General features: G+C 33.0%; 53 protein-coding genes (2 of these 53 running past the window's edge). 28 read left to right on the top strand and 25 right to left on the bottom strand.

Going from position 1 to position 57,671, the window contains the following annotated elements; genetic code table 11:
* The 3 genes in view from QMG60_RS12095 to QMG60_RS12085 are tightly spaced (at most 39 nt apart) and all read left to right on the top strand, a layout consistent with a single transcriptional unit that may run on beyond the window.
* A protein-coding gene (locus tag QMG60_RS12095) for a hypothetical protein (RefSeq protein WP_281865046.1) crosses the window boundary here: on the top strand, positions 1–1,648 show its 3' portion. 800 nt of this gene lie to the left of the window's left edge; the window shows 1,648 of its 2,448 coding nt (coding positions 801–2,448); its start codon lies beyond the left edge, outside the window; it ends in the stop codon at positions 1,646–1,648.
* A 39-nt stretch (positions 1,649–1,687) separates the two neighbouring features.
* Positions 1,688–7,138: a DNA/RNA non-specific endonuclease gene (locus tag QMG60_RS12090; RefSeq protein ID WP_281865045.1), complete on the top strand. Its 5,451-nt coding sequence runs from the start codon at positions 1,688–1,690 to the stop codon at positions 7,136–7,138.
* A gap of 2 nt (positions 7,139–7,140) precedes the next feature.
* A complete protein-coding gene (locus tag QMG60_RS12085) occupies positions 7,141–7,860 on the top strand; it encodes a hypothetical protein (protein ID WP_281865044.1) in 720 nt (239 codons plus the stop codon).
* Positions 7,861–8,022: 162 nt separating this feature from the next.
* Here QMG60_RS12085 and QMG60_RS12080 read toward each other — a convergent pair whose 3' ends face one another.
* Positions 8,023–8,931 (bottom strand): LamG domain-containing protein, encoded by a 909-nt coding sequence (locus QMG60_RS12080; protein ID WP_281865043.1) that lies wholly within the window; start codon positions 8,929–8,931, stop codon positions 8,023–8,025.
* A 269-nt stretch (positions 8,932–9,200) separates the two neighbouring features.
* Here QMG60_RS12080 and QMG60_RS12075 point away from each other — a divergent pair, with 269 nt between their 5' ends.
* Positions 9,201–9,407, top strand: coding sequence for a hypothetical protein (locus QMG60_RS12075; protein WP_281865042.1), 207 nt, complete (start codon positions 9,201–9,203; stop codon positions 9,405–9,407).
* 107 nt (positions 9,408–9,514) lie between these two features.
* On the opposite strand, the gene QMG60_RS12070 is transcribed toward QMG60_RS12075, so the two are convergent.
* From QMG60_RS12070 to QMG60_RS12060, 3 genes are all read right to left on the bottom strand, one after another.
* A complete protein-coding gene (locus QMG60_RS12070; RefSeq protein ID WP_281865041.1) occupies positions 9,515–10,432 on the bottom strand; it encodes a LamG-like jellyroll fold domain-containing protein in 918 nt (305 codons plus the stop codon).
* Between the two features lie 322 nt (positions 10,433–10,754).
* Positions 10,755–11,795, bottom strand: a complete 1,041-nt coding sequence (locus QMG60_RS12065; RefSeq protein WP_057118614.1) for a cysteine synthase family protein — start codon at positions 11,793–11,795, stop codon at positions 10,755–10,757.
* 71 nt (positions 11,796–11,866) lie between these two features.
* Positions 11,867–13,927 (bottom strand): S9 family peptidase, encoded by a 2,061-nt coding sequence (locus QMG60_RS12060; RefSeq protein ID WP_281865040.1) that lies wholly within the window; start codon positions 13,925–13,927, stop codon positions 11,867–11,869.
* A 143-nt stretch (positions 13,928–14,070) separates the two neighbouring features.
* On the opposite strand from QMG60_RS12060, the gene QMG60_RS12055 reads away from it, so the two are divergent.
* Positions 14,071–14,391: a YbaB/EbfC family nucleoid-associated protein gene (locus QMG60_RS12055; protein WP_057118616.1), complete on the top strand. Its 321-nt coding sequence runs from the start codon at positions 14,071–14,073 to the stop codon at positions 14,389–14,391.
* Positions 14,392–14,478: 87 nt separating this feature from the next.
* Here the strand turns inward: QMG60_RS12055 and QMG60_RS12050 are convergent, their stop codons facing one another.
* Positions 14,479–15,498 carry a GntG family PLP-dependent aldolase gene (locus QMG60_RS12050; protein WP_057118618.1) on the bottom strand — a complete coding sequence of 340 codons (1,020 nt, stop codon included), beginning with the start codon at positions 15,496–15,498 and terminating at the stop codon, positions 14,479–14,481.
* Positions 15,499–15,649: 151 nt separating this feature from the next.
* Between QMG60_RS12050 and prfB the strand changes: the two genes are divergently transcribed.
* From prfB to hemN, 8 genes are all read left to right on the top strand, one after another.
* Positions 15,650–16,748, top strand: a protein-coding gene (gene prfB / locus QMG60_RS12045; protein WP_128414998.1) for a peptide chain release factor 2 whose coding sequence is annotated in 2 segments (ribosomal slippage) — positions 15,650–15,712 and positions 15,714–16,748 — 1,098 coding nt in all. Because the reading frame shifts where the segments join, the coding sequence is not laid out codon by codon here.
* A gap of 77 nt (positions 16,749–16,825) precedes the next feature.
* Entirely contained in the window at positions 16,826–17,272 is a 447-nt protein-coding gene (gene msrB / locus QMG60_RS12040) for a peptide-methionine (R)-S-oxide reductase MsrB (RefSeq protein ID WP_134140989.1), read from the top strand.
* Between the two features lie 330 nt (positions 17,273–17,602).
* Positions 17,603–18,601: a UDP-3-O-(3-hydroxymyristoyl)glucosamine N-acyltransferase gene (gene lpxD, locus QMG60_RS12035; RefSeq protein WP_281865039.1), complete on the top strand. Its 999-nt coding sequence runs from the start codon at positions 17,603–17,605 to the stop codon at positions 18,599–18,601.
* 419 nt (positions 18,602–19,020) lie between these two features.
* A complete protein-coding gene (locus QMG60_RS12030) occupies positions 19,021–20,649 on the top strand; it encodes a carboxyl transferase domain-containing protein (protein ID WP_057118622.1) in 1,629 nt (542 codons plus the stop codon).
* 121 nt (positions 20,650–20,770) lie between these two features.
* Positions 20,771–21,193, top strand: a complete 423-nt coding sequence (locus QMG60_RS12025; RefSeq protein ID WP_281865038.1) for a DoxX family protein — start codon at positions 20,771–20,773, stop codon at positions 21,191–21,193.
* 105 nt (positions 21,194–21,298) lie between these two features.
* The gene (locus tag QMG60_RS12020) at positions 21,299–21,646 is read left to right on the top strand and encodes a hypothetical protein (protein WP_281865037.1); all 348 of its coding nucleotides are present in this window, start codon (positions 21,299–21,301) and stop codon (positions 21,644–21,646) included.
* 104 nt (positions 21,647–21,750) lie between these two features.
* Positions 21,751–22,227 carry a hypothetical protein gene (locus tag QMG60_RS12015; RefSeq protein ID WP_281865036.1) on the top strand — a complete coding sequence of 159 codons (477 nt, stop codon included), beginning with the start codon at positions 21,751–21,753 and terminating at the stop codon, positions 22,225–22,227.
* Positions 22,228–22,346: 119 nt separating this feature from the next.
* Entirely contained in the window at positions 22,347–23,711 is a 1,365-nt protein-coding gene (hemN, locus tag QMG60_RS12010; RefSeq protein WP_281865035.1) for an oxygen-independent coproporphyrinogen III oxidase, read from the top strand.
* 135 nt (positions 23,712–23,846) lie between these two features.
* Here the strand turns inward: hemN and QMG60_RS12005 are convergent, their stop codons facing one another.
* The 8 genes from QMG60_RS12005 to QMG60_RS11970 all read right to left on the bottom strand — a co-directional run bounded on the left by QMG60_RS12005 (position 23,847) and on the right by QMG60_RS11970 (position 32,568).
* Positions 23,847–24,548 (bottom strand): sulfite exporter TauE/SafE family protein, encoded by a 702-nt coding sequence (locus QMG60_RS12005; protein WP_281865034.1) that lies wholly within the window; start codon positions 24,546–24,548, stop codon positions 23,847–23,849.
* 103 nt (positions 24,549–24,651) lie between these two features.
* Entirely contained in the window at positions 24,652–25,101 is a 450-nt protein-coding gene (locus QMG60_RS12000; RefSeq protein WP_113678209.1) for a FixH family protein, read from the bottom strand.
* A 13-nt stretch (positions 25,102–25,114) separates the two neighbouring features.
* Positions 25,115–26,533: a cytochrome c oxidase accessory protein CcoG gene (ccoG, locus tag QMG60_RS11995; protein WP_281865033.1), complete on the bottom strand. Its 1,419-nt coding sequence runs from the start codon at positions 26,531–26,533 to the stop codon at positions 25,115–25,117.
* Between the two features lie 11 nt (positions 26,534–26,544).
* Entirely contained in the window at positions 26,545–27,483 is a 939-nt protein-coding gene (locus QMG60_RS11990; RefSeq protein WP_281865032.1) for a cbb3-type cytochrome c oxidase N-terminal domain-containing protein, read from the bottom strand.
* Between the two features lie 2 nt (positions 27,484–27,485).
* Positions 27,486–27,680 carry a CcoQ/FixQ family Cbb3-type cytochrome c oxidase assembly chaperone gene (locus tag QMG60_RS11985; RefSeq protein WP_281865031.1) on the bottom strand — a complete coding sequence of 65 codons (195 nt, stop codon included), beginning with the start codon at positions 27,678–27,680 and terminating at the stop codon, positions 27,486–27,488.
* Positions 27,681–27,687: 7 nt separating this feature from the next.
* Positions 27,688–29,871 carry a cytochrome-c oxidase, cbb3-type subunit I gene (gene ccoN / locus QMG60_RS11980; RefSeq protein WP_057118632.1) on the bottom strand — a complete coding sequence of 728 codons (2,184 nt, stop codon included), beginning with the start codon at positions 29,869–29,871 and terminating at the stop codon, positions 27,688–27,690.
* Between the two features lie 2 nt (positions 29,872–29,873).
* Positions 29,874–30,065, bottom strand: coding sequence for a cbb3-type cytochrome oxidase assembly protein CcoS (gene ccoS / locus QMG60_RS11975; protein WP_057118633.1), 192 nt, complete (start codon positions 30,063–30,065; stop codon positions 29,874–29,876).
* A gap of 115 nt (positions 30,066–30,180) precedes the next feature.
* Positions 30,181–32,568: a heavy metal translocating P-type ATPase metal-binding domain-containing protein gene (locus QMG60_RS11970; protein ID WP_281865030.1), complete on the bottom strand. Its 2,388-nt coding sequence runs from the start codon at positions 32,566–32,568 to the stop codon at positions 30,181–30,183.
* Positions 32,569–32,770: 202 nt separating this feature from the next.
* Here QMG60_RS11970 and QMG60_RS11965 point away from each other — a divergent pair, with 202 nt between their 5' ends.
* Positions 32,771–33,454 (top strand): Crp/Fnr family transcriptional regulator, encoded by a 684-nt coding sequence (locus QMG60_RS11965; RefSeq protein WP_057118635.1) that lies wholly within the window; start codon positions 32,771–32,773, stop codon positions 33,452–33,454.
* Here the strand turns inward: QMG60_RS11965 and mazG are convergent.
* From mazG to def, 3 genes are all read right to left on the bottom strand, one after another.
* Entirely contained in the window at positions 33,451–34,221 is a 771-nt protein-coding gene (mazG, locus tag QMG60_RS11960; RefSeq protein WP_057118636.1) for a nucleoside triphosphate pyrophosphohydrolase, read from the bottom strand. The two genes, QMG60_RS11965 and mazG, sit on opposite strands and share 4 nt — an antisense overlap.
* 102 nt (positions 34,222–34,323) lie before the next feature.
* A complete protein-coding gene (locus tag QMG60_RS11955) occupies positions 34,324–34,809 on the bottom strand; it encodes a DUF5606 domain-containing protein (RefSeq protein ID WP_134140965.1) in 486 nt (161 codons plus the stop codon).
* A gap of 60 nt (positions 34,810–34,869) precedes the next feature.
* Positions 34,870–35,460, bottom strand: a complete 591-nt coding sequence (gene def, locus QMG60_RS11950; RefSeq protein WP_057118638.1) for a peptide deformylase — start codon at positions 35,458–35,460, stop codon at positions 34,870–34,872.
* 201 nt (positions 35,461–35,661) lie between these two features.
* On the opposite strand from def, the gene QMG60_RS11945 reads away from it, so the two are divergent.
* Positions 35,662–37,884 (top strand): FUSC family membrane protein, encoded by a 2,223-nt coding sequence (locus tag QMG60_RS11945; RefSeq protein ID WP_281865029.1) that lies wholly within the window; start codon positions 35,662–35,664, stop codon positions 37,882–37,884.
* 40 nt (positions 37,885–37,924) lie between these two features.
* On the opposite strand, the gene QMG60_RS11940 is transcribed toward QMG60_RS11945, so the two are convergent.
* The 3 genes from QMG60_RS11940 to QMG60_RS11930 all read right to left on the bottom strand — a co-directional run bounded on the left by QMG60_RS11940 (position 37,925) and on the right by QMG60_RS11930 (position 40,730).
* Positions 37,925–39,418: a malate:quinone oxidoreductase gene (locus tag QMG60_RS11940; RefSeq protein WP_057118640.1), complete on the bottom strand. Its 1,494-nt coding sequence runs from the start codon at positions 39,416–39,418 to the stop codon at positions 37,925–37,927.
* A 126-nt stretch (positions 39,419–39,544) separates the two neighbouring features.
* On the bottom strand, positions 39,545–39,958 hold the full coding sequence (ruvX, locus tag QMG60_RS11935) for a Holliday junction resolvase RuvX (protein ID WP_111286510.1): 414 nt from the start codon (positions 39,956–39,958) through the stop codon (positions 39,545–39,547).
* A 142-nt stretch (positions 39,959–40,100) separates the two neighbouring features.
* The gene (locus QMG60_RS11930; RefSeq protein WP_281865028.1) at positions 40,101–40,730 is read right to left on the bottom strand and encodes a PAS domain-containing protein; all 630 of its coding nucleotides are present in this window, start codon (positions 40,728–40,730) and stop codon (positions 40,101–40,103) included.
* Between the two features lie 264 nt (positions 40,731–40,994).
* Here QMG60_RS11930 and QMG60_RS11925 point away from each other — a divergent pair, with 264 nt between their 5' ends.
* From QMG60_RS11925 to QMG60_RS11915, 3 genes are all read left to right on the top strand, one after another.
* Entirely contained in the window at positions 40,995–41,810 is an 816-nt protein-coding gene (locus QMG60_RS11925) for a 2,3,4,5-tetrahydropyridine-2,6-dicarboxylate N-succinyltransferase (RefSeq protein WP_057118644.1), read from the top strand.
* Positions 41,811–41,916: 106 nt separating this feature from the next.
* On the top strand, positions 41,917–42,993 hold the full coding sequence (locus tag QMG60_RS11920; protein WP_281865027.1) for a glycosyltransferase family 9 protein: 1,077 nt from the start codon (positions 41,917–41,919) through the stop codon (positions 42,991–42,993).
* On the top strand, positions 42,990–43,763 hold the full coding sequence (locus tag QMG60_RS11915; protein ID WP_057118646.1) for a glycosyltransferase family 2 protein: 774 nt from the start codon (positions 42,990–42,992) through the stop codon (positions 43,761–43,763). Before QMG60_RS11920 ends, QMG60_RS11915 begins: the two co-directional genes overlap by 4 nt.
* On the opposite strand, the gene QMG60_RS11910 is transcribed toward QMG60_RS11915, so the two are convergent.
* A complete protein-coding gene (locus QMG60_RS11910) occupies positions 43,760–44,527 on the bottom strand; it encodes a hypothetical protein (RefSeq protein WP_057118647.1) in 768 nt (255 codons plus the stop codon). The genes QMG60_RS11915 and QMG60_RS11910 overlap by 4 nt on opposite strands.
* A gap of 83 nt (positions 44,528–44,610) precedes the next feature.
* Between QMG60_RS11910 and QMG60_RS11905 the strand changes: the two genes are divergently transcribed.
* From QMG60_RS11905 to QMG60_RS11890, 4 genes are all read left to right on the top strand, one after another.
* Positions 44,611–45,687 carry a glycosyltransferase family 1 protein gene (locus tag QMG60_RS11905; RefSeq protein ID WP_057118648.1) on the top strand — a complete coding sequence of 359 codons (1,077 nt, stop codon included), beginning with the start codon at positions 44,611–44,613 and terminating at the stop codon, positions 45,685–45,687.
* 68 nt (positions 45,688–45,755) lie between these two features.
* On the top strand, positions 45,756–46,727 hold the full coding sequence (locus QMG60_RS11900) for a hypothetical protein (RefSeq protein ID WP_281865026.1): 972 nt from the start codon (positions 45,756–45,758) through the stop codon (positions 46,725–46,727).
* Between the two features lie 370 nt (positions 46,728–47,097).
* Positions 47,098–47,580, top strand: coding sequence for a hypothetical protein (locus QMG60_RS11895; RefSeq protein WP_281865025.1), 483 nt, complete (start codon positions 47,098–47,100; stop codon positions 47,578–47,580).
* A 101-nt stretch (positions 47,581–47,681) separates the two neighbouring features.
* The gene (locus QMG60_RS11890) at positions 47,682–48,242 is read left to right on the top strand and encodes an L-threonylcarbamoyladenylate synthase (RefSeq protein ID WP_134140954.1); all 561 of its coding nucleotides are present in this window, start codon (positions 47,682–47,684) and stop codon (positions 48,240–48,242) included.
* 108 nt (positions 48,243–48,350) lie between these two features.
* On the opposite strand, the gene QMG60_RS11885 is transcribed toward QMG60_RS11890, so the two are convergent.
* Positions 48,351–49,475: a cysteine desulfurase family protein gene (locus tag QMG60_RS11885; protein WP_134140952.1), complete on the bottom strand. Its 1,125-nt coding sequence runs from the start codon at positions 49,473–49,475 to the stop codon at positions 48,351–48,353.
* A gap of 87 nt (positions 49,476–49,562) precedes the next feature.
* On the opposite strand from QMG60_RS11885, the gene QMG60_RS11880 reads away from it, so the two are divergent.
* Positions 49,563–50,552, top strand: coding sequence for a hypothetical protein (locus QMG60_RS11880; RefSeq protein WP_281865024.1), 990 nt, complete (start codon positions 49,563–49,565; stop codon positions 50,550–50,552).
* 146 nt (positions 50,553–50,698) lie between these two features.
* On the opposite strand, the gene QMG60_RS11875 is transcribed toward QMG60_RS11880, so the two are convergent.
* Both QMG60_RS11875 and QMG60_RS11870 read right to left on the bottom strand, forming a co-directional pair.
* Positions 50,699–51,250, bottom strand: a complete 552-nt coding sequence (locus QMG60_RS11875) for a Smr/MutS family protein (RefSeq protein WP_281865023.1) — start codon at positions 51,248–51,250, stop codon at positions 50,699–50,701.
* 1 nt (position 51,251) lies between these two features.
* A complete protein-coding gene (locus QMG60_RS11870) occupies positions 51,252–51,425 on the bottom strand; it encodes a hypothetical protein (RefSeq protein WP_172426676.1) in 174 nt (57 codons plus the stop codon).
* 106 nt (positions 51,426–51,531) lie between these two features.
* Here QMG60_RS11870 and QMG60_RS11865 point away from each other — a divergent pair, with 106 nt between their 5' ends.
* Positions 51,532–51,816: a DUF2752 domain-containing protein gene (locus tag QMG60_RS11865; protein ID WP_281865022.1), complete on the top strand. Its 285-nt coding sequence runs from the start codon at positions 51,532–51,534 to the stop codon at positions 51,814–51,816.
* Positions 51,817–51,918: 102 nt separating this feature from the next.
* Here the strand turns inward: QMG60_RS11865 and QMG60_RS11860 are convergent, their stop codons facing one another.
* Positions 51,919–52,620, bottom strand: a complete 702-nt coding sequence (locus tag QMG60_RS11860; RefSeq protein WP_281865021.1) for a DUF1003 domain-containing protein — start codon at positions 52,618–52,620, stop codon at positions 51,919–51,921.
* Positions 52,621–52,809: 189 nt separating this feature from the next.
* Here QMG60_RS11860 and epsC point away from each other — a divergent pair, with 189 nt between their 5' ends.
* The 4 genes from epsC to QMG60_RS11840 all read left to right on the top strand — a co-directional run bounded on the left by epsC (position 52,810) and on the right by QMG60_RS11840 (position 56,775).
* Entirely contained in the window at positions 52,810–53,601 is a 792-nt protein-coding gene (gene epsC, locus QMG60_RS11855) for a serine O-acetyltransferase EpsC (RefSeq protein ID WP_134140945.1), read from the top strand.
* Positions 53,601–54,488 (top strand): cysteine synthase CysM, encoded by an 888-nt coding sequence (gene cysM / locus QMG60_RS11850; RefSeq protein WP_057118659.1) that lies wholly within the window; start codon positions 53,601–53,603, stop codon positions 54,486–54,488. Before epsC ends, cysM begins: the two co-directional genes overlap by 1 nt.
* Before the next feature lie 114 nt (positions 54,489–54,602).
* The gene (locus QMG60_RS11845; protein WP_281865020.1) at positions 54,603–55,589 is read left to right on the top strand and encodes an aldo/keto reductase; all 987 of its coding nucleotides are present in this window, start codon (positions 54,603–54,605) and stop codon (positions 55,587–55,589) included.
* A gap of 142 nt (positions 55,590–55,731) precedes the next feature.
* The gene (locus tag QMG60_RS11840; protein ID WP_281865019.1) at positions 55,732–56,775 is read left to right on the top strand and encodes a hypothetical protein; all 1,044 of its coding nucleotides are present in this window, start codon (positions 55,732–55,734) and stop codon (positions 56,773–56,775) included.
* A 74-nt stretch (positions 56,776–56,849) separates the two neighbouring features.
* On the opposite strand, the gene QMG60_RS11835 is transcribed toward QMG60_RS11840, so the two are convergent.
* Positions 56,850–57,671, bottom strand: the 3' portion of a protein-coding gene (locus tag QMG60_RS11835; protein ID WP_281865018.1) for a HAMP domain-containing sensor histidine kinase. Its footprint extends 228 nt past the window's final position; 822 of the gene's 1,050 nt are visible here — the last part of the coding sequence; its start codon lies off the right edge, out of view; its stop codon occupies positions 56,850–56,852.

Genomic DNA, 57,671 nt, shown 5'->3' with positions numbered 1-57,671 from the left:
TAAAGCCTTAAAAGGACAGTTGGTTTATCCTGCCGGCAAAGGAACTTTAGGCTTAGGCTACGAACGCATTGATCCAAACTACAGAACATTAGGAGGTTATTATTTTAATAATGACTTAGAAAATGTTACCGTAAATGCTTCTCAGACTTTATACAAAGATAAATTGAGTTTAAACCTGAATTTAGGTTTACAGAAAGACAATTTAGACAAACAGAAACAAAGTCAGATGAAAAGACTAGTTTCTTCTATCAGCGCCGATTTCAGAGCCAACCAAAAATTAAATTTTAACCTTAATTACTCTAATTTTCAATCGTATACCAACAGCCGAAATCAATTTGATTACATCAATCAAACCTCAGAATATGAATTTTTAGATACCTTAAATTTCAGACAAGTCAATCAAAACGCAGCCATTACTATTAATTACCTTCTTAAAAATGATAAAAAGCAAAAACAAGCTTTCAATGCGACATTCAGCATGCAAGATGCAGTAAATCAGCAAGAAGGAAAAACAATTACAGGCGGTGCAAGTACTTATTACAATACAGGACTTTCCTATATTATTGGTTACCCGAAAAAAGACCTAAATCTAACCGCTTCTTTTAACAGTACTATTGGAAAACTAGATGCTGGTGATAATTTAATTTTAGGACCAACAATTGGAGCTACTAAATTATTTTATGACAAAAAACTAAATACCTCGTTTTCTACTAGTTACAATACCAGTTTTAATGATGGTGAAAAAGTAAATGACGTTTTTAATATCCGCTTAAACGGATCTTATATCTATCTGCAAAAGCATAATTTCGGATTGAACTGTATAACACTTTTTAGCAGCTCTCAAACTGTAAGAAATAATGATATAACAGCAACTTTATCATACACGTATTCTTTTGATAAAATAAAACTTCGTCCAAAAAGAGTAGAAGAAAAACCAGCAGTTACGGCAAATGAAACACCGGATAATATTCTCAAAATTTCATCCAAAGATGTTGTTTTGGAAGGAACAAAAAGTGAAATTATCACAAAACTGGAACAGCTTCAAAATGATTTGAAACCAGTTCCTGAATCAGAATCAGAAAAACTGAATCAGCTTCTTAATGTTGTTCGAATGACATTAGACGACAAAGAATTCAAAGAAAAAGTATTGGATTATCTAGATGCCTATAATTTAGATAAAGAAACAGTTGCTCAATACAACACTATACTTTTTGATATTGTGCAGCAATTAAATCGCGAAATAGCAGCAAAAGATCAAAATATCGAACAGGTTTATGTGGCCGCAATTGGCCGTGTCAATACAGATAAAATGCACGGAGTTAACAGCGAAGATGCAAAAGATAAAGCCGCTTACAACAGATATTTAAAATTAGTAGAAAGAAGTAAAAAAAGTGAAGAACAGCTAATCCATCACAGATGGATGATGAAAGAGTTTGCGCTTCTTGCAAAGTTACCACAGAGCGAACTGCAGAATAACGAATCATTCGCTGCTTTCAGTAAACAGGAAGTCAATACATTTTTTGATTTAAATAATGACAAAAAACCTGCTGCAGAAATCAGTAAACAATTAGAAGAAAAAATGATTCCATTCTACCATCAATTAGCGGTAGAAAAAGCAGTAAACGATTCAATCGAATTAAAACATTAAGAGAAGATTTTAAAGTATAATAGTTATAAAAACACCCAAATGCTAAAAAAACTACAATTTCAACTATTTCTAACCCTTGGGTTTTGGCTTTCGGCAATGGTTTCTGGTATAGCACAGACTTTTCCAGTTACTATAAGTACGCAGATTACACAGCCATCTCCAATCTACTTAAACAATTATGCCGATGCGACTACCATAAATAGTCCTATTAAAGTGCAGATTGCCTTAAATGATTTAACGATTTCTAATCGCCAGATTCGATTAAAATGTTATTTCCAAGGACAGTCGATTTCGCTGATGACAAACGATTTTGTAGTTGGAGCGAGAGATCTTTTTCTAGAAGGTGGAGTTCCGCTTCAGTTGACCAACGTAGATTTAGCACCATACTTTGAATATCAAAATCTTCTTGGAGTTAACCCAAATCAATATGCTCAGGCACTTCCAGAAGGCATTTATACTTTTTCTGTTGAGGTTTATGATTTTGCGACCAACAAAAAACTGTCTAAAAAAACCAGTGTAACGACGATCATTTTCCAAAATGATCCACCGTTCTTGAACCTGCCATTGAACAATGCTTCAATAATGCAGCAGAACATTCAAAACATTATTTTCAGCTGGACACCGCGACAAATCAATGTCAGCAATGTAGAATACGAATTTTCATTAGTTGAAATCTGGGATAAATATACTCCAGTTCAAAATGCATTTGCCTACTCACCTCCTCTTTATACAACCACAACACGTTCGACTACACTGCAATATGGCGTTTCAGAACCGCAATTACTTCCTGGCAAAAAATATGCTTGGAGAGTAAAAGCAAAAGCTCTCTTGGGAGCTGAAGAAGTTGGTGTTTTTAAAAATAACGGATACAGCGAAATTTTCTCTTTTACTTACGAAACCTATTGTACGGCACCGCTGGCAATCACTACCACAGATATCAGCCAAGATCAAGCCAAAATAACGTGGAGCGGTGACATTGATAACTTTGACTATCAGGTAAATTACCGCGAAAAAAATGCAGATTCAGATTGGTATAAAATAGTTACGCCAAGAGAATTTGCAACTATCAGCAATTTAAAACCAAATGCAACTTACGAATATACAGTTGGTGCATCTTGCGAAGTTGGTAAATATACCCACAGTACAATTCAGGAATTTACCACAATGGCAAAAGACGAAATTGCTTTTGTAGGCTGTGGTATTAAACCAGATCCAGCAGATTTAGCCAATAAAAATCCGCTTCCAGAATTATTTGCCAATGATGTGGTAAAAGCGGGAGATTTCCCAATTGTAGTATTGCATTCGAGCGGAAGCAACGGTAAATTTAGCGGAGACGGTTATGTTACTTTACCATTCTTAGAAAAATTCAGAACCCTTATAGATGCCGCAAATGCTGCAGGTGGCCCAGATATTGGAAAATATTCTCGTATCAGAATTACTTTTGATAACATTGGTGTCAATACCGATTTTAAACTGATCTCTGGAGAAATTATTGCAAGCTATGATCCTACATGGAGCAACATGGCTGATGGTGATAAAATCCTTACCGATATTTTAGGAAGTGACGGAAAACCAATTGAAGGAAAATTAGATTATGTTGTAAAATCGGCGACTTTAAATCCTGATGGAAGTACAACTATCATTGGAGAAAATGGAGCTAAAACAACGCTTCCGAAATCTCCATACGATCAGGTTTATACGGATAAAAACGGAACTACTGTTACAATTCCTGCTAACGGAAGTGCTGCGCCAACTATTGGTGCTCCTGCCCCTGGCGGAAAAGCAACAGCTTCTAATACAAATGGAATGTCATCTAGCGGAGAAGTTGCTCAAATTTCATCTCCAGATGTAAAAATTACTTTTGAAGATAGTAAAGAAGCCAAATATGCTTTTGACCCACAGCCTGAAAATGGATCTGCAAAACTTAAAAGCAGTTACGAACTTATTCCAACAGGTGACGGAAAAGTTTATAAAGTTAATTACAAAGCAGTATCAGACTTAAAAGGAGACGATTATGTTATAGCAAGAGCAGAATTCTCTAATGGTAAAAAAAGCTCTGATATTGTCTTTAAAACAAGCTCTGGAGGAAAAGTTGATGCTGAATGGAACACATCAGACAATACCGCAAAAATTTTACTGAAGAAAACGCTGAATTTTGGTAAAGATGCCATTATTGCAACAGTAAAAGGAGCACCAGTAAAATCGGCACAAGACACAACTAAAACTGTTGAAGGAAAATCTGATGTTGCAGGTAAATTAAATGTTTGGCATTTAACCAAGAAAACGCCAATTAGTGTAACCTTATTAGGAATAAATGGAGCGAAAACTCCAGATAATGCTGATGCAGCAAAATTCCTTAATGATGTTTATAACAAAGCTGGTATTGAGTTTACAGTAACATCTCAAAATGTAAAAATTAACGATCTGCCATCTGAAATAGAAAGTGGCAACAGTGATCTTTTAAATGTTTACACAGACGGCCAGATAGATATAATAAGTCAAATAGAAGCTAATGCCGATTTTAAATACAACGATAAAACGTACTATGTTCTATATACTGGAAAATCGGGCCAAAATGGTTATGACGGTTTTATGCCTTTAGGTGGCCAGTATGCCTTTGTATTTAACAGCGGAAATTTAAAAACTGCTGCACACGAATTAGGACACGGTATTTTTGGACTAAAACATCCATTTTCAACAGAAGCAGAATCAGGTAAAACTAATCTTTTAATGGATTATGGAAACGGTACTGTTTTATCTCACAACGACTGGGACATCATTCATAGCGGCGGATGGAAATTCTATGGTTTCCAGAAAAGTTCTTCTGGGGCTTTGGCTGGTGGATATGGACTAACCCCTAAGTGGGAATTTGTGACAACTAATACCCGAACTATTCTCTCTGGAAATAAAATTCCAAAACCAGATGAAGGAATGCTTATTGCTTTTCAATCTATAGTAGGTAAAGACACCTTAAATTACGTTTGGAATTTAGACTCAAAAACTTATAAACTGAATGGTAATGGTAAAGATTATGAAGCTGAAAATTATTTCAAAAAGCCAAGTGGCAGCGCTCCAATTTGGTTAATCTTTAATAATAAAGAAACTTGTGATAACAGAAAATATCTAAGAACCGATTATAACGAAAGATTAAGAAAAATTATAGAAGACAAAGATACAGCGGCATTAAACAAATATATCGCCGATTATAGCGCAGCTCAATATTTTGTTAAAACTAAAGAAACAAGAAGCATATACTGGGGCAATCTCGGATGTAATGCTCCTGATAGCATTGGTGGTGATGGAACCGATCCAAGTTATGAAAATTATGTAGTTAACTTAGGGAAAAATGCCAACAAAAATTACACAGAAGACAAAACTGATGTTAACACACAAACTACTCACGTTTTTGATTTAGCAACCGTAATTTCAGAAAAAGAGAAACAAAAAATATTAAATCAATTAGCAGGAATACAGAAAGATTCAGGAATTTTATGTAAAATATATTTTGTTGATTCCTTAACTCCAGAAGAAAAAAAGACCGAGATAAACAACTATTTAAATTCTATTAAAGGAAAAGAAATTGGTTTATTAATAGATTTTACAAATGCTGCTGATCCCTCAATTAAAACCTTTCTTGGTGATGGTATAGAAGGAAAAGGAACATCACAAATGAATAAATACCTTAAGGCTTTAATTGAGGTATTACCTAAATTTGAGGGAACTTATACTCCCTTTAATCCTTTAACAGCAATGTTAGATGGTTTAGCAGGTATTATAGGAAAAGCGAAAATTCCAATTCGTTTTTATAATCCGGATGATACAGATTATAATCCAATCCCTGGTCAGGTTTACTCATTACTAACATTTAGTATAGTTAAGGATAAACTGAACAATTTTATATCGAATAATAATGCCTATGTAGCAAAGTATTCCGAAAGCCGTTGTGGTTTTGCATTTACATGTGGTATTTGGAATGGTTTAGTTGGTGCTTTAGGAGGGGTTCCAGAAGGAGCCTCTATGGTAATTAAAATAATTACAAACGAAGATGATCAAGCTGTTAAATTATGGGATGGTTTAACAAAACTTAGCTGGTCAACAATTGGAGATCTTGCAGGAGAACAATGGGATAAATATTCTGCCAATCCTTGTATGGCTTCCTATGCCACGGGAGAAGTTGGATTTGTTGTAATATCTTGCTTTTATGGTGCGGGAGAAGCTGAGGGATTGGCAGCATTTTTCCAAACTTTAGACAAACTTGATGCTGTAGGAGCAGTAATGGGTAAATTTGCAAAAATTAGCAGTCCACTTATAAAAGCTGGAGTTGATAAATTTGGTAAATTTGTTATTACGCCTTTATCAAAACTAGAACCAGGTATTAGTAAAAAATTAAGAGAAACTATAGGGGATGCTTTAAAAAAGGCTATTAAAAGCTCTGACCAATTATCTTTAAGTTTACATGCAACAGATCAAGGTAAATTTCTTGTTGATGGAATAGAACATACCCCAGAAGAACTAGGTGAATTATTAAGTAAAAAATTAAAAAATAAGAAAGAAATAATATTACTTTCATGTAATGACTTAGATAGTGCTAGAGCTCTTTCAGAGGCAACAGGTAAGGCGGTTTATACAACAGATGGAGCAATTACCGTTTTTAAAGATGGAATAAAACGTGCCGAAGACACACATTGGTATAGAATTGAACCAAATGGTACAGCAACTAAAGTAGATACTCCACCAGTTAATGAATGTCCACAATGTGATGGTCCTGATGGTATTGAGATGGGGAAATCTTTCTCAGGTAATCTTGATAAAGAAGTATTAGAGGATCTTAACACAACATTAGGTTCTAAAAAATTGGCTGAGTTACTTGAAATTACTAAGCAATTACCAAGTACATGGTCTATTAAAAAACTTGATGGTAAACTAATTTTAGTAGATAATAAAGGGAAAAGATGGGCTGAAATTTTAGACAATGAAATTCATGCAGTATCTGGAGACAAAGGGCAAGGTTGGAATAAATTTCTAAATGTATCTCCACCTTTAATGAAGAAATTTAAATATGCTGTAGATAATGCAAAATATGTTTTTGAAACAGATGATTTAGGTAGGGTTAATAGGGCAGTTATGGATGATCTTGATTTTGCTACAAAAGCAAGAAATGAAGGTTTTCAGCAACAAACCAAACGTGTTAAAGATGGATTAGCTAATGATGATGGTGGCCACATATTTAGAAATGAATGGGGCGGACCGAGTGAACAAATAAATTATTTTTCACAAAATGCTGTACAAAATAGAGCTGGTGGAGAGTGGTATAATATGGAAAAAGCAGTATCTGATTTTAAAAAGGCTAATCCTAATGTAAAAATAAAAGCAGAAATAAATTTTAAATTTTCTGGAGATTCAAAGCGTCCTTATGAAGTAAGTGTTGATATCTTTACAGATGGAAATTATAATGAAATTCTAAGTGTACAAAAAATTAAAAACCCATAAAAATGGATATAAATTTAATTCCAATAGTTGAAGCTATATACAATTATTACAATGAACATATATATTTAAAATTGATTATCGAATTTGAATTTACCGAATCAGGAAGCTATAAACTTTTTGTAAAATATTTATTAGAATCCGAAAAAGTAATTTCTACAAATAAAAGTCCGAGACCTATTGATGATGAGATAGAAAAAGTTTCAGAACATTTTGAAACAACAATTAACACTGAAGAAAAATTTAATCGATTTATCATAGAAATAAATAATGACAAAACTTATTCTCAGAAACAATACTGGGATATCAAAAAAGAAAAGCAAGATTTATTAAATAGTGCAGAAGTTTTTTATCAGTGGGTAAATGAACGTATGATGTCAATGATATTTGAATATGAAAAAGATAATGATCTTGTCCCTACTGAATATGATTCAGATGGTGATCTAGAATATTTAAGTTCATGGGACAGCGGTGTATTTACCTTCCATATAAATGAAAAAAACAATTTAGAGTACAAGGTAGTTCTTACAAAAGATGGAAAAGAAAGAACTCTAGATCTTCCATTGAGAGATTATTTTGTAGAAGGAATATTAGACCATTATAAAGTAACTAATAATGAACTTTCTGATGAATGGAAACCTTGGAATACAATGATATTAAAATCTCTTCACTATGATATTCCTTATGATAAGAGAGATGAATTTGTGAGCTACATTCTAGAATAATTTTTTTTAAACTTTCAAAAAACAATAATCAAAATGCAAACCTCAAAAATCACAAGATACGCCATAATATTACTAGTAGTTTTATTCGTAGTAATTAGCGTATTAAGCTAAAAAGAAAGCCTTCTGAAATTCAGAAGGCTTTCTTTTTTATGAATATGTAACTTATTTTTTTGGAGAATCATTTGTAACCTTAATCAAATAAGTTCCTTCAGGTAGATCAGCAATATTAGATCCGTTGGAGTCCATTATTTTTTTGCCTTGTGAGAAAACCTCAATGTTTTTTCCACCTCTATTAGCTTCATTTGAAGAAGAAGCAACAACAATAGGAGCTGGTGACTTTACAGGTGTAGGTGTTGTTTTCTTTACTGTGTTAGCAACAGGCGTGGCTTGTGCTGGAGCAGCAATAGCAGCTGTTGCTTTAGAACTGTTGTAGGCTTCCTTAACCTGCTCATCTGTCATAGCAACAGTATATAAGCGAAGATCGTCAATATCTGCATTGATACTTGTTGCGGTATTTAATTTTCCTATATTTAAAATATAACCCTTTGCCGAACGCTGAATTCCTTCAACAGATTTTAATAATTCTCCATTACGGTAAATTTTAGAGACATTTCCATCATAGGTTATGCTATAGAAATACCAAGTTTCCTTTGCGAGCGGTACAGAAACTACAACATTATTGGCATCTCCCCAGCCAACTAAACTTAGATCCGAATTACCTGAAACTGCTGGCTGCTGTATTAATCCGAAATACTGTCCATTTGCTGCAGCCCCATATCCTAAAATATAATTGGCTGCAGTTACAGCATTAAATTTCACCCATACAGATATCGTCTTTGGCTTATTATCCTGCGGAAGATCGCCCACCACAGCCTGATACGCTTTATTCGTAAGACGTAAAGCACTTTTAGGACTACCCATTCTGTCATTTACAAAAACAGGGGCACCTAAAAACGAAACTGAATTATCTGCACTATTTAAATTTCCGTTGAAATTAAATTCCTGAACCGGGTTTTGCGCGTTGGTATTTAAAAAACTTACAAACATTAAAGTGAGTAATATTTTTTTCATATGTATATTTTTTTTCAGAATATTTAATTTGAGACAAAACTTGGATGACAGCTATCTAAATGACCAGATTGTGCAATTTCAAGTTTCATTTATTTTTTTTATAAATTTTGTTAAAACTATAAATTTAATTCAGCATCACCAAACAATTCCTACATACAAATAAAGAATTCTCACAAAATAAAAGAACAAACATTGATAAACATTATTCCTATATTCTATTTTAAAAAATTATATTTGCCGATAATAGAACTAATTATCAATAATTCATTATGCAGACATCAAAATACACTAAAATTGCAGTAATAGTTTTAGTACTTCTATTTTTAGCCTTAAGCGTTATCAGTTGTAGTACTCATGTCCACACTACTTCGCAAGCACCAACAAGTAAAAAAATACCTCCAGGACAAGCCAAAAAAGCTTCAGGAAGCAAAAGTGCAAAAGCGTATGCTCCAGGCCAGCAAAAAAGTATTAAATGATAAAAGCCTTTTGAGATACCTCAAAAGGCTTTTTCCGTACTATTTCAAAAAATTAATTGCTTGCGCAATGTAAAAAATAACTAATATTAAAAACTAAGTAAAGACTATTATTTTGAAGTGATTTTTTTGGATGGAGCATTTGTAATTTTTAATAAATAAGTTCCCTCAGGCAAATCATTAATATTCATTGCATTGCTTCCCACTATTTTTTGACCTTGCGAATAAACCTCAATATTTTTAGTTGTTCCATTAACATCACTCGATGTTATAATTGTTCCGCCTGCCAATTTACTTGACGTCTTCCCTTTTGTTGCAACAGTTTTTGAAGTTTTCATTTCCAATGCTGGTTCTGAAGCAATTACAACAACTGGTTTTTCTTTTTCATACAATTCGCTAACCTGTTCTGGCGTCAAAGCAACATCATAAATCTTTAAATCGTCTACATCTGCATTGATTCCGATAGTGGTATTAATTTCGCCCAATCTAAAAATATTTCCTTTTGTAGATCGTGTCATACCTTCTAAATATTTTAACAACTTTCCATCGCGGTATATTCTCGATGTTGCTCCTTCATACGTAATTGTATAATTGTACCAAACATATTTTTCTAGTGAAGTAGATACTATAACGTCATTAGAAGCTCCCCAAGCAGCTAAACTTAAGTCTGAGTTAGAAGAAGCAGTTCCTTGCTGTAATAAACCACAATATTGGGCGTTATAAGCATTACCATAGCCCCAAATATAATTAGCATTAGAAATATCGTTGAATTTAATCCAAATACTAATTGTTCTTCCACTCTTACCTTGAGGTAGATTATCGATTACAGCTTCTAAAGCTTTATTAGTTAATCTTTGGGCGCCTTTGACATCTCCTGTTCTATCGGCAACAAAATTATCAATTCCCATAAAAGAAGTTGTATTTGCCGTATTATTCAAAGTACCATTAAAATTAAATTCCTGAATCGGTGTTTGTGCATTTATATTTAAATAACTTACAAACAAGAATGTTAGTAGAAATTTTTTCATAATAATAGATTTTAGGGATTAAATAACTTATGTCATTTTAACACCACTAAACTAGATTATTAAAAATGTGAGCGAAAATTTTTCCGACAACTTACCTAAATACTCGTTAAAATAACCAAATCTGAACATTTTAACCGTCGAAACGCATTATTAAGTTTTCAATAAGATTATCAAAATAACACTCATTATTTAATCAACTTAATAATTTCTTACGTATAAATACGGTATTTTAACAAATAATCTTTTTTACTTCTTAATTAGAAACCACAAAAAAACTCCATTCGCAATACGAATGGAGTCTGATATTTAAAAAAGTAATTAATTACTTTACGAATTCAATTTTTTGAGCTTCTTCTTCGTTAACACTATCAAAGAAACCTTGTTCGTTCATCCAGTCATCACTAAATACTTTACTCATGTAACGTGAACCGTGATCTGGGAAAATTGCAATAATGTTGCTTTCTTTTGTAAACTCACCCTCTTCTGCATATTGCTTAATAGCCTGCATTACTGCTCCAGAAGTATATCCAACAAATAAACCTTCTTTTCTAGTGATCTCTCTTGCAGAGTGAGCACTTTCTTCGTCAGTTACTTTCATGAATTTATCAATAATATCAAAATCTGTTGCCGATGGAATTAAGTTTTTACCTAAACCTTCAATACGGTAAGGGTAAATCTCTTTGCTGTCAAATTCTCCTGTTTCATGGTATTTTTTTAATACTGAACCAAAAGCATCAACTCCTAGAATTCTAATATTTGGATTTTTTTCTTTTAAGAATTTAGCAGTTCCTGAGATAGTTCCTCCTGTTCCGCTGCAAGCAACTAAGTGCGTTATTTGTCCTTTTGTCTGTTCCCAGATTTCTGGACCTGTAGTGTTGTAGTGTGCATCAATATTCAATTGGTTAAAATATTGATTAATGTAGACTGATCCTTTTGTTTCTTCGTGTAAACGTTTTGCTACATTATAATATGATCTTTCATCATCTGCAGAAACGTGGGCCGGACAGACATACACTTTAGCTCCTAAACTTCGCAGCATGTCAATTTTATCTTTAGATGATTTTGAGCTTACTGCTAATATACAATTGTAACCTTTAATAATGCTTACCATCGCTAAACTAAATCCTGTATTACCAGATGTTGTCTCTATAATGGTATCTCCCGGAGAAAGAATTCCTTTTTTCTCGGCTTCTTCAATAATATATAATGCTATTCTATCTTTTGAGGAATGACCTGGGTTGAAAGCTTCTACCTTTGCGTAGAAATTTCCTTCTAACTCTTCGGTGATTTTATTTAGCTTAATAAGCGGGGTGTTACCTATTAACTCTAAAACATTATTATAAGCGGTTATTTCTTCTTTCATAAAAAAATAGTTAATCAAAGGCCTTTTTAAATTAACCTTGATAGGTTGCAAATTTAACAAAAAATTTCTAATTAGCTTTTAATTTTTTCTAAATCTAATAAAAAACTAAATTCTTTTGCTAAGTCTTTTAAAGCCTCAAAACGTCCCGAAGCCCCGCCATGACCTGCATCCATATTGGTATCTAAGAACAAAAGTTTATCATTTGTTTTTAAATCTCTCAATTTTGCAACCCATTTAGCTGGCTCCCAATATTGTACCTGCGAATCGTGTAAGCCGGTAGAAACATACATGTTAGGATATTCTTGCGCTTTTACATTATCGTATGGCGAATACGATAACATATAATCGTAATATTTTTTGTTGTTTGGGTTACCCCATTCATCATACTCTCCAGTTGTAAGCGGAATACTGTCGTCAAGCATCGTTGTAATTACATCTACAAAAGGCACCTGAGCTATTACTCCATTGTACAATTCAGGAGCTTCATTTACAATAACTCCCATTAATAATCCGCCGGCAGATCCTCCCTCCGCATATAAATGTTCAGGAGAAGTATACTTTTGGTCTATTACAAATTTAGAGCAATCGATGAAATCTGTAAAGGTATTTTTCTTTTTTAACAGTTTTCCGTCCTCATACCATTGCCTTCCCAAGTCCTCTCCTCCTCTAATGTGCGCAATAGCGTAAATAAATCCGCGGTCTAGAAGCGACAATCTTGTAGAAGAAAAATAAGTATCCATTGTAATTCCGTATGAACCATAAGCATACAGTAATAAAGGATTTTTACCATTTTTCTCCAGTCCTTTTCTGTAAACCATCGAAATTGGCACTTTTACACCATCTCTAGCCGTTGCCCAAACTCTTTCTTCTATGTAATTATTTTTATCAAATTTTCCTCCTAGAACCTCTTGTTCTTTTAAGACTTCCTTGGTTTTAGTCTTCATATTAAAATCAATTACAGAAGACGGCGTTGCCAATGACTGATAACTGTAACGTAAAATATCAGTATCAAAATCAACATTGGTTGTTGTATACGCATTGTATGTTTCGCTGCCAAAAGGAAGATAATAATCAGGCTCATCATTCCACGGCATAATTCGAATATGATTTAATCCATTCGAACGTTCTTCTACAACTAAATAGTTTTTAAAGATCTCGATATCTTCCAACAAAACATCTTCTCTATGCGGAATAAGATCTACCCAATTTTTCTTTCCTGTTTTACCTTCAGGCGTTTTCATCAATTTAAAATTGGTCGCTTTATCCTTGTTGGTCAAAATATAAAACGAATCCTCGTAATGAGAAATACTGTACTCTAATCCGCGAACGCGAGGTTGGAAAATAGTAAATTCTCCATCCGGATTATTAGAATTAAGGATTCTGTATTCTGTTGTCAAGGTACTCCCAGAACCAATAACAATGTATTTTCTTGATTTTTCTTTACTGATCGACACATTAAAAGTATCATCAACTTCATCAAAAACCAAAACATCATTTTCAGATTCTGTATTTAATTTATGTTTAAAAACTTTATCTGCCCTTAGCGTTACCTGATCTTGTCTTACGTAAAAAATGGTATTGTTGTCGTTTGCCCAAACAGAAGCCCCAGTAACATTTTCTATTTTATCTGCTAAAATTTCACCTGTTTCTAAGTTTTTAATTTGAATGGTATAAATTCTTCTTCCAACAATATCTACTCCAAAACTGGCAAATTTATTGTCGGGACTAATACTTAAACCTCCTAATTTGAAATACGCATGTCCTTTTGCCATTTCGTTGCAGTTGAACAGAATTTCTTCCTCTGCAGAAAGACTCCCTTTCTTTCTTGCAAAAATTGGATAATCCTGCCCTGTTTCAAAACGAGTAATGTAGAAGTATCCATTATAGAAATAAGGAACTGAAGAATCATCTTCTTTAATTCTTGCTTTCATTTCTTCAAATAGACTATCTCTTAAATTTTGAGTATGAGAAGTCATATTCTCGTAATAAGAATTCTCTTGATTTAAATAATCAATTACCTCTGGATTTTCTCTGTCGTTAAGCCAGAAATAGTTGTCAATTCTAGATTCTTTATGTTTTTTTAATGTTTTTGGAATTATTTTGGCCTTTGGAGCCGATATATCATTTTGCATTGAATTAGCATTAATTTTTAATATGAAGACGCAAAAATACTACAAACACAACAGAACAAAATTAATTTTTTCATAAAATATTCTATTGAATTAACACAGCAATATACTAATTTTGTCTGAAATAATTTAAAAAATCAACAAAAATGGATTTAATGGGAATGATGGGTAAACTTAAAGAAACCCAGCAAAAAATTGAAGATACAAAAAAGCGTTTAGATACTGTTTTGATTGATGAACAAAGCGCTGACGGATTATTGAAAATTACTATTACAGCTAGCAGAAAGATAAAATCGATCTCTATTGATGATTCTTTGTTTGAAGATAAAGAACAACTAGAAGATTATTTGATTGTTACACTAAACAAAGCAATCGAAAAAGCTACAAATGTTAACGAAAGAGAATTAGACGCAGTTGCCAGAATGGATATGCCTTCTATTCCTGGAATGGATAATCTTTTTAAATAAGGTGCTAAGATGCTAAGGTTCTAAGTTTCTAAGTTTTTCCTATTGGAGTCTTAGAAACTTAGAACCTTAGTTCCTCAGTAACTTCCTTTAAAACTTCGAAAGCGTTTCCAACACATAAGTATGCATTACTTCTTTGTAATCTAAATGCGTAACAATTCTAAGTTTATTATGTCCTAATGAACTTATTAGTATATTTTTTTGTTTTAGTTTTTCAATTAATAATTGATCGCTGTAACCTTCGGCTAACGAAAAAATTAAAATATTAGTTTCTACAGGTTCAATAGATGCAATCCAAGGTTTTGTGCTTAGGATTTTTGCAATTTCTTTAGCTCGGCGATGATCTTCTGCCAGTCTTTCGATATTATGAGCCAAAGCATATAATCCAGCTGCCGCTAAATATCCTACCTGACGCATTCCGCCTCCTAATATCTTTCTGATCCTCAACGCTCTATGAATATCAGCTTTACTACCCAATAAAACTGAACCTATCGGAGCACCTAAACCTTTAGATAAACAAACTGAAATAGTGTCGAAAATAGCTCCAAATTCCCTAGGATTTTGTCTTTTGGCAACCAATGCATTCCAGATTCTGGCGCCATCCATGTGAAATTTCAAGTTATTGGCATCACAAACTTTTTTTATCTCTCTTAAATCTTCTAATTCGTAGCAGGCTCCGCCTCCTTTGTTCGTAGTGTTTTCAACACAAACCAAACTTGTTAACGGACTATGATAAAACTCAGGATCGTTTATTGCTGCTTTTACTTGTGCCGCCGTAATCATACCGCGGTTTCCATCCAATAAGCAACAAGAAACACCACTATTAAAAGACACACCTCCACCTTCATAATGGTAAACGTGCGCATATTTATCAGCAATTAACTGCTCGCCCGGCTGTGTATGCAGTTTAATAGCAGTTTGATTTGCCATAGTTCCAGACGGAAAGAAAAGTCCAGCTTCCATACCAAAAAATTCTGCAGTTCTATTTTCCAATTCAATCACCGTAGGGTCCTGTTTGTATACATCATCGCCAACATGAGCGTTAAACATATACTGCAGCATTTCATAAGTAGGCTTTGTTATGGTATCGCTGATTAAATTTATTTCCATATTCTAAAAACTATATCTTATTTTTGTATGCAAAATTACGTATTACAAATAGTTATTCTGAGCAAGTTTCAGTAAAATTTAACTTGCTAGTTTCTATAGACCAAATTAACGTAATAATTCTAAAAAACATATAAAACCAATTAATTAATTTATGACAACAGCCGAACAAGTAAAAGGTATTGTGGAGCGCCTTGGTGCGTTGAGGAGGTATCTTTGACGTTGATGCCAAGCTAATCGAAATTGCAAACGAAGAAGAAAAAACTTTTGCACCAGATTTCTGGAACAACCCAAAGGAAGCCGAAAACATTGTAAAAAATCTTCGAAACAAGAAAAAATGGATTGAAGATTATGACAAAGCCGTATCGCTTACAGATGAATTACAGCTGGCTTATGACTTTTATAAAGAAGGCGAACTTTCTGTCGAAGAATTAGATGAACAATACAATACTGCGCAATCGCATATTGAAAACATCGAATTTAAAAACATGCTTTCTGATGAAGGTGACAGCCTAAGTGCTGTAGTACAAATTACTGCAGGAGCCGGCGGAACTGAAAGCTGTGACTGGGCAGGAATGCTGATGCGTATGTACATGATGTGGGGAGAAAGTTATGGTTACAAAATAAAAGAACTTAACTTTCAAGAAGGTGATGTTGCTGGAATTAAAACAGTAACGTTAGAATTTGAGGGAGATTATTCTTTTGGGTATCTAAAAGGCGAAAATGGTGTTCACCGATTGGTTCGAATTTCTCCTTTTGACAGTAACGCTAAACGTCACACTTCATTTGTATCTGTATATGTTTATCCGCTTGTTGATGATAGTATCGAAATTGACATTAATCCTGCCGATATTGAAATCACAACTTCTCGCTCAAGTGGTGCTGGAGGACAGAACGTAAATAAGGTGGAAACGAAAGTTCAATTGGTTCACAAACCAACTGGAATTCAGATTCAGTGTTCTGAAACGAGATCTCAACAAGATAACAGACAGCGTGCTATGCAGATGCTTCGTTCTCAATTGTATGAAATCGAATTGAAGAAACAACAAGCACAGCGTGCCGATATCGAAGCTGGAAAAATGAAAATTGAATGGGGTTCTCAGATTCGTAACTACGTTATGCAGCCTTATAAATTAGTAAAAGACGTTCGTACTGGTTACGAAACAAGCGATGTTGACGGTGTAATGAACGGAAATATTGATGCGTTTCTTAAAGCCTATCTAATGATGATGGGACAGAAAGAGGAAGAGTAAAGTTTTTCAGTCGCAGTAAACTTGAAACTTGAAACCTGAAACCTGAAACTTTAAACGTGAAACTAAAAAAACAAATTATGATAAAATGGGCAGATGTAATTCATTTTACAAATAAAGGAAATCCAACTCCTGATAAAAGAGTTGAGAAAACGGAGGAAGAATGGAAACAAATTTTAACTCCAGAAGAATTTCAGGTGACACGTTTAAAAGGAACCGAAAGATCTTTTAGTTCTGAATTATGCAGTTTGTTTGATCCCGGAATTTATGAGTGTAAATGCTGCGGAACGGTTCTTTTTGATGCCAGCGAAAAATTCGAATCTGGAACAGGATGGCCTTCTTTTACACAGCCTGTAAAAGAAAGCGTCGTTGGTTACCACGCCGATAAATCATACGGTATGATTCGTGTTGAAGTGACATGTAATGTATGTGATGCGCATTTAGGACACGTTTTTCCAGACGGACCGCCTCCAAGTGGTTTACGATACTGCATTAATGCCGTTTCACTATCAAAAATCAAAGAATAAATTACAAAAGCGATTCCTTTTTAGAGTGAATCGCTTTTTTTTAATCATCACTCAGTTAAACAATTAACAGATCAAATGTAAGTGAGTACTTATCAATTAAATATTTTTTTTCTGAATAGACTATTTATGATCAATTCAATCTAAAAACATAGCTACAGTTTACTTAAACATTAAAAAACATTCAGTAATTTAATAGTTAAAATGTTAATTTTGTAATATTTAGACTTCTATTTTAAATATTTATTAAGAAACTTAAAAATTTTATTAGGTAATTAAAATGTAATTCAGTTTATTTGGCAAAAATTAATCCCCTAGTCTATTAAACTGTCAATGAGATCGTATTCAATTCAAGAAATTAATGAAGTAATTAATGGCGTAATTTACGGCACTACTTCACAAAGCATAACCGCAACAGAACAATTAGAAAAAGCTACAACTTCAGAAATTTCTTTTATAGGAAATAAAAAATACGAAAAATACTGGTCGACATCAAATGCATCAATTGCGGTAGTTAATGAAGACATTTCGATCGAACCTGGTGAAAATCGCGCTTTTATTAAAGTAAAAAATGCCGATTTGGCCATGTCACAAATTCTTGCCCTTTTTGCCCCTCCTACTCCTATTTTCCATAACAATATTCACAGAACTGCGACTATTGACGACACAGCTATAATTGGAGAAGGCGCTAAAATTGGTGCCGGATGTTATATTGGACCAAAAGTAGAAATTGGTGCACATACAACTATTTATCCAAATGTGACTATTTTGGACGAATGTACTGTCGGAAAAAACACCATTATTTGGTCTGGAACAGTTGTACGTGAACGCTGCCATATTGGAAGCGACTGTATCATTCATCCAAATGCAACAATTGGCGCAGATGGTTTTGGATTTCGCCCTTGTACTGAAAAAGGTTTAGTGAAAATTCCACAAATTGGAAATGTTATTATTGGCAACGGAGTTGAAATTGGAGCAAATTCTTGCGTTGACCGCGGTAAATTTAGTTCTACAGTTCTGGGAGATGGCTGCAAAATTGATAATTTAGTACAGATTGGACATAACAGCAAGTTAGGTAAGTTCTGTATAATGGCAGGAAACAGCGGTTTGGCGGGTTCTGTAACTTTAGGAAATGGCGTTATTATTGGCGGAAGCGCTTCCATAAAAGACCATACAACTATTGGAGACGGAGCTATCGTTGGTGCTGGATCTGGCGTTATAGGTGATGTCCCAGCAGGAAAAACAATGCTTGGTTATCCAGCTGTTGAAGCGCGTGATGCTTTAAAACAATGGGCAACACTAAAGAGAATGGCTTGTGCTATTAAAAAATAAATTAAACATTACATATATAAAAAAACATCCGCTACAACGGATGTTTTTTCATTTTATAAAGCTTCACATTTAAAACCAATATTTTTGAATTAATCTTAAAAGAAAAATTTACCACAGAGAACGCAAAGTTTTTTAAATACTTAGGCATAATATAAACATAAAGTCCACAAAACTTTGCGGACTTAGATAGTGTAAAACAACTCAAATCTTAGTGAACACTACGAAAACCTTTGTACCCTCTGCGTTAAAATATTTTACGGCTATGCTGTTTTTAATTTTTCTCCATAACATTTAGAGTTAATCTTTACTTGTATGCGAAATGAAAGTTAAATGCCCTTTCTTAATTCATAAAGCAACCCTTTTATTTCAATTGATTTTGTAAATTAGCCAACACTATTTTACAAAATCAATACAATATTATGGATTTAAACTTCAATAAAAACGAAGATCACAATAAACTGCTCCTTTCTGAATTAAAACAAAAATTTGCCAAAGTAAAATTAGGCGGAGGCGAAAAAAGAATCGAAAAATTGCATTCTGAAGGTAAAATGACAGCCCGTGAAAGGATTGCATATTTATTGGATGAAAATGCAAAAAGTATTGAAATTGGCGGTTTTGCAGGAGAAGGAATGTATGCAGAACATGGCGGATGCCCTTCGGGAGGCGTTGTTGTAAAAATTGGTTACATCAAAGGAAAACAATGCATTGTGGTTGCAAATGATGCGACAGTAAAAGCTGGAGCATGGTTTCCGATTACAGGAAAGAAAAACCTACGCGCACAGGAAATTGCAATGGAAAACAGACTTCCTATTATTTATTTGGTAGACAGCGCGGGCGTTTATCTTCCAATGCAGGATGAAATTTTTCCAGATAAAGAACACTTCGGCCGCATTTTTAGAAATAATGCTCAAATGAGCAGTATGGGAATTACGCAGATTGCCGCCGTAATGGGAAGCTGTGTTGCGGGCGGTGCCTATCTTCCTATCATGAGCGATGAGGCATTAATTGTAGATAAAACTGGAAGTATTTTCCTTGCCGGAAGTTATTTGGTAAAAGCGGCAATTGGAGAAACTATTGACAACGAGACTTTAGGCGGAGCGACAACGCATTGTGAAATTTCTGGAGTAACCGATTATAAGGCTAAAGACGACAAAGATGCTTTAGATAAAATCAAAAATATAGTAGACAAAATTGGTGATTATGATAAAGCTGGTTTCAGCCGAATTAAAGCTGAAAAACCTGCTTTAGATCCAAACGAAATCTACGGAATCCTTCCGAAAGCAAGATCTGAACAATATGATATGATGGAAATCATCAAACGTTTGGTCGATAATTCTGAATTTGAAGCTTATAAAGATGGCTACGGTCAATCGCTTATTACAGGCTACGCCAGAATAGACGGCTGGGCGGTTGGTATCGTTGCTAACCAGCGAAAAGTGGTAAAAACAAAAAAAGGAGAAATGCAGTTTGGCGGCGTGATCTACTCAGACAGCGCAGATAAAGCTACCCGATTTATAGCCAATTGCAACCAGAAAAAAATTCCTTTAGTATTCCTTCAAGATGTAACAGGTTTTATGGTCGGTTCTAAATCAGAGCATGGCGGCATTATAAAAGACGGCGCCAAGATGGTAAACGCCGTAAGTAATTCTGTCGTTCCTAAATTTACAGTTATTGTCGGAAATTCTTATGGCGCAGGAAATTATGCCATGTGCGGAAAAGCGTATGACCCTCGATTAATATTTGCCTGGCCAAGTGCAGAACTTGCCGTTATGGGCGGAACACAAGCGGCAAAAGTATTGGCACAAATTGAAGCTTCTTCGCTAAAAGCAAAAGGAGAATTGGTAGACGAACAAAAAGAAACAGAATTATTCAATAAAATAAAAGCACGCTACGACGAACAGACTTCGCCTTACTATGCAGCAGCAAGACTTTGGACAGATGCCATAATTGATCCTTTAGAAACTCGTAATTGGATTTCTTTAGGTATCGAAGCAGCAAACCATGCCCCTATTCAAAAACCATTTAATTTAGGTGTAATTCAGGTGTAGTAATTTAAGAATTCTCAAAACACGTTAAAAAAATAGTAAAAAACTCAATTTCAAGCTGTTAAAAATACATATCTTATTAAAATTTAGTAACTTAGTATATAATTTTTAATCACACAGCATCATGGAAAATGTAAAAAGTTTAAATAAATGGGCGAATTCGCACACTTATTTGCCAGTTGATTTAGTACGTATTGTTTTGGGTGGATTTTTATTTATGAAAGGTGTATCATTTGTCACCAATATTCAATACCTGCATGATTTAATTTCTCCTATAGATAAATTTGGCGGAGGTATGTTTATGCTGCATTACATTGCTCCTGCACATATGATTGGCGGTATCATGATTATTTTTGGATTACTAACTCGTTGGGCAATTGCAGCTCAATTACCAATATTATTTGGTGCAGTTCTCATCAATTTCATGGGAAAAATGCATTCAGAAAATTTAATTTTAGCTGTTGTCGTTTTATTAATCTGCATTTTTTTCTTGTTTTACGGAAGCGGCAAGCATTCTGCAGATTACTATTTTAAAATGCAACAATAACTTAAATCCTCAGCTTTTTACAGAAAAAGGTTGAGGATTATTTTTGAGTGTTAATTAATTCTATAAAATTTCTTTAATTGTGTTTTATGACTTAAATTCGCCGACATGAATTGGATTCGTAAAACCGTTATTTGTATTGCACTTTTGATTGCAGGTTTGTTTGCTTATCAGGCGGACACAGCTTCTGTGCATATAATTGAAACGCAAAAAACAGATTCAAATTTCTGCAAAGACATCACAGATTCGTCTGCATTTATTCAGCCTCAGGGAAGTTATCAATTTGCAGCAAACATCAAAACAAATCCTTCTGGAATTCTAAAATGTTTTGATTCTCTATTACCGCTTATCCCACAGCATCAAACTGTTACAAATACTACCGTATATACTAAAATCTTTACAACTCAAAGTAAAAAAGTCTTAGTTATACTCTATGCTTTCCATTTTTTCTGGTAAATAAATACTTGATTTCACCTGAAGATTTATTCTTCAATTACAACTAGACCGTTTTCTATTTGAAAACTGTTTTGTACATCATTTATTTATTTCATTAAAACATTATGGAAACTACTACAACAATAATGGGTATTGTGATTTTAATTATTGTCGCAATTCCAGTATATTTTTCTGCCCGCACAAGTGCTGCGAGTAAATCAAGAATTTTGAATATTAAAAAGCGTTTTAATCCATCAAATGCGGAAAGTTTTGATTTGACAGAATCGATCAACAATAAAACATTAACGCTGGATCAAAAAAACAACAAATTCATTCTAATGAATTTCAATCCGAATCAGCAAGAATCAACTTTTGTCGATTTAAACACAATTGCTTCCTGCAAGCTGGTTTCAACAACAGATGGAAATTCAGACACCATTATTAAAATTGATTTTGAATTTCAAGATAAAGAAACATCCAAAAAAATAATAATTCCATTCTATGATTTTGATGATGACCGCATCAAACAGATAAGCGTTTATCAAGATCATCAGTTTGCAAAAAAATGGCATAAAATCATCCAAGATTCTATTTCACGTTAGTTATTTAATTCAGTAAAGAGGCTCAAATTTTGAGTCTCTTTTTTTGTTTGTTACATGATATTTGTCATTTTATGTCTATCAGTGATGTTTTAATTTTGATGTAAACTAAATCCGTCATTATGAAAATCTCTTTGACTCAAAAGTACAATGTCCCAGGTCCAAGATATACCAGCTATCCGACAGTTCCGTATTGGAATGAAGCTGAGTTTACAACAGAGAAATGGATCACTTCTTTACAAAAATCCTTTTCGGAAAGTAATTCAAAGAACGGCATTAGTTTATACATTCACTTACCTTTTTGCGAGAGCATGTGCACTTTCTGCGGATGCAACAAGCGTATTACAAAAAATCATTCTGTTGAAGAAACGTATATAAAAGCACTTTTAAAAGAATGGAGTTTATATTGTAAAGTACTCCCAGAGAGACCTGTTATTAAAGAAATACACTTAGGCGGCGGAACACCCACCTTTTTTTCAAAAGAAAATCTAGAGCATCTTATAAACGGAATTTTCAGTTATGCTGTAAAAGCAGAAAATCATGAATTTAGTTTTGAAGGACATCCCAACAATACCACTTATGAACAGCTTAAAAAATTATATGATTTAGGCTTTCGCCGAGTAAGTTTTGGGGTTCAGGATTATTCTGCTAAAGTGCAAAAGGCTATAAATAGAATTCAGCCTTTTCATAATGTTGCCAAAGTAACATTTTGGGCAAAAGAAATTGGTTACACCTCAATTGGTCATGATATAATATTTGGTCTTCCTTTTCAAACTGTTGAAGATGTAATTGATACAGTTGAAAAAACAAATTCTTTAAAACCAGACCGCTTAGCTTTTTACAGCTACGCTCATGTGCCTTGGATAAAAGGAAATGGACAACGTGGTTTTAATGATGAAAATCTTCCTAAAGATGCCGAAAAAAGAAAACTGTATGAAATAGGAAAACAGCTTTTAACTAAAAATGGTTATCATGAAATTGGGATGGATCATTTTGCATTAGAAAGTGACAGTTTATACAAAGCGGCTCACAATGGTAATCTGCATCGTAATTTTATGGGTTATGGAGCTTCTAAAACACAGGTTATGATTGGCTTGGGAGTTTCTTCTATTAGTGACAGCTGGTATAGTTTTGCACAGAACACTAAAAATCTAGAAGATTATTATCAATTATTAGAATGGGATAAATTACCTGTTGTAAAAGGTCATATTTTAAATGATGAAGATCTAATTATTAGAAAACACATTCTAAATTTAACTTGTGAATTACAGACTGCCTGGACAAAGGATTTTTTAAATTTTGCCGAACTTCCTGAAGTTTTAACTGCTTTGAAAGAAATAGAAAATGATGGTTTGATTGTTATCGAAGATAATAAAATAAAAATTACCGAAGAAGGAAGACCTTTTGTGCGTAATATTTGTATGGCTTTTGATTTACATCTAAAAAGAAAATCACCAGAAACTAATTTGTTTTCAATGACTGTGTAATTACAAAAACATTAAACACATAGAAACATAGTTTTTAGTGCTAATAAAGAAGATAAAGCTAAATACATTTCCAGCACATAACTAAGTGACATCGAAATTTTTATGTGCCTAAAATTGCATCCATCTTTGATTATCCTAATGGCAGTTTGGAGTCTGCTGTACAAATAAACTCATATTTGAGGGAGAAATATACGGAATTCCCAATCCTAAACCTCTAAGGATAAATAAAACTCCAATTATCACCGCAACATACGGAATTGCTTTTTGAATTTTATTTCTAAATGGTAATTTCAACAACGTATTTACATACACGACGATAGTCATTAATGGTATAGTTCCTATGCCGAATAACAACATGTAAAAAACTCCATAAGAAGCGCTTTGCATCGCAATTGCTCCAAATAAGGCAACATAAACCATTCCGCATGGCAAGAAACCATTTAATAGTCCAATTGTAAAAAGAGATTTGTAACTTTTGTTTTTAAATTGACTCCCTAAGTTGGTTTTAATTTTAGAGATAATTTTATAGACTGGTTTAGAAAAATTATACTCGGCAAATTTTTTCTCTGGAATTAAAACAACGATAATCATAATTACACCTATAATTATTGACATTTTTTGCTGTAATCCAGCTAGTAAAAAACCTCTTCCTAATAGTCCAAAAATCAGTCCGATTGTGGCGTAAGAAGTTAAACGACCAAAATGATAGGTCATAACCTGAGTTACTTTTTTTGCTTCATTTTGTCTGTCTACGGGAAGCATCATAGCAATGGGTCCGCACATTCCAACGCAATGCAGACTACTGATGAGACCTAAAAAGAAAGCTGAGAATAACATCTTATTGAATTTATTGCTAATTATTAATCTTCATGTGTCAGATGAGACACTTTTTTATATGATATATCTTTTCTACCAATTAAATGCTCCTTGCGGAGCATTATTAATTTACGTAGATAACTTCTTTGGTTAAATATTTTTTACCTTCGTACTGCCATTCCATATTGACATCCCAGCGGCCTTTTATTAATTTTTTCTGCGGAATAATCAATTCTGAATTGGTTAAGGCAATCTGAGTATTAAAATCAAATTTTTTGTTTGAAGGTCTGTATAGTAGAATATTGCCTTTTACTTTATTACTTTCAAATCCAGCAGGAAAAGTTACTGCTACACCATTATCTGTATATTTGATTGATGGTTTATGCTGCAAATCATGCGCATTTTGAATTCGGGCCATTTCTTCCTGAAAATGCGTATCATGCTTGTAATATTCCTCGACAACCAAATCGTTATCGTATTTAGAATTTGATTGTACTTCAAAAACAAAATATAAAATAAACGTCATAAACAATCCAAATGCTATGACAATTCCGGTACCCCAATTAATTTTCATACTATTTAATTTTTTAATTAAAACTGCGTGGTCCTAAGAAATTTGTAGTTGTTGTTTCTATGAGTTCAGAACCATTATAAACTCCTATTTTTACTTTTGTTTTATCGCTTTCCAATAAAACTTCATTTATTTCGATGAATAATGTTCCTTGAGAAATTCCTTCTTTAGCAACTTTAAAATTCTGTTTTCCAACATTTTTAATTTCTCCTTTTTGATCGATTAATTCGAAATGAATATCGTTGTAATCTTTCATTGTTTTGTTTACAATTTTATACGTGTAAACATTACTGATTTTATCTCCTTTATGCTGGAAAAGCTGTCCTGGTAAACGTAAAACAACTGCCTGAACATTAGTTCTTAAAAATAACATCCCAACAAAAATGCTCAACAAAATAAACAGAACTGCTGTATAACCTTTCATTCTTGCTGTAAACTTGAAAGGCTCTTTTTTAGCAATTTCATCTTCAGAAGCGTAACGAATTAGACCTTTGGGCAAGCCAACTGAATCCATTATATGGTCGCATTCATCAATACAAGCTGTACAATTTGTACATTCTAACTGCGTTCCATTTCTAATGTCTATTCCCATTGGACAGACGTGAACACATTGAAGACAGTCGATACAGTCTCCTTTTCCATTTAAAACCCTATCTTCTTTTTTATTAAATTTCGCTCTGCCTTCTTCTTTTTCACCTCTAACGAAATCATACGCCACATTGATTGATTTATTATCTAAAAGAACACCTTGCAGTCTTCCGTAAGGACAAGCAATAATGCATACTTGTTCGCGAAACCAGACAAAAACAAAATAGAAAACTCCAGTAAAAATAAGAAGTGTAATAAAATTACTAGCCTGCTGAATTGGACCTTGCTCAATCATCAAAAAAAGAGCGTCACTTCCAACCAAATATGCTAGGAAAACATTCGCGATACCAAAAGAAATCAAAAAGAAAATTGTCCACTTGGTTAATCTTTTTCTAATTTTTTCCGCATTCCATTCCTGTCTTGCTAAACGTGACTGCGAGCCTCGGTCTCCATCTATCCAATATTCGATACGGCGGAAAACCATTTCAAGAAAAATGGTCTGCGGGCAAACCCAGCCACAAAATATCCGGCCAAAAACAACTGTAAATAAAATTACAAATACAACGCCGACAAGCATTGATATTACGAAGAGGTAAAAATCCTGTGGCCAAAAAGGGAATCCAAAAATATTAAAACGACGTTCCATTATATTGAACATCATAAACTGATTTCCATTTACCTTAATAAACGGATTTATGACTAAAATTGCCAATAAAATGTAGCTGACAATTTTTCTGTAATTGTAAAATTTACCAGACGGTTTCTTTGGGAAAATAAATTTCCGTTTACCACCTTCATCTATAGTTCCAATGGTATCTCTAAAAGCTTCGTCTGGTAAATTTGACATGGTATTATTTTTTATTTTTTAACTTCTGCAGTTTCTTTTGATGCACTTGCTGGAGCATCTTTAGCTGGAGCACTATCATCAACCCAAATTTCTCCATCGGGAGCTTTTGGATCTTTAGGATTACTTCCTTGAAGAGACAAAATATAACTCGCTACTTTTTGAATTTCTTTTGGTTTCAGAGTTCCTTTCCAGGCAATCATTCCTTTTCCGTCTCGGCCACCATTTGTAATCGTGTGGAATAAGTTTTTAATTCCGCCTCCTAAAATCCAGTGATTATCTGTTAAGTTTGGACCAATCTGCCCTCCTGCATCTGCTCTGTGACACGCTGCACAATTGGTTGTGAATATTTCTTTTCCAGCAGCTAAACTTGGTTCATCAGTAAGTAAAACAACTGTTTTTTCATCCATTAAATCTGGTGCTGTTTTTAAATATTCTTCAACATCAATTTTAGCCTGTGCCATTTCTTTTTTCAACTCCATTTCTTGATTGTCGGCTCCTAGAACTTCGTAACGAACAACATAAATTACTCCAAAAATGATACAGATGTAGAATAAATATACCCACCATGGCGGTAAATTATTATCAAGCTCCTTGATTCCATCATAATCATGATCCATTAGCAGCTCGCCTTCTTTTTCAATTGGTGAAGTTTTAGTCAATTTTTGCATTAGGTTTTTGAACCAAGTGCTTTCTTTGAAACTTAAACTTTCTTCATGATCTAATTTTGCTTTTTCTTCTGGTGATAATAATTGATACATCACTCGGTTAACAGCACTTAATGTTATTTCAATTGCAATTAAAATAAATAAGAATACAAACAAAAAGAGTGATACCATCGGATATTTTATAAAAGCAGGTCTATCGCCTGAATCTATAAAATATTCCATCAAAGCAAATACGATGAAGAAAATCAACGGTACTCTAACATATACTGGGAAAAACTTTTTCATTTTTATTTATCTTTTGTAATTACAACAAGTCCTTCATCTAAAGGTATACTACTCATTTCCTGAATTTTGTCTTTTCTATAAGAGAACACCCAAAAGCCTAATCCTACGAAAAAGAAGAAGAAAATCAAGAGGGAAAGAATCGGGTAAATTTCTATACCCGATATTGTTTCCATATTGTGTTTTATTTGTTCGAACATAATGCTGTTATTTAGTTTCTTTTACTTTAATATCAGTACCAAGTCTTTGAATATAAGCAATCAAAGCAACGATTTCCCTTTCGTTCATAGGAATGAACTTTTCTCCTTTTGCAGCAGCTTTTTTCTTGCTGTCTTCATAACTTTTTACAAAGTCAGGATCGTTTTCTAAGCTTTTCTCAATTTTTACAGCCTGCTCTCTTAAAGTTTTTTGTGCGTTAGCTACATCTGCTTCACTATAAGGAACTCCAAGCGAAATCATAGCCTGCATTTTTTTCTGCGTTAATGAGATATCCATTGCTTTATTATCAAATAACCATTTATATCCTGGCATAATTGATCCTGCAGAGATACTTTGCGGATTCCAGAAGTGGTTAAAGTGCCAGTTATCATTGTACTTACCTCCTACTCTTAATAGATCTGGACCTGTACGTTTTGATCCCCATAAAAATGGATGATCGTATACGAATTCACCCGCTTTAGACTGTACTCCATAACGCTCAACTTCACTTCTGAATGGACGAACTGATTGAGAGTGACATCCCACACAACCTTCTCTAATGTATAAATCACGTCCTTCTAGTTCCAGCGGTGTATAGGGTTTTACACTCGAAATTGTCGGAATATTTGATTTTACCATTATAGTAGGTACAATTTGAATAATACCTCCAATTAAAATAGCGATTGTAGCTAAAATTGTTAATTGAATTGGTTTTCTCTCTAACCAAGAGTGGAATTTCTCACCTCTTACACGTCCGCTGCTGATCCTTTGTAAAGCAGGTGCTTGAGCCAATTCATCTTCTACAGGATTCCCAGCTCTAACTGTCATTATGATATTGTAAACCAATGTCAACATTCCTATTAAGTACAAAGTACCACCGATAGCTCTCATCCAATACATTGGCATAATCGCAGTTACCGTTTCAAGGAAGTTTCCATAAGTTAATGTACCGTCTGGATTAAATTGTTTCCACATAGAAGCTTGTTGAAAACCAGCTACATATAAAGGAATCGTATAGACAATAATACCCAAAGTACCAATCCAGAAATGGAAGTTTGCTAATTTTTTAGAGAACAAATTCGATTTTGTCATTCGAGGAATTAACCAGTAAATAATACCAAATGACATGAAACCATTCCAAGCTAAAGCTCCAACGTGCACGTGTGCAACGATCCAGTCTGTATAATGCGCGATAGCATTTACGTTTTTCAAAGAAAGCATCGGACCTTCAAAAGTTGCCATTCCGTAACCTGTAATTGCTACAACGAAGAATTTTAAAACTGGTTCTTCACGAACTTTGTCCCAAGCTCCTCTTAAAGTTAAAAGTCCATTGATCATACCTCCCCAAGATGGTGCAATTAACATTACTGAAAATGCAACTCCTAAATTCTGTGCCCAGTTTGGCAATGCAGAATATAATAAGTGGTGTGGTCCTGCCCAGATATAAATAAAGATTAAAGACCAGAAGTGTATAATAGATAATCTATAGGAATAAACAGGTCTGTTTGCTACTTTAGGAATAAAATAATACATTAATCCTAAGAACGGTGTCGTAAGGAAAAATGCTACTGCATTATGTCCGTACCACCATTGTACAAGTGCATCTTGAACTCCTGCATAAACAGAATAACTTTTTAGACCAGAAACTGGAATTTCAATATTATTAAAGATATGAAGTACTGCTACCGTTACAAATGTTGCTAAGTAAAACCAAATTGCAACATATAGGTGACGCTCTCTACGTCTCAGCATAGTACCAATCATATTGATTCCCATTACCACCCAAATTAAGGCGATTGCAATATCAATTGGCCATTCTAATTCTGCATATTCTTTAGAAGAAGTATAACCTAATGGAAGTGTAATGGCTGCAGCAACAATAATAAGCTGCCATCCCCAAAAATGAAGATTACTTAAAAAATCGCTAAACATTCTGGCTTTTAGCAATCTTTGCAGCGAATAGTACATACCTGCAAAAAAGGCATTACCCACAAAGGCAAAAATTACTGCGTTGGTGTGTAATGGTCTTAAACGGCCATAACTCAGCCACGAAATCCCATCTGTCATGTTGGGAAAAAGGTACATTACCGCAAGGGTAAGCCCCACTAACATACCCACAACTCCAAAGAGGATTGTGGCGTAAATGAATTTTTTTACAATTTTGTTGTCGTAATAAAACTGTTCCATTTCCATAATTATACTTGTTTTTCTTCGATTGGTGAATTATTATTTGGGGAAATAATTTTGGTCTCGTCGTCAAAAAGAATTCTGACTGAGGGTGTATAATCGTCGTCGTACTGGCCGGATTTGACAGCTGCAATGAAGGCAATAAAGAAGCAAATTGCCACGAAAATACTCACTGAAATTAATAGATAAATAACACTCATACCGTAAATTTATGTTAACAAAATTACTAGGTGATTGGCGTTTAAAATATGATAATTATCATGATCAGAGAAGAATACTAAAATAATATAGACTATTCTATCTCACCAATGAAAGTCATTTTAAATCCCTGTTGCTAAAATAGTTAGACATTAAAGTCACGAAGCTCACTATAGTAATTGTACTCAAAGGCATAATGATAGCTGCTACTATTGGAAGCAGATTTCCTGTAACTGCAAATGCAAGCCCAACAACGTTGTAAAGCAATGACAAAGCAAAACTCATTTTGATTACCAATATTGCTTTGTGTGAGAGCTTTAAAAAGTAATTTAGACTTGAAAATTCAGATGCATCCAAAATAGCATCACATGCTGGTGAAAAGACATTTACGTTCTCTGAAATTGATATTCCAACATTACTTTGTGCCAATGCTCCAGCGTCGTTTAGCCCATCACCCACCATCATAACATTCTTTCCTTTTTCTTGAAGTTTTTTGATGTATTCGAGTTTTTGTTCTGGTTTTTGATTGAAGATTAATTCGGTATCTTTTGGAAGGATAGCTTCTAAATTTCCTCTTTCTCCATCATTATCACCAGAAAGTACTTTAATTTCATATTCTCTGCTCAATTTTGAAAAAAGATCTTCTAAGCCTTCTCGATATTGATTTTGAAAAACAAACTTTCCAAAATAAACTCCATCAATTTTAATATGTAAAGCTGTTTTTTCGATCTCTGAACTATTTGTAACTATATCATCTACAAATTTTCCAGAACCAATTTTAATTTCTTTATCAGCAGCAACGGCTAAAATTCCTTTTCCTGTAATTTCTTGAAAATTATCGACTTGTATCCGTTTTGTTTCTGGAAGAAAATCATAAAGCATACGGCTTAAAGGATGGTTTGAACCGCGAAGCACATTTTTAATCAATATATTATCTGAATCAGAAATAGCATTTCCTTCATATAATATATTCGATTTTTTATTGGTTGTAATTGTTCCCGTTTTATCAAAAACAATTGTATCAACTTTAGCAAGCTGTTCAATTACCACAGCATTTTTTAAATAGAATTTCTTTTTACCTAAAATTCTCAAAATATTTCCAAAAGTAAATGGAGCTGTAAGAGCGAGTGCGCAAGGGCAAGCCACTATTAATACCGCTGTAAAAACATTAAAAGCTGTATTAGCATCTATAAATATCCAATAACCAAAACCAGCAAATGCAATCAGCAGTAAGATTGGGGTAAAATACCGGCTTATTGCATCTGTTATGGTTTTGTGTTTTTGGTCTACTTTTTTCTGAAATATTTCATTACTCCACAACTGCGTCAAATAACTTTGAGAAACAGAATGCAGTACTTCCATTTCAATTACTTTTCCAATCTGCTTGCCGCCTGCAAATACTTTGTCTCCCGACTTTTTAGTTATCGGAACAGCTTCCCCCGTGACAAAACTATAATCAATTTCTGCACTGTCGCTGATTAAGATTCCATCAACCGGAATAAGTTCTTGATTTCTAATTAATAATCGATCTCCTTTTAAAACATCATAAATGGCTACATTTTCTTCAGAAGAATCTTTGTTGATTTTGGTAACCGCAATTGGGAAATAAGATTTAAAATCTCTTTCGAAACTTAAAAAACTATAGGTTTTAATTTGAAACATTTTACCAAGAAGCATAAAGAATACTAAACTTGCCAAACTATCAAAAAAACCTGGACCATGATCCATTAACATGTCGTAAGAACTGCGAATGAACATTACAATAATCCCTAAAGCAATAGGAATATCAATATTCAACATTCTCGTTTTAATGCTGTGATAAGCAGAGACGTAATAACCACTTGCTGAATATAAAAAACTTGGTAATGCTAAAAGAAAAATCAGCAATCTGAAAAAAGGTTTGTAACTATCTAGCCAGAATTCTTTCATTTCGAAATATTCGGGAAACGAAAGCAGCATAATATTTCCGAAACAAAAAAAGGCTACACCAAGTTTATAAGTTAAACTTCTGTCTACTTTTGCTTTTGCTGTTTCGTAATTTTCTAAACTTATATAAGGTTCGTAACCAATTGAACATAAAAGGTTAACTATTTCTTTTAAAGAAACAAGATCTGAATTGAAGGTAATTCTAACTTTCTTTTCGTGGAAATTAACTTGTGAAATATTAATTCCAGGCTGTAAGCGGTTTAGATTTTCTAAAATCCAAATACATGAACTGCAGTGAATATGAGGAATGTTCAAAGAAACAATGGCGGTATTTCCTTCTTGAAATTCTAGAATCTTTGAAAGTATAGCATCGTTTTCTAAAAAATCATATTTGCCTGCAATGTCCTGCGGAGTAGCACCAGGCGAATTTTCGAAATCATAATAAGAGGTTAAGTCATTACTGCTGAAAATTTCGTAAACTGTTTTACAGCCTGTGCAACAAAACTTCTTATCATCAAAATCAATTTCTTCATTTTGTTCAATAGTTAAACCACAATGAAAACAACTTTGCTCCCTCATAAACTTGTTTTTATAGGGTACAAATTTCCGATTAAACACCAGTCATTAAGATGATAATTATCATGTTATATTCGGATTCACTTTTACTGAAATAAAATTATAATTATCAAATCATTACGAATCCTTATTTATAATAATTTTACCTGATAAAAGTGCCTAAAAACTTTAATTATCCTTAATTTTGCAGCAAACAAATATTGTCATGAATAAATGTGATCAATGCATTGTACGCCAGCTAAGCTCATTAAAAGCTCTTAATAAAGAGGAAGTTATAAAACTAGCAAACAGCAAAACCACTTATAAAATTAAAAAAGGTGAAGCCATTTTTGAAGAAGGTGAAGTAACCAATGGTGTTTTTTGCGTGAAGGATGGCGTTGGTAAACTATCCAAATTGAGTGCAAACGGAAAAGACCAAATTGTAAAATTGGTAAAATCTGGCGAACTTCTTGGACAGCGTTCTATGATTAGTAATGAGCCGGCAAACTTAACTGCTAAAGCTATTGCAGACATGGAAGTTTGTTTTATTCCTAAAACTGAAATCATTAATTTCTTTAACAGCAACAATCAGTTTTCTTTAAATATGATGCAGTCTGTGTGCGAAGATTTAAAGGAATCTGAAAATGAAAAAATTGCTTTGGTTCAAAAAACAGTGAAGCAAAGACTAGCAGAAACATTACTTCATTTACACGAAGCGTTTGGCGAAGACACCGATAAAACCCTAAAAGTTCAACTGACAAGAGAAGAACTTGCTGGAATTATTGGAACTGCAACAGAAAGCTGCATTCGTTTATTATCTGATTTTAATAAGTCAGAATTGATCGAATTGGTTGGTAAAAAGATTATGCTTAAAAATGTTCGCGCCTTAAAAAAATTGGCCGATAATTAAAGTTTTTTAGCTTCGTTCCAAAAAACATCCATTTCGGTAAGCGTCATATCCATCAAAGGTTTTCCTAATTCGTTTGCCTTACTTTCTAAGTATTGAAAGCGTTTGATGAACTTTTTATTAGTTCTTTCTAAAGCGTCTTCTGGATTTACATTTAAAAAACGGGCATAATTGATCATTGAAAACAGTACATCACCAAATTCGTCTTCAATTTTGTCTTGGTTTCCAGATTTTACCTCGTCTTGTAATTCTTGTAATTCCTCCTGTACTTTGTCCCAGACTTGATGCGGTTCTTCCCAATCAAATCCTACACCTTTTACTTTATCCTGAATTCTACTTGCTTTAACTAAAGCTGGAAGACTTCTAGGAACACCTTCTAAAACAGATTTTTTGCCTTCTTTAAGCTTTAATTTTTCCCAGTTTTGTTTGACTTCTTCTTCATTCTCCACTTTAACATCTCCATAAATATGAGGATGACGGTGAATTAGTTTTTCGCAGATTTCATTGCAGACATCCGCAATATCAAAATCGTTTGTTTCGCTTCCTATTTTAGCGTAAAAAACAATGTGCAGAAGCAAATCTCCCAATTCCTTTTTAACTTCATTTAAATCGTTGTCCAGAATAGCATCACCGAGTTCATAAGTTTCTTCGATTGTCAAATGTCTCAATGTCTGCAGGGTCTGCTTTTTGTCCCATGGGCATTGTTCACGAAGTTCATCCATGATATTTAATAATCTCTCAAATGCTTGTAACTGGTTTTCTCTATTCATCTTGAAGTTCTTTTAAAATTTAAAACTCGATCTTGTAAAATTAAAAAATCCTGTCAAGAAAACTATCTTAACAGGATATTATATATTTAAAAGAATAACTTACTATTCTTCTTTTTTAGCTTTTGCTTTTTTAGCTGCTGGAGCTTTTTTAGGTTTTTCTTCAGCAACTGGAGCTTCTTCTTTAGTTTCTTCAACAGCTGGAGCTAAATCTGTAACTAAACCTTTTGCTTGAAGCGTATTATACCAGTTTAATACTTTTTTGATGTCTGATGGATAAACTCTTTCTTCGTCGTAATCTGGAAGAATCTGCTTAAAATAGGCAGCTAAAGTAGCGTTGTCTTCTTTATGAGAAATCGCTTGACCTTTGTTCTCTTTAACGGCAATTTGCTGCATTACTTCAGTTAATGGTTTTTCACCTTCATAAGTATAAATCGAAATTTCAGACAATAAACTTACATTGCTTTTTAGATTTACAGTAATCTTCTTCCCATCAATTAATGATTCCGCCACAAAACCTGTACGAGTTTGAACTTTCAATTCGTATAAACCTGGTTTCCCTGAAATGGCTAAAATTTTCGTTAAATTCATTTTTATTAAAATTAGTATTAAGAATTTGATTTATTTTTTGTTTCTAAATATTTAGAAAACTTATCTCCCTTTTTTGGCTGCAAAAAACTTCATTCTATATTCCTGAGATGTTTTTCCCTCAGTAATATTTTTTAGTTTCTTTTGAATTAAACGTTTTTTAAGAGACGAAATTTTATCTGTAAATAAAATTCCTTCAATATGATCGTATTCGTGTTGAATTACTCTTGCAATTAAGCCGTCAAAAACCTCTGTTTTCATTACGAAATCCTCGTCACAATATTCAATTGTAACAATCGGTTTTCTGTAAACGTCTTCACGAACGTCTGGAATACTTAAACAGCCTTCATTAAAACCCCACTCTTCACCTTCTTCCTTAACGATTTTAGCATTGATAAAGGTTCTTTTAAAACCTTTCAAATCTTTTTGTTCCTCTGAAGGAAGATCCTCATCATCACTAAAAGGCGTTGTATCAATAACAAACAAACGGATTGGCAGTCCAACCTGCGGTGCTGCAAGTCCAACTCCGTACGCATTATACATAGTCTCGTACATATTTGCGATCGTTTCTTTTAGATTTGGATATTCTGGTGTAATGTCCTGCCCTACTTTTCTCAAAACAGGATCACCGTATCCTACAATTGGTAAAATCATTTGTTTTTATTTATGTTTTTTATGTGCTGCAAAACAGAACTAAACTTCTCATATTTCAGCTGGCAAAAATAGTAAAAAATAGTCAATGAATAATTCTATTACTATTTTATATCATATTTTTTCAAAACCGTTAAAAATCTCAGCTATAATTATGCCAAAATCACTCGTACAATTCTTACCTTTGCTAGTAAACCTCTTTTTATGTTTGATAAAATTTCGAAATTTACCAACAGCACCTCTTTTTTCAATGCTTCTAAAGTAACCATTGCTTCTGTTGTTCCTGTTTTAGTTTTAAATTTTTTAGGTCATTTTGAAATTGGTTTTACAATAGCATTAGGAGCTTTTTATACTTATCCAAGCGATATTCCTAGTTCGCTGAGTCATAAAATTAAAGGATTAATTGCTGCATCTTTTATTGTTTCCGGCGTTAACCTTTTGGTTAATCTGGTTTATCCTTATCCCGTTTTATTTTATCCCTTTTTAGGATTTTTATTATTTCTCTGTTCTATGATTTCGGTCTATGGACAGCGTGCAACTTTAATATCTTTCTCTGCTTTATTATCTATTTCTCTTTCTTTTGGCCACTTACATGAGGGCTGGCAGGCGTTTGAATACTCTGGTTTTATATTTATTGGAGGAATTTTATACTTAATTGTTTCGCTTATTTTTCATTTAGTACAGCCTTATAAATATGTAGAATTACAAATTGCCGAAGGCATAAAATTAACTGCGAAATATTTAAAACTAAGAGGCGATCTATGGAGTCCAGAAGCGAATAGAAAAGCAATTATCGAAAAACAACTGGCCGTTCAGGTAGAATTAAATCTTATTCACGAAGATTTGAGAAAAATGCTGATCGGAAATCAGAACGCATCTGGAATTACGAGCCAGAACAGAAAAATGCTTTTGGTTTTTATCACATTGGTCGAAATTCAAGAACTTGCACTTTATACGTCTTTTGATCATAGTAAACTTCACATCAAATTTGCAAAGCATCCAGAGGTTTTAAGAACATATCAAAATGTGGCTTATAAATTGGCTTCGACTTTAAAAAAACTTTCAAAAAATGTTCGCCACATCAGCGTGTATGTAGACAAAAATGATTTAAAGAACGAGCTTGATGCCCTTGAATTTGCAATTTTTGATTACGAAAAAACTCTAGGAAAAGACGAAGCAGCCGAAGGAGTTTTGATGCTGACCAATATGCTGAAATATGCGAAAAATCAGGTTGGAAAAATCAAGATTATTCAACGTGCATTTTCATTGGCAATGCAGTCTTATAAATTAAAAGACAAGGATAAGGAGCTTGAAAAATTCCTGACGCCGCAATATTATCCGCTTCGAACTTTGATCGAAAATTTAAGTTATTCTTCTTCTATTTTCAGGCATTCGCTGCGCTTAACAATTACAATTCTAATTGGTTTTTTTCTAGGTCAGATTCTTCCATTTCAAAACGTTTACTGGATTTTGCTGACTATTGTTGTAATAATGCGTCCTGGTTATGGCTTAACAAAAGAGCGATCTTACCATAGAATGTTCGGAACTGTTTTGGGAGGTATCATAGCTTTCGGAATTGTATCTATTATTCAAAATCACGTTGCTTTAAGTATTTTCTCTATTATTTGTATGCTTTTGGGGATTTCGTTTACACAAATCAACTATAAGATCAGCGCAACATTTGTTACGATGTATGTGGTATTTATATACGGAATTCTAACGCCGGATATCAATGAAGTTATTCAATACCGAATTTTAGATTCACTCGCAGGCGCAGTTTTAGCTTTTATTGCCAATCAATTTTTGTGGCCCGCATGGGAATTTATTAATACTCCTATTCATATTGAAAACGCAATTCGTGCCAACCGAAACTATCTCAAGGAAATTGCTGAATTTTATAATAAAAAAGGAGAAGTTCCGACTTCTTATAGATTAGCCAGAAAGAATGCTTTTGTTGAAATAGGAAATCTAATGACTTCATTTCAACGTATGATGCAGGAACCAAAATCGAAACAGAAAACAATGCCTTTGGTAAACAAACTAGTGGTTTTAAATCACTCATTATTATCTGCTTTAGCATCGCTGTCAACTTATATTCAATCGCATCAAACTACATCTGCTTCTGAGTCTTTCAATTATATCATTAAAACGATTTTAGCTAATCTTGATCACTCTATTTCTATTTTAAGAAATGAAGTTATTTTAAAAGATACATTTTTTGAAAAAGAAGATGTAACGTTACAATTTGAAGAATTAAAAAGAAAGAACTTTACACGCTTGGCAGAAGATGATGGTTTAGACAAAGAAACACGTCAAGCCAAAATGCAGGAAGCTTCAATGGTTATCGAACAATTAATCTGGATGAGCAATCTTGCCGAAAAAATTCTAAAAAACACGACCGACCTAAAAGCAACAAATCCAGATTAATTCATCTGGATTTGTTTTTTTATTCTATAATTAGAGAAGCTTATTTTATTTTTAAAACTTCTGCTGTATGTTTTCTAAGCTCTGCTAAAAGCTCTGGTTTATCATTTAAAGTCTGACCATAAGAAGGAATCATTTTCTTTAATTTAGCCTCCCATTCTGGTGTTTTAATTTGATTGGTAAAACATCTGCTGATCAAATCAACCATAATCGCCACGGCTGTAGAAGCACCTGGAGAAGCACCTAATAAAACTGCTAAAGTTCCGTCATGTGTATTAATTACTTCGGTACCAAATTCTAAAATACCGCCTTCTTTTTCATCTTTCTTAATAACCTGAACACGTTGTCCTGCTTTTTCTAATTTCCAATCTTTAGAACGTGCAGTTGGTAAATATTCACGTAAAGCTTTCATTCTATCTTTTGGAGACTGGCGAACCTGCTCAATCAAATACTTTGTCAGCGGGATATTATGATAACCTGCCGCAAGCATTGGAATTAAGTTATTAGCTTTAATTGACAAAGGCAAATCTAAATAAGAACCGTTTTTTAAGAAACGAGTTGAGAACCCAGCAAATGGTCCAAAAAGAAGTGCTTTTTCCCCATCGATTACACGGGTGTCAATGTGAGGAACAGACATTGGCGGAGCTCCAACACTTGCTTTTCCGTAAACTTTTGCCTGATGTTTAGCAATAACCTCTGGATTAGTACATTTCAGCCATTGTCCACTTACTGGAAAACCGCCGTAACCATGTCCTTCTGGTACATTTGCTTTTTCTAGCAAAGGTAAAGAACCGCCGCCTGCACCAATAAATACGAATTTAGTGTAAGCTTTACGAATTTTTCCTGTAGACAAATCTTTAATCTTTATTCTCCAAGATTTATCTTCACGCTGTCTTAGTTTTTTAACTTCGTGATTAAAAAATAAAGAAACGCCATCTAATTTTTCTAAATAATTGAACATACTTCTGGTTAAGGCACCAAAATTTACATCGGTACCAATTTCCATATGTGTGGCTGCTAATTTTTCATCAGCATTTCGTCCTTCCATTACCAGCGGCATCCATTTTTTTAGCTGCTCGACATCGGTACTGAAAGTCATTTCAGAAAAAATTGGATTGCTTTGCAGAGCTTCAAATCTCTTTTTTAAATAATTTACGTTTTTATCTCCCCATACAAAGCTCATATGAGGCACGCTTTTAATAAAATTTTCAGGAGAAGGCACTTTTTTTTCCTGCACTAAGTAAGACCAAAACTGTCTTGAAATCTCAAAAGATTCTGCAATACTTATTGCTTTTTTAGGATCGATACTGCCATCTGCCTTTTCTGGAGTATAATTTAGTTCACAAAAGGCAGAATGTCCAGTTCCTGCATTATTCCAAGCATCAGAGCTTTCTGCAGCAGCAACATCTAATCTTTCGTAAATTTCAATTTTTATATCCGGTTGTAATTCTTTCAAAATTACTCCTAGAGTGGCACTCATAATTCCAGCTCCAATGAGTACTACATCACTATTTGAACGTATGGTTTCGTCAGGCATAACAGTATTTTTATTTAAAGTGCAAAGGTACTTTTTTAATTGCAAAAAAAAACTAATTTTTAGATGATAAAAGTTAGGATTTTCTAAAAACCTTTAAATTATAAACAATAAATAAGACGAAGAGCGTTATTTTTTTGCGGAAAGATAATCTTGAAGTAAAATTGTAGCAGATATCTCGTCTATTAAACCTTTATTTTGACGCTGTTTTTTACTTAAACCACTGTCGATCATTGTTTGGAATGCCATTTTTGAAGTAAAACGCTCATCTACTCGAATCACTTTCATATCTGGAAAAATATTTGAAAAATGAGTCGCAAAGCCATTAATTACCGAAGCACTTTCTGAAGGCTGCCCATTCATTTGCTTAGGCTCACCAATTAATACTGCTTCGACTTTTTCTTTTGCAAAATAATCTTTTAAAAAATCAATTAAAGTATGAGTTGGAATTGTTGTAAGACCTGATGCAATAATCTGCATTTCGTCTGTAACAGCGATTCCTGTACGTTTTTGTCCGTAATCTATAGAAAGGATTCTAGGCATTTATTTTTTTTTGACAAATTTACTTCAAAATATTTTCCCAAGTTTTATTTCGTTCAAATAAAAGAGAGTAAAAATAAAAAAATCCGCCTCGAAAATTCAAGACGGACCTATCCAAATATTTAAACCTAAAAAATAACTCAAATTATCTACCGAACAATCGGCCAAAAAAGCCTCTATGTTCTTCCTCTTCTCCATCTTCTTCTTCAACATAATTAGCAAACTTAGCTTGCGCCTTTTCGTGTTCGTAAATCAACTCCTTAATATATTCAACATAAGATCTTTTTTTCTCTTCTAAAAATCCGATCAGATATTTTTCGCTGAATTCAACCCCGCTTGCCGCTTCAATTTGCAATAATTTTTTATACAAAGGTTCAATATGCATGGCAATTACTTCCTGCGGTACAGATTGTCTTCGTCCAAAATAATTTACAATTACATCATTTTCGTCACGAGCGATTTCAAAGTCGGTAATTACCCAATAGTATCTTCCGGATTTGGCCAGATTTTTTACAATGGCATGAAAGTTTTTACCGTTTTTAAGATTCTCCCAAAGCACTTTAAAAATAACTTTTGGCATGTCTGGGTGGCGTATAATATTGTGCGGCTGTCCCATTAATTCATAATCTTCGTAACCACAAACATCTACAAATACTTCGTTGGCATATTCGATAATACCAAAGGCATTTGTTTTACTCATAATAACTTGAGTTTTATCCCAAGTTACCTCTTTGTCAATAATTACTCTGTTCTGAAGTTGATTTTCTTGATCCATATTTTACTGCTTATATGATTAATTTATTGAATGGAATGTTTTTCAATGATGCGAAATTAAAGAGAAGAAAAAATACAAAATCTGACTTTTGTCATATTTTGACATAAAAAAAACTTCTAGAGGTAGTTTTAAAAAATCTTTAATCCGTGTAACAATTCTAAGTTTTACAAATAAGAAACAAAAAGTTAAATCTGTAACATTTTCAAGTCGTTTTGCTTTTTTGCATTTCTACAAATACGTTATCTTTGCCAAAAATTTAAACGTATGAATTCTTTACAGACTATAATTGAACAAGCTTGGGAAAACAGAGCTTTATTGCAAGAAACTACAACAACGGATGCTATCAGAGAAGTTATCGAATTGGTAGACGCAGGAAAATTACGCGTTGCTGAACCAGTTGGTGATAAATGGCAGGTAAACGAATGGGTTAAGAAAGCTGTTGTGATGTATTTCCCAATTCAAAAAATGGAAACATGGGAATCTGGTATTTTCGAATATCACGATAAAATGTTACTTAAAAGAGATTATGCTGCAAAAGGAATTCGTGTAGTACCAAACGCTGTGGCTCGTTATGGAGCTTACATTTCTAGCGGTGTTATCTTAATGCCAAGTTATGTAAACATTGGTGCTTATGTTGACGAAGGAACAATGGTTGATACTTGGGCTACTGTTGGAAGCTGTGCACAAATTGGTAAAAATGTACACTTAAGCGGTGGTGTAGGTATTGGTGGTGTTCTTGAGCCATTACAAGCTGCTCCAGTTATTATCGAAGATGGTGCTTTTATCGGATCACGTTGTATTGTTGTTGAAGGTGTTCACGTTGGAAAAGAAGCTGTTCTTGGCGCTAACGTTTGTTTGACTGCTTCAACAAAAATCATTGATGTTACAGGCGATGAACCAGTAGAAATGAAAGGTTTTGTACCAGCTCGTTCTGTAGTAATCCCAGGAAGCTACACTAAAAAATTCGCTGCAGGAGAATTTCAAGTTCCTTGCGCTTTAATTATTGGTACTCGTAAGCCATCTACAGATTTAAAAACTTCTTTAAATAATGCGCTTCGTGAATACGATGTTGCTGTATAGATTTTAAGAAAATATAGTAAAAAAAATCCAAATTTCAATTTTATCAATTGGAATTTGGATTTTTTTTGCTTCAATTTGTAAATTCTTAAAAGACTTAATTCTCTATATGAAGATACTTGTAATTCAGCAAAAAATGATTGGTGATGTTTTGATCAGCAGTATAATATGCAATAATTTGCGTACTGCTTATCCAGAGGCTCAAATTGATTATTTAGTTTACGCCTCAACAACTCCAGTTTTACAAAGCAATTCAAGTATTGACAATATTATTTTATTTGAAGAAAAACATCGAAAAAGCAAAAAAGAGTTATTAAATCTTGGATTTCAGATTAGAAAAGAAAAGTACGATTTATTAATTGATGCGTATTCTAAGCTCGAAAGCTGGATAATAGTTTTATTAAGCAATGCTAAACGAAAAATATCTTATAAAAAACCAGGAAGAAACTTTTTATACACTGATAATGTGCCGTTTGAGCCTTTTCCAAAAACAAATTTAGGTTTAGCAATCGAGAGAAGACTTTCGTTATTAGAACCTTTAGATCTCAAAATTAAAATTAATCCAATTCCGAAATTATTTGTTTCTGAAAAAGAAAATCAAGATGCTATTACTCTTTTTGAAAAATATAATGTTCAAAAAGATCGAAAAACAGTTATGATCAGTCTTTTAGGCAGCGAAAAATTAAAAACCTACCCTTTAGAGTTTATGTCTAAAGTGGTTGATTATATAGCTGATACCACAGATGTAAATATTCTTTTTAATTATTTCCCAAAACAGTTAGAAGAAGCTAAAACCGTTTTTAATGCCTGTAAACCTTCAACACAAGCAAAAATTTATTTTGATTTATTGGGAGGAGATTTGCGCTCCTTTATTGGCCTCATGAATCAATGTGATTTGATTATTGGTAACGATGGCGGTGCAATAAATATGGCAAAAGCCCTTGAAAAACCATCGTTTATCATTTTCTCGCCTTGGATTGAAAAGAAAATCTGGGCCACTTTTGAAGACGGAATTCATCATCTTTCTGTTCATTTAAAAGATTATCGTGCTGATTTATTTGAGCAAAAAACCGAAAAAATACTGAAGAGGGAAGCCTTATCTTTATACCATGAATTTAAACCTGAATTTTTTGAGAAAAAAATTGAGTCCTTCCTTAGTCAAAACCTAAGCGCTACAATAAAATGATTTTGACAGCAAAACAAGCAATGACCGCATTGGTTATTACTTATAATGAAGAACAAAATATAAAAGATGTGCTGGATAATTTGGCATTCGCCAATGAAATAATCATCGTAGATTCTTTTAGCATAGATAAAACTTTTGAGATCGCCTCTTCATTTCCTAATGTAAAAGTAGTACAGCGTGCTTTTGACAATTTTGCTTCTCAGCGTAATTTTGCCCTGAGTCTTGCTTCAAATTCATGGATTCTTTTTGTAGACGCTGACGAAAGATTGACTCCAGAACTTCAAAAAGAAATCAGTTTCATAACCAGCCAAAAAGATTGTGCTTCGGCTTATTTTGTTCGCAGAAACTTTATGTTTAAAAATAAAAAACTGCGTTTTAGCGGCTGGCAAACAGATAAAATTATCCGACTTTTTAAGAAAGAAACTGCAATTTATAATCATGAAAAAATTGTTCACGAAAAATTAATTGTAAGTGGGAAAATTGGTCAATTAAAAACAAAATTGATTCATTATTCGTATTCGAATTATGAAAATTACAAGCAAAAAATGATCTTTTACGGAAAATTAAAAGCTCAAGAAGAGCTATTAAAAAATACTAGGCCTAATTTTTTTCATTTTTACATTCGTCCGGCTTATCAATTCATAAATCAATACTTACTACGACTTGGAATCTTAGACGGAAAAAAGGGAATTATAATTTGCTACCTAAACGCATTGAGTGTTGCTGTTCGATTTCAAGAGCTAAAAAAAATTAGGTCTAGAAACGACTAAGATTTCCAAAATTTTAATTTCTTTTTTAATCTTTTCTTTCTCGCAAATTCTTCTTGAAAGTGATTAGTTGCATACCACATTTTCTCAAAAATTTCAGACTCTGTTTTATCTGTATAATACTTAGAATATTCATTGCTCATCACTGCAACCATCTCTTTTTTAGGCGTCAAGCGTCTAAAATTATTCATACGCTGTTCAAAACTCATAAAATCATGAAAATTCATTCTATTCAAATCTACCAAGAAAAAATCGTATAGATTTTCAGAAACTTTTTTAATTAAGGTATTTCCAGGCGAATGATCTAAAAACTCTACTCCTTTTTCATGAAGATCAAAAGAAAATTTGGTAAATTGTCTTAATATAGTGTCATGATCTGGATAGGTCGGAATTTCTACCAATTCTCTATATGTCAATTCGGTTACTAAATGTTCACTGGCGTAGTAACTGTCCTTTAAACCAATAAAATTGAAATTTTCAAGAAACGCAATGGGCTCAGGAGTTCCAATTCCTTTTTCCAACAAAAGAGTAGCATATTCAAACGAACGTCTTGCTTTTGATTTTCTAAAATATTTATAAGCGACTTTATTGATTAAATTCGGAACCTTAAATGATTTTATGTTAATCGTTTTTCCGTTTAATTCAAATAATTTAATTTTATTTCGATCGCCGTTTCCAAAAAGAATTCCTATGTCATTAAAACCTTTAATACTTCCGATGATGGAGTCCGTATTATTCTTGAAAAGTGGATTTACTTTAAAATTCATCAGTATATTTTTATTAAGTACAAAAGTACATATACAATCTAACACTTCAAATTAATATTGTATTTTCGTAAAAAAAATAAAAGATGCAGCAACAAAAGACTGTTTTTTTAGAAACTCATAACATAAATAATAGAGCTACTGGTTTAGGAACTTTCAATTACGAGTTAATCAAAGGATTATCTCAACTAGAACTTGAAAACTTAAAGCTAACATTAAATGCTACAGATATAAAGCTTCTTGAAAGTGAATTTGGAAACAAATTCGATTACAACAAATACAGTAATTTATCAAGGATGAAATTCTTTAGAGTTCGCAAAAAATACGACCTCTGGCATTCTGTAAATCAGAATATAAAAGTTGAACCTTTAATAAAAACCAAATATTTGCTTACAATTCACGATGTGAATTTTGCTGAGGAAATATCTTCAGATATTAATCACAGAAGAAATAAACTTTTTTTAGAAAAATTAAATAAAGCAACTGCCGTTACCTACATATCGGAGTTTGCAAAAAAGCAAACCCATCAATATTTTGATGTTCCAGACGTTCCTGAATATGTTATCCATAATGGAAATCCAATCACTAAATTTCTAGATACATCTTCATATGTACCTAATGTCCTTGTTGACAAACCTTTTTTTTACAGTATTGGCGATTTTATAGAAAGAAAAAACTTTGAATCTATTATTAATATGATGAGATTAATAAAAGATTACAATTTGATAATTTCTGGAAATCATGATAGAAAGTACGGAGAAAAAATAAAACAGTTAATAAAAGATAATGGCTTATCAAATCAAGTTTATTTAACTGGAAAAGTGAGCGATGAAGGTAAACAGTTTTTTATGAAAAATTGCACAGCATTTCTTTTTCCTTCAATAAGGGAAGGTTTTGGCTTACCACCAATTGAAGCAATGAGTTTTGGAAAACCTACATTTTTGTCTGATAAAACTTCACTGCCCGAAATAGGAGGAAACGCCGCCAAATATTGGTCTGATTTTGATCCTGAATATATGAAAAACGTATTGTTTGATGGTTTAAATAATTTTGAAAATAATAAACCTGAAAATGAATTACTTTTCAAACAAAGAGCTGCAAGTTTCAATTGGAAAACAGCTGCTGCAGAATACGTAAAAGTCTATAACAAAATTTTACTGTAATATATATACATAAGCCTCGTAACCAAGATTAAATAGTAAAGACTACAAACCGCATTAGAAATAAAATAATGAATATAACTCTAATAAGTTTAGATAATTTAGGCATGAATGAATGTATTTCGTCTGCTTTAGAAAAACAAGGACACAATGTCCATCATATTAATTTTAGAGATTATAAATACAAATATCCTACAGTTTTTCACAGGGTATATAATTTTGTTTTGAAAGCTTTTTTTAAAAAGAATCTCAAAACACTCCATCACGGAAAAGAAATACTGAAAGAATTAAAAAAAAACAATCAAATTCAGGATGTAATTTTGACAATAAAAGGCGATTTTATTGATCCCGATAGCGTTTTAAAATTCAAAAAATACACCAAAAAATCGATTGGATTTTTTAATGATAATATCTATCGCTGTCCTAAAATCAAACGAGTTATTCCTAGTTTTGATGAAGCATATTCGTTCGAAAAAGAAGACTGCGTAAATTTTAATTTAAATTTCGCTCCTAACTGGATTTACAGTAATAAGACCTCTTCAAATAATGAAATTCCTTTAGAATATGGCGTTTTCAATATTAGTACAATAGATAAAAGACGATCAACATTAATTCGAATAGCTAACGAATTGAAGTCTAAAAAAGTAAATTTTAAATTCATTGTTTACGATAAAAAAAACAAACATAAATCGGGAGATGACGGTATTACATATGTCACCAAACATGTTCCTTTGTCGAAAGTGCATGAATATGCAGACCGTTCTAAAGTATTGCTAGATATTCATCGAAATGGTCAAATAGGGCTAACTTTTAGAACTTTTGAAAGTCTCGGATTAGAAAAGAAACTTATCACAACAAATCCAGATATTAAAAACTACGATTTTTATAATCCAAACAATATTTTAGTAATTGACGAAAATAAACCTGTTATTCCTGTTTCTTTTTTCGAAAATGAATATGAAAAAATTCCAGAGTCAATTTATAAAAAATACACGGTAGAGGGCTGGATTGAAAATGTAATTTTCAAAAACAGCACCTTATAAATAGATCTTAAAAAATCTAGACCTCTTTGTCGAAATCATTGTTTTTAATTTTCACCAACACTTAACTCGAAGTATCTATCTAATTTACAATGTTTTAATTTGTATTTAAATTAAAGTAAATATTTACTTATAATTGTTACATATTTTACAATACTATTCTTTCATTAATTTTATAAGTTTGAGTATGTTTGCAAAAAAAATAAAATAGCATCTACTCATTTATTTAGTAGCGCCCACAGTCACATTACTAAGTATGAATTTTTCCGTTTTTATATTCCTGATTCCAATTCTAGTTGTTTTAATTTTAAGCGTTTTTACAGTAACAAAATAATAAAGATAGACTTAATTTACGTTTGCTGCTGCAATAATTATGGTTTTAAATAAATCATCATTGAGACACTTTACTTCTTTTCTTGGTGGAATTATAGTTGCCTCAATAATGAGCATGAAAAAGACCGAAGCGATTTTTAAGCAAAAGAAATATACAATTCTAGCCTTACTGCTGTTAGGAGTTTCAGTATATTTTTTTAACGGTGGAAAAAAGCCAATTCAAATTATAATTTCATCACTTGTATTTTTAATTATCGCATCTGGAAATAGCTTTTTCGGAATTTTGTCGAGTGCATTTTCACGTAAATTTGGTCAAATAACATACAGTTTATACTTGCTTCATGGTATTTTTCTATTCATACTATTTCATTTTGTTGTTGGACTTGAAAGAGCAAAAACTTTAACTGATCTTGAATTTTGGATGATTGTAACAGTTTCAATTTTACCATTGCTTTTTATTTGTCAACTGACTTTTAAATATATTGAATCGCCTTTGATGTCATTTTCTAAGACAAAAAAATAAAAGCAAAATACTTGATTATCCTGCCCATTCAAATAAATAATCTTTTTATTTATAACTTTGCAGCTGTATTATACATTCAAAACCAGTCAAGATTTTTTATAATGAACGAAGAAATAATTAATGCATACGAAGTAATCAAAGAAGGTGGCATCATTCTTTATCCAACAGATACTGTGTGGGGCATTGGCTGTGACGCCACAAATCCTGAAGCTGTTGCCAAAATCTACAAATTAAAACAGCGTGCAGAGACACAAAGCATGATAGTTTTGATGAATGGCGAAAAGATGATTTACAACGTGTTTAAAAACATTCCTGAAGTTGCTTGGCAAATCTGGGATTTATCAGACAAACCAACGACTTTAATTCTGGACGATGCCAGAAATGTGGCACCAAATATTATTGCAGCCGATAAATCATTAGGAGTTCGTTTGATAAAAGAACCTTTCTGCTATAAATTGCTGGAGAGAATGAAAAAACCTTTGGTTTCAACTTCTGCAAATATTTCTGGACAGCCTACACCTCTTGCCTTTAAAGACATTAGTCCAGAAATTATAAATGGTGTTGATTATGTGGTGAAATTAAACCAAGACAAAATCAACGGAAAATCTTCTACAATTATCAAATTAACAAACGATTCTCAGGTAAAAGTAATACGTAAATAAAGGGCTTCGACTTCGCTCAGCCTGACAATCCTTATGTCTTTCTGAATGAAGTCGAAGAATATTTTAAACAAAAATCTTAGAATCTTAGCCTCTCAGAACCTTAGTTGCTTAAATATTTTTCAAACTCTCAATCAGCCAATCTACATCTTCTTTGGTGTTGTAATGGCTAAATGAAATTCGAAGATTGGGCAATTTTAGATCTTCTTCAGAAAGCATTTCTTTTAAAACATGCGAAGGTTTAATACTTCCAGACTGGCAGGCACTTCCTCTCGAAACTGCAATTCCTTTCATATCTAAACTAAAAAGAAGCATTGAAGTTTTATCTGATGAAAAAGGTAAAATGATATTAATGATATTATAAAAATCATCTTTTTTTCCATTAATTCTAAAATCAGGAAAATGACTTTCAAGCTGATCAATAAGATATTTTTTCAATTCTAAAATATAGTTTCTTTCCTCATCTAGTTTTTCATACGAAATAGACAAAGCTTTTGCCATTCCGGCAATTTGGTGTACTGCTTCGGTTCCTGCGCGAAGACCTTTTTCTTGTTCTCCGCCAAAAAGTAACGGCTGCAAACCTGAGTTTTTTCTAACAAAGGCAAATCCGATTCCTTTTGGTCCGTGAAATTTATGCGCACTAGCCAAAATGAAGTCAATTGGGGTCTTTTGCAAGTCGATTTCAGTTTTTCCGACAGACTGGACTGTATCAGAATGAAACAAGGCATTATACTGCTTGCAAATAAGGCTTACTCTTTCTAAATCTAAAATTGTTCCTGTTTCGTTATTTACATGCATTAAACTAACTAATGTCTTTTTCTCATCAGATAATAGATTAGACAAGTGCGTTAGATCTAAACTTCCGTCAGCATTTACCTTTACATAATCAACCTGAATATTGTATTCTTCCTGCAGCGCCAAAACAGTATATAGAACAGCGTGATGTTCAATTTTAGAAGTAATAATTCGCTCAACTTTCAAATCTTCAACCGCAGAACGCAGAATCCAATTATCCGCTTCAGTTCCGCCAGAAGTAAAAATTATTTCTTGGGCAGTACAATTGAAATGTTTCGCAATACTTTTTCTGGAAAGCTCTACTATTGTTTTGCCATTTCGTCCAAAACTATGTGTAGACGATGGATTACCAAAATCCTCAACCATAATTTTTGTTATTTCCTGAATTACTTCGGGACGTATTGCAGTTGTTGAGGCATTATCTAGATATACTTTTTTCATCGGGACAAAGTTAAGAAATATCAATTGTCAAATCTTAAATATCATTTGCCATTTTTTTCACTATTTTTGACCCAAATAAATTTTACGATGAAAAAATATGCTTCTCTCCTATTATTTGCTTTTTTATTAAACGGCTGCGATGATGGAGATTTAACTGTAGAAACAATAGATTTTGAAAGCGTTACAACTTCTCAAGCCTGCGATCCATTAACCAATACTTTAATTTATAAATTAAAAAATCAAGAAGCGCTTTTACTGCAATTGCCAGAAACTGCGGGAATTGTTAATGATCCTGGAACTTATGAGTATCCAATTGACTCAAAAGGTAACGGACAATATCGTGTAGTTTATAGAGCTTATGATGGCGCTGTTGAAACTGCTAATATTTGTGGAGCAATTCCGCCAAGTACTCCTAAAGTTACAGAAGAATGGCTTGCAACAGATGGTATAATTACAATTGAAACTTCACAAATCGAAAAACCAAATACAACTGATGATGGTTCACGCATCACAGGTTATGACCATAGTATTATAATCAAAAATGTAACATTTGCTAAACCGTCTGGAAACCAAACTCAGGCTCAATATGTTTTTGGAACCTACAGTACAACTGTAACTCCTGCTAGTTTAGTTTTCAAAACTAATACTAATGGTACGGCTTACGAATGTGGAGATCTTAAAAAAGTATATAATTACAACAACTCCTTTTATTTGACAATTGATGACATAGATCCTGCTTTAATTGTAAATACAGACACCCCAGCAAACCAGCCTAGAACTAGTCTGATTACTGCATCAATGAATAAAGTTTATTATAGAACAGCAAAGGCAGAGACAGGTTCTTTTTCAGAAGCATATATCTGTAATCCGACATCTACACCTGCAATTGACGAAACGTGGAGTGGTAAACTTGGGGAAGCTGGAACAAGCGGAATTATAGAAGTAACAACAACACACGTTGCACAAGTTTATACACACACGATAGTTCTTAGAAATGTAATTTTAGAAAAAGGAAATAGCCATTTTAAACTGGGAAGCCGTTTTCTTTTAGGAAACATCGAAAGAACTGTTAACTAAAAAAATATAGATTTTCGACGAAAATAAAAAAAATAATTCTTACAAAAAATGTCTGTTTTTCGAAACTGGTTTAATACTAAACCAGATGGAAAAACAGACGTTTTTTTATGGTCAAAAATAATCGATTTTAAGCTTCTAAATTGGTTTTATTTATTGTTTTGTCTAAAATAAACTTCGGTTGCACCAAGACCGTATTTTTGATAATTGGCATCTTGAAAATCAATTCCGTCATAACGGCCTAATAAAAAATCAAGTTCGGCTTTTAAAATTCCTTCGCCGACACCATGAATAAAAACGATTTTCGGAATGCGGTTTCGAATCGCAAATTCGATATGTCTTTTTGCCGTTTCTGTCTGTAATGTCAAAATATCATAATTGGACATTCCGCGTTTATTGGGAACCAATTTTTCGATATGCAAATCAAATTCTGGAACGCCAACATCACGCTTTTCTTTCTTTTCTTTAACAAAACTTCTAGGTTTTAGCTCTGTTTTTTCTTTTGAAACTTGATCTAAATCTATTCTTTTAATAGAATTCATTAAATCACTGGAATCTTGAATCTTAATCAATTCGTTGACAAAAAATGTCATCATAAATCCATCTTCAGTTTCTATCAAAACCTCGTTATTTTTAACCGAAACTACCGTTCCGTTTATGACTTCATCAAGTACAGAAACCTTATCTCCTTTTACCAGCATCCTACTCTTCTTTATCGTTATTTTTACTTGGTGTTTTTGCACTTAGCTGCATCATTCCGAACATGAAAACTACAATTGCAATGATCATGATATAGATGTTTTTTTCTTCCGAAACCTGTTCGTAAAACGCAACCGAAATCGCAAGAATCATTATTATAATTTTAAAAGCTTTCATCAATTCAAAGTTTAAGATTTCAAAAGTATAAAACTTTCAAGTAGTACTTCTATCCTGTGCAAAACGTTTGTCATATTTTTTTAGTAAAATTGCAAAAAGATCTGCCATGACTTTAGAGAAATATATGATCCCATGCTTGTTCAAAACCATCTTCGGTTTTGAATGTTTAGGCTGTGGTTTTCAGCGGTCATTATTCTTACTTTTTCAAGGTGAATTTTCAGCTGCTTTTAAAATGTATCCAGCGATATTTACCTGCCTTTTATTGTTCGGTTTTATAGCGCTTCATTTTTTAGACAAATCTAAAAATTACAAAAAATTAGTTTGGAGAATGGCAGCCGTAAATTTCATTTTTATGCTTGGAGGTTATTACTTCAAACACTTTTATTTTTAGATTTTAGTCCCGAAGCCTCGGGATAGATTTTAGATTTTCTAAAAAATCGCTTCGCTCTTTTTTGGAATTTGGGATTTTAAAAAATTGGAATTTTAAGAACCTTTATTTCTTAATCTGATCCAAAATATCATTCATCATCTCGATTTGCACTTTCTGAATTTCGATTAATTCTTGCTGCTGATGCATAATCAAATGATCGATTTTATCATGAATCATTCTAATTTCTAATTCAGACTTTAGATTAATCATATAATCTTTTTTAGCTCGATTCCTATCTTTTTCTTCTTGGCGGTTTTGACTCATCATAATCACCGGCGCCTGCAAAGCTGCTACGCAAGAAAGAATTAAATTTAAAAGAATAAACGGATACGGATCAAAACCTTTATTTAAAAGAATATAAACATTGGAGCCGATCCAGATAATAATAAAAACAACAAACGAAATAATAAAAGTCCAGCTTCCGCCAAAATCGGCTACTTTATCAGCTACCTTTTGTCCTAAATTTCGAACTTCTTCCTCGTCTTCAACAATACTTACGATAGATTTATCTTGTTTTAATGAAGAAATAACACTTTTCTCCATTGCGGAAAGCGCTCCTATTTCTGTCGAAAGATAATTGGAAATATATTGCTGGCGATAAACATTTAATTCGTTTACAGCGATACAATCGTCATCATTAAAATCAGGAAATTCTTTTTTGATTAAACCCAAAATAGGATCATGAATTGATTTACCACAGATTTTTTCGTTTTCACTAAATGGAAGTCCCGAAATTGCACTCTTAAATGTTTTATTATTTTTCATTTGATATGTTTTGAAAGCTAATTTACGCAATTAACTTGGTAAGAAACACATAAAAAAGAAGTGTTTAGAATTCGTTTTTTATCACAAATACAACTTTCTAGACAAAATTTCTTTAGTTAAATCGTGACTTTATTTCCAAAAAACACCTTACTTTTAACGTTCCAAAATTATTCATTCATTTTTACCATTGTGACAAAAGACACTATCATACAAAATATAAAGGCATTAAAGAGCCATTCGCACATAAACTACGGTATTAAAACCAAAACAGAAGACTTTACAGAAAAGCTTTTTTACACTCTTTTTGATTCAAATGCAGTTTTAGAAGAAAGCATTGATGAATTGGAAAAATGCTTTAAAGAAATCGCTGTTTTAGCCTGCAAAAAACCACAAAATTTATGCGGTTCTATGTGGGATAGATTTTTAGAAAAACTGCCAAGCGTTTTAGAAAAATTAAACCAAGATGCCGAGTACATTTTAGAAAACGATCCTGCCTCAAATAGTATCGATGAAGTTTATCTGGGATATCCTGGTTTTTACGCTATAGCTATTTATAGATTAAGCCATGAATTGTACCATTTAGATTTACTTCTGTTTTCTCGATTAATGAGCGAATATGCACATAGGATCACAGGAACAGATATTCATGCCGGAGCAAATATTGCATCGCCATTTTTCATTGACCACGCTACCGGAATTGTAATTGGAGAAACTACTGTTATCAAAAAACATGTAAAAATTTATCAAGGTGTTACGCTTGGTGCATTAAGTGTGAGCAAGGATATGAAAAATGCTAAAAGACATCCTACCGTTGAAGCGAATGTGTGTATTTATGCCAACGCAACAATTTTAGGCGGAGAAACGGTAATTGGAAAGAACAGTGTTATTGGCGGAAATTCATGGGTAACTAAATCTATCCCTGAAGATTCTATTGTTCTAAACACTACCACAACTGAAGTTAAAATAAAAGAAAAAAAATAATGGGTCCACAGAAATTATTAAACCTAATTGGAAATACTCCTTTAATGGAAACTGTCAATTTGGTTAAAAATAAAAATGTAAAACTTTTGCTAAAACTCGAAGGAAATAATCCTGGAGGAAGCGTAAAAGACAGGGCAGCTTACAATATGATTGCTGCCGCATTAGAAAGAGGTGATATTAAAAAAGGCGATAAATTAATTGAAGCAACCAGCGGAAATACTGGAATTGCACTGGCAATGATCGCTCAATTATTTGGCATAGAAATCGAATTGGTTTTACCTGAAGATTCCACAAAAGAGCGCACACAAACAATGCGTGCTTACGGCGCTACAGTTATTTTAACCCCTGCCAGCGAAGGAATTATTGGTTCACGAGATTATGCAGACAAAAAAGTAGCACAAGGCGGTTATTTAATGTTAAATCAGTTTGCCAATGATGATAACTGGAAAGCGCATTACAAAACAACCGGCCCTGAAATATGGAACGACACTGAAGGAACTGTTACGCATTTTGTTTCGGCAATGGGAACTACTGGAACTATTATTGGAACTTCGACTTATTTAAAAGAAAAGAATCCAAATGTGCAGATTATCGGCGCTCAGCCAAGCGATGGATCACAGATTCCTGGAATTCGTAAATGGCCGGAAGAATATCTTCCGAAAATTTTTGATGCTTCTAAAGTTGATACTGTCGTGGATGTAAGCGAAGAAGAAGCACGCCAAATGACCAAAAGATTAGCATTAGAAGAAGGTGTTTTCGCGGGAATGAGCAGCGGAGGTTCTGTTGCCGTTGCCCTAAAAATTGCAGAACAATTAGAATCTGGTGTTATAGTTGCCGTTATCTGCGATAGAGGCGATCGTTATTTGTCTTCGGATTTATTTGATTAAAAAAAGATGCTAAGAAACTAAGTTACTAAGGTTCTAAGATTTTAAACACTAAAACTTAGAATCTCAAAAAAAACTTAGAAACTTAGCAACTCAGAAACTTAGAACCTCAAAAAAATGAACTACAGAAAACTAGGAAAAACAAACTTTAATATATCTGAAATCTCTCTTGGCACTTGGCAGGTGGGAGGAAAATGGGGTTCGGGTTTTGATGATAAAATTGCTGATGAACTTTTGAATACAGCAATAGACAACGGTGTTAATTTTATTGATACTGCCGATGTTTATGAAAACGGATTAAGTGAAACCGCTGTCGGCAGAGTGATTCGATCTCGATCGGAACGAATTTATGTTGCTACAAAATGCGGACGCCAGATCAACCCTCATGTCAATGAAGGATATACGCCAAAAGTGCTTCAAAAATTCGTAGAAGACAGTTTAAAAAGAACTGGTTTAGAGACCCTAGATTTGATTCAGCTGCACTGTCCGCCGACTGAAGTATATTACCGTCCTGAAATCTTCGAACTTTTTGACCGTTTAAAAGACCAAGGAAAAATACTTAACCTTGGTGTAAGTGTCGAAAAAGTTGAAGAAGCCTTAAAGGCAATAGAATATTCGAATGTAACGACTGTTCAGATTATTTTCAATTTGTTCCGCCAGCGTCCTTCAGAATTATTTTTCTCAGAAGCCAGAAAAAAAGATATTGGCATTATTGCCAGAGTTCCTCTAGCAAGCGGACTTTTAACGGGTACATTCAGCGAAAAAACAGTTTTTGAACCCCAGGATCATCGTAACTTTAACCGTAACGGAGAAGCTTTTGATAAAGGGGAAACTTTTTCTGGAATCGATTACGAATTAGGCTTAAAAGCAGTTGAAGCTCTAAAAGCACTATTCCCAGAAACACCAAACCTCGCTCCTATTGCTTTACAATGGATTTTAAGTTTTAAAGAAATCAGCTGTATTATTCCCGGAGCATCAAAAGTAAATCATGTTTTATCAAATTTATCAGTTTATGATACTCCAAAATTAACTGCAGAGCAGATTTCGGAAATGAATAAAATTTATGATGAATTTATAAAACCTTCTGTTCATCAGCTTTGGTAATCTAATTAAAAAGCAACACATCTTTATACTATATATTTAACACGGTATAACTTACAAAATAAGTCTTATTTTATTATTATTTTGGCTTCAACTGACTTTTTTCTACTTTCAAAATTTTCTTCTTTGCAAAAAAATCAAAGCCATGAAAAAAATTAGTTTATTAGCCCTTACCATTTGTTTAATTTTTACTGCATGTAACGCTGATGAAAACATCATTGTAAAAAACAACAAAGTAGAAAATGATTTGGTTACAAAAAATGAAGACTCTAAAAACTTAGAAAAACTGTACAATGAAATTATTGAACTTTCAATGAGTAACACAGAATGTACAGGAGAATGGGAATTTGTTGCCATAGGATCAAAACCTTGCGGAGGACCCGAAAAATATATCCCATATTCCTTGAAGATTAATTTGACCAATTTTCTTGCAAAGGTCAATACCTACAACTTACAACAGAAAGATTTTAACGAGAAATGGAACATCACTTCAACTTGTGTTGTAACCCCTAAACCTATTTCTGTAAACTGTATGAATGGCAAGCCAACGTTGCTATACGAATCTGACAAATTTGAAGAAGAACAAAATCTTAAAAAAATGTATAATGAGATTATTACACTTTCAAAAAATAGTGACTCATGCACAGGAAACTGGCATTTTACTGCAATAGGATCGAAACCTTGTGGAGGTCCTGAAGGTTATATCCCTTATTCATTACAAATTAACACTACTGATTTCCTTGCTAAAGTAAATATATACAACAGCACTAAAATGGCATTCAATGATAAGTGGAAAATTACTTCATCATGTGAAATTGCTCCAAAACCTGAATCTGCTAAATGTATTAATGGCAAAGCAACATTATTATACGAATCTGATAGAGATACAGAAAAACAAAATCTACAAAAAATGTATGATGAAATTATTGCACTTTCCAGCTCTTCAACATCATGTGATGGAGATTGGAATTTTACAGCAATAGGATCGAAACCTTATGGAGGACCAGAAAAGTATATTCCTTACTCTTTGCAAATTAACACTGTCGAATTTTTAAATAAAGTTAATTTTTACAACATTGCGGAAATGGAATTTAATGAGAAATGGAATATTTTTTCAAATTGTGATTTCGTTACAAAACCAAAATCGGTTGTTTGCGTAAACGGAAAAGCGACATTAGTATATAACTAATATTAAAACACTTAGTATTGATAATCATTCAAAAAAACAAAAGGTAATTAAGATTTATGTCTTAATTACCTTTTTTATATATCAAATTCAATTCTAAATTCGGCTCCTCTGTTCTTGCCGTCGCTAGAAGCTGTCAATCGGCCTTTGTTGCGTTCTATTATTTTCTTGCATAAGTACAAACCAATTCCCGTTGAACCTTCATTAGCAGTTCCTAGTCGGCTCATTTTGGTAAACTTTTTAAACAATTCCTCAATCTGATTTTTATCGAAACCAATTCCAGAATCTTTTACCGTTAAAATCAATTTGGAATCTTCTGAAAAAATTCTCACTTTGATTTCACTGTCAAAATAAGAAAATTTCACGGCATTGCTGATTAAATTCACTAAAACCTGAGTCAAAAGACCTTCGTCAATTTTAAGTTTCGCTTCAACACATTCTAAGATTAAATTCAATTTTATCTTTTTATCAAATAAACGCTGTTCTACCTGTTCATTAATAAAAGGAAGGATATTAGGAAACAAAATCGTTTTTGTATCTGAAGTTACTTTTACAACCTGATCCTGCTCGTTTAATAGCTTAATAAAATTATCAATATATCTAAATTGAAGATTAGTTGACTCACAGATTAATTCTGCAAGGTTTTTAACTGATTCTGATGGATTTTCGCTTATAATTAATTGAGCCAAACCCTGCGGATTTCCAGCAAAATTCTTTAAATCATGCGAAAGCATATAAACTAAATCTTGTTTTTCATTAATAAAACTCTCGGCTTCGTAAATCGATTCTTGAATATTGCATAAAAGGAGTCCAGCTTCATCTGTATATTCTGTCGGCAAAACAGACAATTTTCTCAAGTTTCGGTAATCATCTAATGCTTTTGATGCAGTTGCAATAGG

Origin of the sequence: Flavobacterium sp. GSB-24, from assembly GCF_027924665.1 — a bacterium.
Taxonomy (GTDB): Bacteria; Bacteroidota; Bacteroidia; order Flavobacteriales; family Flavobacteriaceae; genus Flavobacterium.
This window is presented reverse-complemented; position numbering and strand designations above follow the sequence as displayed.

Excerpts from the sequence above, each read along its gene's own strand:
- QMG60_RS12090 (WP_281865045.1), top strand. The coding sequence starts at position 1,688 with ATGCTAAAAAAACTACAATTTCAACTATTTCTAACCCTTGGGTTTTGG.
- QMG60_RS12085 (WP_281865044.1), top strand. The coding sequence starts at position 7,141 with ATGGATATAAATTTAATTCCAATAGTTGAAGCTATATACAATTATTAC.
- QMG60_RS12080 (WP_281865043.1), bottom strand. The coding sequence starts at position 8,931 with ATGAAAAAAATATTACTCACTTTAATGTTTGTAAGTTTTTTAAATACC.
- QMG60_RS12075 (WP_281865042.1), top strand. The coding sequence starts at position 9,201 with ATGCAGACATCAAAATACACTAAAATTGCAGTAATAGTTTTAGTACTT.
- QMG60_RS12070 (WP_281865041.1), bottom strand. The coding sequence starts at position 10,432 with ATGAAAAAATTTCTACTAACATTCTTGTTTGTAAGTTATTTAAATATA.
- QMG60_RS12065 (WP_057118614.1), bottom strand. The coding sequence starts at position 11,795 with ATGAAAGAAGAAATAACCGCTTATAATAATGTTTTAGAGTTAATAGGT.
- QMG60_RS12060 (WP_281865040.1), bottom strand. The coding sequence starts at position 13,927 with ATGCAAAATGATATATCGGCTCCAAAGGCCAAAATAATTCCAAAAACA.
- QMG60_RS12055 (WP_057118616.1), top strand. The coding sequence starts at position 14,071 with ATGGATTTAATGGGAATGATGGGTAAACTTAAAGAAACCCAGCAAAAA.
- QMG60_RS12050 (WP_057118618.1), bottom strand. The coding sequence starts at position 15,498 with ATGGAAATAAATTTAATCAGCGATACCATAACAAAGCCTACTTATGAA.
- msrB (WP_134140989.1), top strand. The coding sequence starts at position 16,826 with ATGATAAAATGGGCAGATGTAATTCATTTTACAAATAAAGGAAATCCA.
- lpxD (WP_281865039.1), top strand. The coding sequence starts at position 17,603 with ATGAGATCGTATTCAATTCAAGAAATTAATGAAGTAATTAATGGCGTA.
- QMG60_RS12030 (WP_057118622.1), top strand. The coding sequence starts at position 19,021 with ATGGATTTAAACTTCAATAAAAACGAAGATCACAATAAACTGCTCCTT.
- QMG60_RS12025 (WP_281865038.1), top strand. The coding sequence starts at position 20,771 with ATGGAAAATGTAAAAAGTTTAAATAAATGGGCGAATTCGCACACTTAT.
- QMG60_RS12020 (WP_281865037.1), top strand. The coding sequence starts at position 21,299 with ATGAATTGGATTCGTAAAACCGTTATTTGTATTGCACTTTTGATTGCA.
- QMG60_RS12015 (WP_281865036.1), top strand. The coding sequence starts at position 21,751 with ATGGAAACTACTACAACAATAATGGGTATTGTGATTTTAATTATTGTC.
- hemN (WP_281865035.1), top strand. The coding sequence starts at position 22,347 with ATGAAAATCTCTTTGACTCAAAAGTACAATGTCCCAGGTCCAAGATAT.
- QMG60_RS12005 (WP_281865034.1), bottom strand. The coding sequence starts at position 24,548 with ATGTTATTCTCAGCTTTCTTTTTAGGTCTCATCAGTAGTCTGCATTGC.
- QMG60_RS12000 (WP_113678209.1), bottom strand. The coding sequence starts at position 25,101 with ATGAAAATTAATTGGGGTACCGGAATTGTCATAGCATTTGGATTGTTT.
- ccoG (WP_281865033.1), bottom strand. The coding sequence starts at position 26,533 with ATGTCAAATTTACCAGACGAAGCTTTTAGAGATACCATTGGAACTATA.
- QMG60_RS11990 (WP_281865032.1), bottom strand. The coding sequence starts at position 27,483 with ATGAAAAAGTTTTTCCCAGTATATGTTAGAGTACCGTTGATTTTCTTC.
- QMG60_RS11985 (WP_281865031.1), bottom strand. The coding sequence starts at position 27,680 with ATGTTCGAACAAATAAAACACAATATGGAAACAATATCGGGTATAGAA.
- ccoN (WP_057118632.1), bottom strand. The coding sequence starts at position 29,871 with ATGGAAATGGAACAGTTTTATTACGACAACAAAATTGTAAAAAAATTC.
- ccoS (WP_057118633.1), bottom strand. The coding sequence starts at position 30,065 with ATGAGTGTTATTTATCTATTAATTTCAGTGAGTATTTTCGTGGCAATT.
- QMG60_RS11970 (WP_281865030.1), bottom strand. The coding sequence starts at position 32,568 with ATGAGGGAGCAAAGTTGTTTTCATTGTGGTTTAACTATTGAACAAAAT.
- QMG60_RS11965 (WP_057118635.1), top strand. The coding sequence starts at position 32,771 with ATGAATAAATGTGATCAATGCATTGTACGCCAGCTAAGCTCATTAAAA.
- mazG (WP_057118636.1), bottom strand. The coding sequence starts at position 34,221 with ATGAATAGAGAAAACCAGTTACAAGCATTTGAGAGATTATTAAATATC.
- QMG60_RS11955 (WP_134140965.1), bottom strand. The coding sequence starts at position 34,809 with ATGAATTTAACGAAAATTTTAGCCATTTCAGGGAAACCAGGTTTATAC.
- def (WP_057118638.1), bottom strand. The coding sequence starts at position 35,460 with ATGATTTTACCAATTGTAGGATACGGTGATCCTGTTTTGAGAAAAGTA.
- QMG60_RS11945 (WP_281865029.1), top strand. The coding sequence starts at position 35,662 with ATGTTTGATAAAATTTCGAAATTTACCAACAGCACCTCTTTTTTCAAT.
- QMG60_RS11940 (WP_057118640.1), bottom strand. The coding sequence starts at position 39,418 with ATGCCTGACGAAACCATACGTTCAAATAGTGATGTAGTACTCATTGGA.
- ruvX (WP_111286510.1), bottom strand. The coding sequence starts at position 39,958 with ATGCCTAGAATCCTTTCTATAGATTACGGACAAAAACGTACAGGAATC.
- QMG60_RS11930 (WP_281865028.1), bottom strand. The coding sequence starts at position 40,730 with ATGGATCAAGAAAATCAACTTCAGAACAGAGTAATTATTGACAAAGAG.
- QMG60_RS11925 (WP_057118644.1), top strand. The coding sequence starts at position 40,995 with ATGAATTCTTTACAGACTATAATTGAACAAGCTTGGGAAAACAGAGCT.
- QMG60_RS11920 (WP_281865027.1), top strand. The coding sequence starts at position 41,917 with ATGAAGATACTTGTAATTCAGCAAAAAATGATTGGTGATGTTTTGATC.
- QMG60_RS11915 (WP_057118646.1), top strand. The coding sequence starts at position 42,990 with ATGATTTTGACAGCAAAACAAGCAATGACCGCATTGGTTATTACTTAT.
- QMG60_RS11910 (WP_057118647.1), bottom strand. The coding sequence starts at position 44,527 with ATGAATTTTAAAGTAAATCCACTTTTCAAGAATAATACGGACTCCATC.
- QMG60_RS11905 (WP_057118648.1), top strand. The coding sequence starts at position 44,611 with ATGCAGCAACAAAAGACTGTTTTTTTAGAAACTCATAACATAAATAAT.
- QMG60_RS11900 (WP_281865026.1), top strand. The coding sequence starts at position 45,756 with ATGAATATAACTCTAATAAGTTTAGATAATTTAGGCATGAATGAATGT.
- QMG60_RS11895 (WP_281865025.1), top strand. The coding sequence starts at position 47,098 with ATGGTTTTAAATAAATCATCATTGAGACACTTTACTTCTTTTCTTGGT.
- QMG60_RS11890 (WP_134140954.1), top strand. The coding sequence starts at position 47,682 with ATGAACGAAGAAATAATTAATGCATACGAAGTAATCAAAGAAGGTGGC.
- QMG60_RS11885 (WP_134140952.1), bottom strand. The coding sequence starts at position 49,475 with ATGAAAAAAGTATATCTAGATAATGCCTCAACAACTGCAATACGTCCC.
- QMG60_RS11880 (WP_281865024.1), top strand. The coding sequence starts at position 49,563 with ATGAAAAAATATGCTTCTCTCCTATTATTTGCTTTTTTATTAAACGGC.
- QMG60_RS11875 (WP_281865023.1), bottom strand. The coding sequence starts at position 51,250 with ATGCTGGTAAAAGGAGATAAGGTTTCTGTACTTGATGAAGTCATAAAC.
- QMG60_RS11870 (WP_172426676.1), bottom strand. The coding sequence starts at position 51,425 with ATGAAAGCTTTTAAAATTATAATAATGATTCTTGCGATTTCGGTTGCG.
- QMG60_RS11865 (WP_281865022.1), top strand. The coding sequence starts at position 51,532 with ATGACTTTAGAGAAATATATGATCCCATGCTTGTTCAAAACCATCTTC.
- QMG60_RS11860 (WP_281865021.1), bottom strand. The coding sequence starts at position 52,620 with ATGAAAAATAATAAAACATTTAAGAGTGCAATTTCGGGACTTCCATTT.
- cysM (WP_057118659.1), top strand. The coding sequence starts at position 53,601 with ATGGGTCCACAGAAATTATTAAACCTAATTGGAAATACTCCTTTAATG.
- QMG60_RS11845 (WP_281865020.1), top strand. The coding sequence starts at position 54,603 with ATGAACTACAGAAAACTAGGAAAAACAAACTTTAATATATCTGAAATC.
- QMG60_RS11840 (WP_281865019.1), top strand. The coding sequence starts at position 55,732 with ATGAAAAAAATTAGTTTATTAGCCCTTACCATTTGTTTAATTTTTACT.